The organism is Streptomyces acidiscabies (genome assembly GCF_020010905.1).
GTDB lineage: Bacteria > Actinomycetota > Actinomycetes > Streptomycetales > Streptomycetaceae > Streptomyces > Streptomyces acidiscabies.
In genome coordinates this window covers 1,570,660-1,626,321 of sequence record NZ_JAGJBY010000001.1, presented here as the reverse complement: position 1 = coordinate 1,626,321, position 55,662 = coordinate 1,570,660, and the positions used below count along the sequence as shown (strand labels likewise).

Genomic DNA, 55,662 nt, shown 5'->3' with positions numbered 1-55,662 from the left:
GGGGGCTGTGAGCGACGGGGCTGTGGTGCGGGGCGGTTCGGCGGAAAGTGGGCGTGACGTGGGCGGGTATCGCGTGTGGGCCGTTGCCGGGCTGCCCGAGGTGCAGGGCGGGGACGATCTCGCCAAGTTGATCGCCGGGGCCGAGCCCGGGCTGGTCGACGGGGACGTCGTCGTCGTGACGTCCAAGATCGTGTCCAAGGCCGAGGGGCGGGTCGTCGCAGCCGATGACCGAGAGGCCGCCATCGACGCGGAGACCGTGCGGGTCGTCGCGCGGCGGGGGGCCCTCAGGATCGTCGAGAACCGGCAGGGGCTCGTCATGGCCGCCGCCGGGGTCGACGCGTCCAACACGCCCGCCGGGACCGTCCTGCTGCTGCCCGAGGATCCCGACGCGTCCGCGCGCGCGATCCGTGACGGGCTGCGGGACGCCCTCGGGGTCGACGTCGGGGTCGTCGTCAGCGACACCTTCGGGCGGCCCTGGCGGGCCGGGCTGACCGACGTCGCCATCGGGGCGGCGGGGGTGCGCGTGCTCGACGATCTGCGGGGTGGGGTCGACGCGTACGGGAATCCGCTCGTCGCGACCGTCGTCGCCACCGCCGATGAGCTCGCCGCCGCCGGGGATCTCGTCAAGGGGAAGGCTTCCGGGCTGCCTGTCGCCGTCGTGCGGGGGCTTGCGCATGTCGTCGACTCGGCGGAGGCCGGGGAAGGGGCCCGGCGCATGGTTCGTGGGGCCGACGACGACATGTTCCGGCTCGGGACGTCCGAGGCCGTGCGGCTTGCCGTCACCCAGCGGCGGACCGTGCGGGCCTTCAGCGATGAAGCCGTCGATCCCGGTGCCGTGCGGCGGGCCGTCGCCGCTGCCGTCACCGCGCCCGCGCCCCATCACACCACCCCCTGGCGGTTCGTCCTGCTGGAGTCCGAGGCGTCCCGGGTGCGGCTCCTCGACGCCATGCGGGATGCCTGGGTCGCCGATCTTCGGCGGGACGGGAAGTCCGAGGAGTCCATCGCCAAGCGGGTGCGGCGTGGGGATGTGCTGCGGCGTGCCCCCTATCTCGTCGTGCCCTGTCTCGTCATGGACGGGGCCCACTTCTACGGCGATCCCCGGCGGGATGCCGCCGAGCGGGAGATGTTCGTCGTTGCCGCCGGGGCCGGGGTGCAGAACTTTCTTGTCGCGCTTGCCGGGGAGCGGCTCGGGTCCGCGTGGGTTTCTTCCACGATGTTCTGCCGGGATGTCGTGCGGGAGGTGCTGGAGTTGCCCTCCGGGTGGGATCCGATGGGGGCGGTTGCTGTGGGGCGGGCTGCGGAGGCGCCTGCGGCTCGGGCCGAGCGGGGGGTGGAGGGGTTCGTCGAGGTGCGGTGAGGGGTGGCGGGCGGGATCGGGAGCGGTGGGGAGAGTGCTCGCCTGGCTTCGGTTCCCGTCCCCGTTTCGGTTTCGTTCAGTCCGGTTCGGTTCGGCTTGTGAGGGTGGTTCATGGCAGGGCGGTTCGCTCCTCGGTCCAACCCTGTGAGTCGTACGACCGTGCGGGGTGGGGATGCTCGGGTGCCTGGGGCCCGTGGGGGTGGTGGGGGGCTCGGTGGGCGGGTTCGGACGTACGCACCCCGTGGGCCCGTTGATCTCGGGCTTGTGCTGGGGCCCCTGCGGCGAGGGCCCGGGGATCCCACGTTTCGGGTCACTCCCGACGGGGCCGTGTGGCGGGGGAGTCTGACTCCCTGTGGGCCCGGGGCCCTGCGGGTTTCGCTTGAGGGGGGTGTGGTGCGGGGGGAAGCCTGGGGGGCCGGGGCCGAGTGGCTGCTCGATCAGCTTCCCGCGCTGGTGGGGGAGTTCGATGATCCGTCCGGGTTTCTGCCTCGGCATCGAGTTGTCGCTGATGCCTGGCAGCGGCGGAAAGGGTTGCGGTTGGGGCGTACCGGGCTTGTGCTCGAGTCGTTGATTCCGGCTGTGTTGGAGCAGAAGGTGACCACCGATGAGGCTTATCGGGCCTGGGGGGTGTTGGTGCGGAAGTTTGGGGACGTCGCGCCTGGGCCTGCGGCCGGGGGGCGGTTGTGGGTGATGCCCTCGCCTCGGGTGTGGGGTGGGGTTCCCTCATGGGAGTGGCATCTTGCGGGGGTGGATGACAAGCGGGCCTCCACTGTGGTGCGGGCTGTTCGGGTTGCCGCGCGGTTGGAGGAGGGGGTGGGGGTGTCTGCTGAGGTGGCTCGGGGGCGGTTGGAGGTGGTGCCGGGGGTGGGGGCGTGGACCTCTGCGGAGGTTGTGCAGCGTAGTCATGGGGCCGTGGATGTTGTCACCGTGGGGGATCTGCATCTGCCGGGGGTTGTGGGGTGGGTGCTTGGTGGGGAGCGGGATGCTGATGACGGGCGGATGTTGGAGTTGTTGGAGCCGTATGCGGGGCAGCGGCATCGGGCGGTTCGGTTGGTGTTGTTGAGTGGGGTGGGGCGTGAGCGTAGGGGTCCGCGGATGCCTGTCGGCGACATTCGGGGGATTTGATCTCGCCCCCGCCGCCCCTACCCGTCCCATCCTCAAGGGGCTCCGCCCCTTGGACCCCGGCCGGTTCGTTGTTGGGTGCGGGTTCGTTGTGGCTTGTCGCGCAGTTCCCCGCGCCCCTGAAAGACGTGGTTGCGCCGCGCTCATCAGGTGCGGGTTCGTCGTGGGGGGGGGCGGCCGTAGCCGCACATCGGACACAGCCCGCGTCCCAGTCCCCGATCAGCCGCCGGTACGTCGTTGTCGTGGCGGCCCCGCCCCCTCCCGCTCCCCTACTGGTCCGACGAGAACCTCACCGCTCCCGCTGGGATTCTCGCGTCGCACCACACCCTTGCTCCGTCTCGGAGTTCGTTGTCGGGGCCGATGATTGCGCCGTCGCCGATTACCGTGCCGGTGAGGATGGAGCGGGTGCCGATTCGGGCTCGGGTGCCGATCAGGGAGTCGGTGATGATGGCGCCGGGTTCGATTACCGCGCCGGGGAGGATTGTTGAGCCTGAGACTCGGGCTCCCTCTGAGATCAGGGCGCCCTCGCCTACCACCGTGCCGCCCGTTAGCTTCGCGTCTGGGGCTACCCGTGCTGTGGGGAGGATCAGGCGGTCGCCGCAGCGGCCTGGGACCGCGGGGGACGGGGCTCGGCCCAGGACCAAGTCCGCTGAGCCTCGGACGAAGGCTGCGGGGGTGCCTAGGTCCAGCCAGTATGTGGAGTCGACCATGCCCTGGAGGTGGGCGCCCGCCGTCAGCAGGCCGGGGAACGTCTCGCGTTCCACCGACACCGGGCGGCCCGTCGGGATCGTGTCGATGACCGAGCGGCGGAAGACGTACGCGCCCGCGTTGATCTGGTCGGTGACGATCTCCTCCGGCGTGGTCGGCTTCTCCAGGAACGCCAGGACCCTGCCCGTGTCGTCCGTGGGGACCAGCCCGTACGCGCGCGGGTCGGTGACCTTCGTGAGGTGGAGGGAGACGTCCGCGCCGGTCGTCTCGTGGGTCGTGACCAGGCGGCGGATGTCGAGGCCCGTGAGGATGTCGCCGTTGAAGATCAGGACCGGGTCGTCGGGTCCTGCGTGGAGGCGGGAGGCGACGTTGCGGATGGCGCCGCCGGTGCCGAGGGGCTCGTCCTCGGTGACGTACTCGATGTGGAGGCCGAGGGCGGAGCCGTCGCCGAAGTGGGGCTCGAAGACCTCCGCCAGGTACGAGGTCGCGAGGACGATGTGGTCCACGCCGGCCGCCCTGGCCCGCGCCAGCTGGTGGGTGAGGAACGGCACGCCGGCCGCCCGCACCATCGGCTTGGGGGTGTGCACCGTAAGCGGGCGCAGCCGGGTTCCCTTGCCGCCGACCAGGAGGATCGCTTCTGTCACCTGTCGTCTCTGCTTCCTGCCGGGACCGGCCGAACTGGATTTCGGCCGGTCGGGGTTATGCGGGCTGCGGTGGCTGATCGCCGGGGGTTCGGACGCGGTACGCCGGGTCCGCTCGCGGCATCCGGTCCGTACGGCACCGTCATCTGGTCCTCCCCCACCGGTCCCGTCACGCCCTGCGGTCAGCGGCCCTGGTAGTGCGCGGCCGACGAGCGGGCCGTGCCGAGCTTGCTGTAGAGCTGGCGCCCCGGGCAGTCCGTGGCGAAGCCGTCGCGGTGACCGGAGATGGCGTTCAGTCGTACGTTCTTACCTTTTCGGTAGAGATTGCCACCCGCCGACTTGAGATATGTCGTTCCTCGGGGATTGACCCCGTAGATGCCGAGTTTCCAGGCCGTGATCCGGGCGACCGCCGTCACCGCGGCGGCGGACGGCCGGGTGGCGCCGTACGTGCCGATCACCGCGATGCCCACGCTGTTCGCGTTGAAACCGAGGGTGTGGGCGCCGAGGACCGGCTTGGTCACTCCCCCGGCTCGGCCCTCGTAGATGGTGCCGCACTTGTCGACGAGGAAGTTGTAACCAATGTCTTTCCAGCCCATGCTCTTGACGTGGTAGCGGTAGATACCGCGGATGACTGACGCCACTTGAGAGCATCGGTACCGATTCCCGGTGGCCGTGTGGTGAACGAAGGCCGCCTTGACGCTCTTCGTATAGGAAAACTTCTTCTCCCGGAGCTTCTCGTCGGCCCCCCACCCCTTGCGGGTGACGATGCGGGGCCGGGGGGCGCCGTGCGGGAGGGTGCGCGGGAGTTCGGGTACGTAGGTCCCGGCGGCCGGGGTGCCGATGCGCGCGCGGGCGCGCGGGGGGCCGACGACGGGGGTGTCCTGCGTGCCGGGGTCGACCAGTTCCGCCCGAAGTCCTGTCGGGAGGGCGCGCGTTCCGGTCGTATCCGGTCGGACCCTCAGTTCGATTCCGTCCGAATCGCCGACCCACAGCGGCGCCGTCCCCCCGTGCAGGCGCGTGGAGTCGTGTTCCGGGGTGCCGGGGTCCGCGCCGTGGTCGTCGGCGTGGGTCTCCAGGTCCTGCCAGCCGGACCAGTCGTCGGTGCCGGTGGGGCGGGTGCGGACCTGTACGGCGCCGTCGAGGTGCGCGGCGGGGTCGTCCCAGACGACGCCGAGCAGCGAGAAGGGGTGGACGTCGCGACGCGGTACGCCGGGGGTGGCGCCGATCGCGCGGGTGAGCGGGGTGAGGGGGAGCGACTGGGTGCTGCCCGCGAGTACGGACGCGAGCACGGACGCCGGCTGGGTGGTCGGCGCCGCTGTGGCGGGCGGGAGGAGGGAGAAGGAGAGGGTGACGCCGATCGAGACAGCTAGCAATCCACGCATACCGACGATAGTGAACATAGTCATACATATCTGTCCATCGGGGAACTGACGGGCCGTCGGATCGGTTCGGCCGAACCGGTGAGCCGACGGGCCGTCGCGTCCGCCCGCCGCCCCGATACGCTTGCGCGGGTGAACGCCACCGATCGCACCCCCGCCGACCTGCTGCGTTCCGCGCTCGCCGCGGACCCGGCCCGCCCCCTGGTGACCTTCTACGACGACGCCACCGGCGAACGCGTCGAACTCTCCGTCGCCACCTTCGCCAATTGGGTGGCCAAGACCGCCAACCTCCTCCAGGACGGCCTCTCCGCCGAACCCGGTGACCGGGTCGCCCTCCTCCTCCCCGCGCACTGGCAGACCGCCGTCTGGCTGCTGGCGTGTTCCTCCGTGGGCGCGGTCGCGGATGTGTACGGCGATCCCTCGCGCGCGGATGCCGTCGTCGCGGGGCCGGATGATCTGGACGCCGGGCGCGCGTGCCGGGGTGAGCGGTACGCGCTCTCCCTCGCGCCCTTGGGGCGGCGCTTCATCCCTGCGCCGCCCGACGGCTACACCGACTACGCCGTGGAGGTCCCGACGTACGGCGACCGCTTCGCGCCGTACGCGCCCGTCGATCCCGAGGAGCCTGCGCTGGTCGTCGCGGGGGCGGAGCTGAGCGGCGCAGAGGTCGTGGAGCGGGCCCGTGCGGATGCCGGGCGGCTGGGACTCCTCGGCCCCGGCGGACGGCTCCTGAGCGGCCTCCCGTACGACACGTGGGACGGCCTCAGCGCCGGTCTGTACGCGCCTCTCGCCAGCGGTGGGTCGGTGGTGCTGTGCCGGAACCTCGGGGAGGCGAGCGAGGAGGCGGTGGCCAAGCGGGTGGAGAGCGAGAAGGTGACGGCTACGGCGCGCTGAGGGGGGTGGGTGGTGGTCGGCCCTGAAAGGGCCTTGTCCTCAAACGCCGGACGGGCTAGATGTGGCTGAGGCGAGTGAGAGAGAAGTGCGGGTGGGGGCGGGGCGATACGGGTACGTGGCCGACGCCAGGTAGACGCGAACACGCGGGTGGGGCCAGGTGAACCCGGTCAGCGCTCCGCCACCGCATCCAGCCGCCCCGGCCCACTCCCCGACACCGCACCCACTACCCCGGCCCCCTCCCCGTCGCCGTACCCCGCCGCCCCCACCCCCTCCTCGTCCCCCTCCCCCGTTCGGCCCATCCCCAGCCCGCACCCCGGCGTCCCACGCGGCATCGTCGTAGGTACAGGGAATCTGTACGCGAGGGGGAGCACTCGGCATGCGCAGGGCTCGATGGTGGTGGGTCGGGGGTGGAGGGGTGGTTGCGGTGGCTGCTGTCGTCGGGGTCGCCGGGAGTGTGCTGTATGCGCGGCTTGACGGGAATATCACGGCTGATGAGGCTGCCGCTCGGGAGTTGGCGCGGTATGAGAGGGAGCGGCCTTCCCCGCTTGTTGAGGGGGCTCAGAATGTTTTGCTCATCGGGTCCGACTCGCGTGGTGGGGGCGGGAACGAGCGGGCTGACAGCATGATCCTGTTGCATCTCGCTGCGGGGCGGGAGAGTGCTACCGCCGTTTCGTTGCCCCGGGATCTGATGGTCCAGGTGCCGGGGTGTTTGAAGGCCGATGGGACTCGGAGCTCGCCCTCCTTCGCGATGCTCAACCATGCCTTTCAGGTGGGGGGTTCCGCCTGTGCGATCCGGACCGTCGAGGAGTTGACCGGGATTCGGGTCGATCATCATGTCGTCGTCGACTTTCAGGGGTTCAAGGAGATGGTCGACGCCGTGGACGGGGTCGAGGTGTGTCTCGCCGAGCCCGTCGACGACCGGGCGGCGAAGCTGCGGCTGCCCGCCGGGAAGGTCACGCTCAACGGGGAGCAGGCGCTCGGGTTCGTGCGCGCGCGCAAATCCCTCGGCGACGGCAGCGACACCGACCGTATGGACCGCCAGCAGCGTTTTCTCGCGGCGCTGGTGGACAAGGTGTGGAGCAATGGTGTGCTGCTGAATCCGGTGAAGCTCTATCCCGTGCTGGACGCGGCGACTTCCTCGGTGACGGCCGATCCGGAACTCGCGGGGTTGCGGGGGATGTACGAACTCGTCCGGGGTCTGCGTGAGATTCCCACCGATCGGGTGCAATTCCTGACGGTACCGAGAGAGTCGTACGTCTATAACACCAATCGTGACCAGCTCGTCCAGCCCGCCGCGGGAAAACTCTTCGGACGACTCCGCGCCGATCTCCCCGTCGCCGTCGGCTCCGCCCCGCAGTCGTACGGACACGGTGTGCGTATGCCCGCGACCCCTCTGTACCGGGGCGGCACAGCGGCCACACAGCGGTGTGAGTAAAGCAACCGCCAAGTACCCAAGATTTAACGAACTCCCGTTCCAGGAATTGCGCCGGATTGCCCGATGTAGGTACGTGGAATTTGTCACCACCGTCGCTTGACACCCGGACGGGCGGATAGTGTGAGCGACCCAGTGCACCCGGCCGCGAGCTCCTTCCCCGGGGCCCGTGCACCGTAGACCGAAGACCTGAGCGCCTTTACGGGGGAAAAGGGCGCCGCGTGGCCCCGACGGAGGATTCGAACAACCGTGGACGCGCAAGGCCGTGGGCGGGCGGACAACATCGATCCCGCAGACCAGTGGGTGCTCAATCCGAACACCGGCGAATACGAACTGCGACTGGCTCCTTCCGCAGCGCAGTCGACGACGCCGGTGCCGTCGTCCGTGCCCGGACCCCGGAGAGCCGCGTCACGCGCGGCCACCGAGGCTCCGGCGCCGGACCGTGGCGCGCTGCCCGGCGGGCCCGGGCGCGAGGTGCCCGGACCCCGGCGCCGCAGGGGCGGTGCCGCTCCCGAGGAGCCGCTGCCCGGGCGCCGGGGGCGCAAGCCCGTCAAGAAGAAGTCCAAGGGGAAGAAGATCCTCATGTGGACCGGCGGGACCATGGCGTTCCTGATGGTCGGTACGGCCGCCGCCGCCTACTTCTACATCGAGCACCTCAACGACAACATCTCCTCCTCGTCCACCGACGGCGCCGGGACCGGTGGGTTCAGCAAGGACAAGGCCATCAACCTCCTGCTGATCGGCACCGACAAGCGGACCGGGTCCGGCAACGCGGGGTACGGGGACGCGGAGAGCGTCGGGCACGCCGATACGACGATCCTGCTGCACGTCTCCAAGGACCGGACCAACGCGACCGCGCTGTCCATCCCGCGCGACCTCATCGTCGACGTCCCCGACTGTCCCACCGAGCAGGCCGACGGGACCTCCAAGGTCATTCCCGGTGAGGACGGGGTGCGCTTCAACACGAGCCTCGGGCAGCAGGACCGGACGCCGAGCTGCACCATGCGGACCGTCACCGAGCTGACCGGGATCACGCCGGACAACTTCATGGTCGCCGACTTCAACGCGGTGAAGACCCTCACGTCCGCCGTCGGCGGGGTCGAGGTGTGTCTCGCCAAGGACATCGACGACAAGGACTCCCACCTCAAGCTGTCCAAGGGGACGCATCTCATCGAGGGGGAGCAGGCGCTCGCCTTCGTCCGTACGCGGCACTCCGTGGGGTTCGGGGGGGACCTGAGCCGGATCCAGATCCAGCAGCAGTTCCTCAGCGCGCTCATGCGGAAGCTCAAGTCCAACGACACGCTCACCGATCCGACGAAGATGATAAAGCTGGCCGAGGCGGGGACGAAGGCGCTCACCGTCGACAGTCAGCTCGACAGCATCGGGAAGCTGAAGGATCTCGGTCTTGAGCTGGGGAAGCTCAACGTCAAGAACCTGACGTTCGCGACGATTCCCGTCGTCGACAACCCCGCCGAGAAGGTCAAGGCGACCGTCGTGCTCAATCAGAGTGCCGCGCCCACCGTGTTCCAGATGATCCGGGACGACGTGTCCTTCACCGAGGTCGCCCAGAAGGCCAAGGAGTCCAAGTCCGCGGCTGCGGCGGAGGCTGCCGCCCGGCTCAAGGGGACTCAGTCCGCCGCTTCCGCCGTGCGGGTTCAGGTCATGAACGGCGGGGCCGTCGCCGGTAGTGCTCAGGAGACTCTCAACTGGTTGCAGAACGACGAGGGTGTGACCAAGTCCGAGAACGCCGGGAACGCGCCTGCGGAGTTGGCCAATACGACGCTTGAGTACGGGCCCGAGCAGGCCGATCAGGCTCGGAAGCTGGCCGCGATCATGGGGTTGCCGGGGACTGCTCTGAAGCCGGGGAAGAGTGTCGTCAACTCTCAGGGGCTGCCGACGATGACCCTGACGCTGGGGAAGGACTTCAAGGGGGCGGGGGTTTCCATGACCGCGCCTGCGAAGGTGCCGGATTCGGCTAACCAGTCGACTGCGGACAAGGTGCAGTGTGCGAAGTAGGTAGCGCCGGGTTTTTCTCGCCCCCGCCGCCCCTACCCTTCCCATCCTGAAGGGGCTCCGCCCCTTCCACCCCAGCCAGGGGGCTCCGCCCCCTGGACCCCCGTCGGCCCTGAGGGCCTCGTCCTCAAACGCCGGACGGGCTGAAAAGCCCTTTCTTCTCGCCGGTTCATTAGAAAACGGTAAGAGCGTTGCCGGGTTGGCCCGTTGGGGAACCCTGGGCGCTCTTCGCCGTCTTGTACAACGCGCGGGCGCTCCCGTGTGTCTCAGAAGGTGACGCGGGCGACGCACCGGGTCGGGTCGGCCCGGGGTGGTCCTGGGTCGGGGAGGGCAGGGGATGGCTCAGAGCGGTGCGGTTAAGGGGGAGGCGGCCGTGGGGGGCGCCTCCGAGGAGGGGGCGTCTGCCAAAGAGACGTCCTCCGAGGAAGTGCCCGCCGAGGAGGCGGCCTCCGGCGAGGCTGCTTCCGGCGAGGTGCCCGGCGGGAAGGCGTCCGACAAGGCCGAAGAGGCTGCCAGCAGTCCAGCCACGTCCGGCGAAGGCACAGCACCCCCCGCCCCACCCCGCCGTACCCGCCGTCGCCGTATCCTCCGCTGGTCCGCCGGCGTTCTCGCCGTCGTCATACTCGGGACCGCCGGCGCGGGATATCTGTACTACCAGCACCTCAACGCGAACATCCGCAGCGATGATCTGAACCTGGGGGACGCAAAAGATCGCGCGGCCACCACTCAGGTGAACTCCGCCGGGCAGCGTGCGTTGAACATTCTGCTCATCGGGTCGGACGCTCGGGACACCGAGGAGAATCAGAAGCTCGGTGGGGCGAAGGACACCTTCGGGGGGCCGCCTCTGGCCGATGTGCAGATGTTGCTGCACGTGTCGGCGGACCGCAGCAACATGTCCGTCGTGAGCATGCCCCGGGACACGCTCCTCGGGATTCCGAAGTGCACCGACCCCGACACCAGGAAGACGTACGAGGCCAGCACCCGCGCCATGACCAACGAGTCCCTCGGGCGGGGCGGGCCGGGGTGCACGGTGGCGACCTGGGAGAAGCTCACCGACATCCACATCGACCACTTCATGATGATCGACTTCTCGGGGGTCGTGTCGATGGCGGACGCCGTCGGCGGCGTACCCGTCTGTGTGGACGCGAACGTCTACTCGCACACGTCGACCGGCAAGGGCTCGGGCCTGAAGCTCCCGAAGGGGACGCACTCGGTCAAGGGGCAGCAGGCGTTGCAGTGGCTGCGGACGCGGTACGGGTTCGAGGACGGCAGCGACCTCGGCCGGGCCAAGGCGCAGCACATGTACATGAACTCGATGGTCAGGGAGCTGCGTTCGAGCGCGAAGCTGACCAGCCCCAACAAGCTGCGCAGGCTCGCGGAGGCGGCGACGAGCGCGATCACCGTGGACGACGGCCTGGACAGCATCACGAAGATGTACGACCTGGCGAACGAACTCCAGAAGGTCCCGACGGACCGGATCACGATGACGACGATGCCGAACCGGTACGTCGGCGCCCGCGTCGAGCCGACGCAGGACGCGGACAAGCTGTTCCGCCTGGTCCGCGAGGACATCGCGCTGGACGGCAAGGACGAGAAGAAGGCGACGCCGTCCCCGTCACCGGCCGTCGCCCCCGTGGCCTCGCCGGACGGTCAGATCGCCGTACAGGTCCACAACGGCACCCGTACCGACGAGTTGGGCTCCTCGCGGGGCCGTGCGACGACGGTCGCCGGTGTCCTGACCGCCAAGGGCTTCACGCAGGCCGTGGCGGATCCCTCCGCCGCGACGTCGGAGGCGACGACCCTCGTCCAGTACCCGAGCGCCGACCTGGAGGGCAACGCGCTGCGGGTCGCGAAGGTGCTGGGGATTCCCGCGAGCGCCGTACAGAAGTCGACGGACGTGTCCGGTGTGACGCTGGTCGTCGGGGCTGACTGGCGCAGCGGTACGACGTACAAGGCGCCGAAGGCCGTACCCGAGGACAACACAGCCCCGGACACGGCTCAGGCGATCAACGCGTCGGACACGAGCCAGTGCATGCACGTGGACCCGTCGTTCAGCTGGTGAGGACCGCCGGTCGGCGGGACGCGATGACCTTCCTAGCCAGCGATCTGGGGCTGGTCAGGAAGCCGAAGCCCCAGCACATGTGCATGGTGGCGAGGGCGACGGGGATCTGCGCGCGGGCCTTGAGGCCGAGGCCCTTCCCGGCGGGGAGCGACCCCGCGACGATCGCGGCGAGGTAGGCGGCCGGGACCGCGAAGGCGTACGGGGTGACGAGGGCGCCCAGCACGACGCCGAGGGCGATCGCGCAGACGGCCGTCGGCGGGGCCAGGTAGCGGAGGTTGATCGAACCCGCGTGGTAGCGGGCGACGACGTGCCGCCAGCGGCCGTAGTCCTTGTACTGCTTGGCCAGCGCCTTCACCGACGGGCGGGGGCGGTACGAGACCTTCAGCTCCGGCGAGAACCAGATCAGGCCGCCCGCCTCGCGGATGCGGAAGTTCAGCTCCCAGTCCTGGGCGCGGATGAACTCCTCGTTGTAGCCGCCCTGTTGCTCCAGCGCCTCGCGCCGGAAGACACCGAGGTAGACCGTCTCCGCCTCGCCCGCCTGGCCGCCCGTGTGGAACGCCGCGTTGCCCACGCCGATCTTCGACGTCATCGCGGCGGCGACCGCGCGCTCCCAGTCGTTCTCGCCCTCGGCGTGCATGATCCCGCCGACGTTCTGCGCGCCGGTCTCCTCCAGGAGGCGTACGGCGGTGGCGATGTAGTTCGGCGAGAGGATGCCGTGGCCGTCGACGCGGACGACGATCGGATGGCTGGACGCCTTGATCGCGGCGTTCAGCGCGGCGGGGGTGCGGCCGGTGGGGTTCGGCACCGTGTGCACACGGGGGTCTTCGGCTACGAGCTGGGCCGCGATCTCGTCCGTACGGTCCTGGGAGGGGCCGAGGGCGATCACGACCTCCATCTCACCGTCGTAGGCCTGCGCGAGGATCGCCTGGACGGCGCCGCGCAGGTGCCTCTCCTCGTTCAGGACCGGCATGATCACGGACACGGCGGGGGGCTTGGCGTTCATAGGGGGTTCACGTTACCGCGAACGGGGGACAGCGATGCGCGCCGCCGTCGTCCGAAGATCATATGGGCCTACGGTGCTCACGGTTCCCCCACGTACGGCCGCCGCCGGAGGTTCCCCCACATGCCCCGTACTCCTCGCTCCCGCCGCCCCCCGCGCCGCCGTACGCGTCCGCGCTGGGCGCTGCGGCTCACCACGACCCTCTCCGTCGTCGTCCTCGCGTCCGCCGGGATCGGGCACTCCGTCGTCACGACGCTCGACGCGGACATCGCGCGCGTGGACCCCTTCAAGGACATGAAGAACCGTCCTCGTGCGGGGCACGGGATGAACGTCCTGCTCGTCGGGACCGACGGGCGCGACAAGATCAGCGAGGCGGAGCGGAAGCGGTACCGGCTCGGTGGGGCGCCCTGTCACTGCACCGACACGATCATGATCGTGCACATCTCGGAGGACCGGGAGCGGGCGAGTGTGGTGAGCCTGCCGCGTGACAGTTACGCCGATACTCCCCCGCACACCGACGACACGACCGGGCAGCATCATCGTGGGCATCCGATCCGGATCAATGCCGCGTACGCCGAGGGCGGGCCGCAGCTCACCGTGCGGACCGTCGAGTACATGACCCGCGTCAAGATCGACCACTATCTCGAAGTCGACTTCACCAGCTTCATGAAGACCGTGGATGTGCTGGGCGGGGTGAAGATCTGTACGTCTGCTCCGCTGCGCGACACGTATACGGGGCTGAACCTCTCCCCCGGCACCCACACCCTCCTCGGTGGCGAGGCCCTTCAGTACGTGCGGTCCCGGCATGCCGACGCGTCCTCCGATCTCGGGCGGATGAAGCGGCAGCAGCGGTTCCTTGCCGCCCTGGTGGACCGTACGACGTCCTCCGGGATCCTCTTCAATCCGCTGCGGTTCCGGGATGTGACCCGTGCCGTGCTGGGGTCTGTGCGGGCGGACCGGGGGTTCGGGACCGATGAACTGATCGATCTCGGGCGGGCCATGCGGAACTTCTCGCCGTCGTCCTCCGAGTTCATGACCGTTCCCATCGGGGAGATGGGGTACGCGGTGAAGGGGATCGGGTCGACGTTGAAGTGGGATCCGGTGCGGTCTGCTCGTGTCTTCCAGGCTCTCCGCGACGACAAGCCGCTCGCGGGTGCTCGTCCCAAGGCCGCCGCTGTGCCTGTCGTCGAGGTGTCTCCCTCCCTCATCCATGTGCAGGTCGAGAACGGGTCCGGGACGGACGGGTTGGGGCGGAAGGCGGACTCCGCGTTGTCCCGCGCGGGGTTCCGGACGTCCGGCAAGCCGGTGACCTCCGCGTCTCGGGTGTCCCGGACGGTGGTCATGTACGACCCTCGGTGGGATCGGTCGGCTCGGTCGCTGGGGGCGGCGCTGCCGGGGAGTGAGCTGCGGGCGGTCAAGGGGGCGGGGGCTGTGCTCAAGGTGGTTGTGGGGGCGGGGTTCGGGGAGGTTCGGAAGGTTCGGGGGCGGGGGGCTGGGGAGGCCGGGGTGTTGCGGGGGGATGAGGTGGGGTGTGGGGAGTAGGGCGGGGGTGGGGGTGGGGGTGGGGTGGCTGGTGAGGTCGTGGGCGATGGCGTTGGGGCTGGTCGCCGTGATGGCCTTGCCGGTTGCCCGGTCGTGCGGGTGCCGGCGATCGACGGTCCTCATCCGCCCTCCCCGCCTCCTGCCAGCCGGCGACGCCACCAGACCTCGGGCCGCCACTGGCGGCTGTCGCTGAAGGGGTCGGGCAGAGTCCGTGCGCGGTACACCTCGTCCAGGCGGGCCACGCGACGCTGTAGCTCGGCGCGGGCCCGGACCGGCAACTGGCGCAGGACGTCGTCGAGTACGTCGCGGGCGTGTCTCACATCGTCGAAGGAGTGGCCCCGGCACGAACACTCCGCGTCCTGCGGATACAGGGGTCTGCGTCCCGGGGGTTCCAGGAAGGCGCGGTACCGCCGCAAGGCGTGGTCCGTGGCACCCGGGTAGACGTCGGGGGCACCCGAGAGCCTCTCCACCCGGTCTATCGCCAGGCCGGTACGAGCCGAGATCCCGTGGATCCGGACCGGCGGCGGTCCCTCCGGGGCGCGCGAGCCACGCTGTTCGGCGCGCAGGGCGCCGGGCCGTCTACGCGGCATCTGCCTTTCGGTGTGCGGTCATGGTCGTCATCATGTCAGCCCGCGCGCCTACGGCCTTCAGGCGTCCACCGGGGCCACCCGGATCAGGTTGCCGTCGGGGTCCGCTACCACGAATGTGCGGCCGAAGACCGCGTCCATCGGTTCGGTGATCACTCGGGCGCCCTTCGCCGTCCAGTTCTCGAAGCGGCGGTCGATCTCCTCCGGGCCCTCCTTCACCGTGAGGCAGACCTCGCTGGTGCGGGGGGTCTGGGGGGTGGTGTCGGCGTGGCCGCTCCAGAGGGCCAGGGATGCTTTGTCGCCCAGTTCGAAGGCGATGTAGCCGGGGGTTTCGAAGGTGGGGGTGATGTCTAGGAGGTCGGCGTAGAAGAGGGCTGCTTTGGGGGCGTCGGTTACGTAGACGATGAAGGTGATCGACGTTGACATGGGGTGCTCCCTGGTTGGTGGGTGTGGTGGGGAGCTTGCCTGGGATACCTGACAGGGGGCGTCATGTTTACCTGAGGCGTTGCGAGGTGGCTTCCGGGTCGGTTTTCACCGGCTGAACCCGCATGTAGAGGAACGAAGTCCGCTGTGAAGGTGTGGAGTTGGAAACAACTGTCCGAAACCTGACCCCTAAAGGCCCGTTCCGGATCTACCTTGGTCCCCATGCTCGGGACTTCTCACTTCCGGTCCGATGTGTCACATTCCGCACGGATATGGAACTACTGGCTCGGCGGGATGGGCCACTATCCGGTCGACGCGGAGGTCGGTGACCACATCGTCGCGCTGGTCCCGGCCCTGCCCCGCTCGGCGGTGGCGGACCGCAGGTTCCTCGCGCGGGCCGTCCGGCATCTCGCGGGCGAGGCGGGCATCCGGCAGTTTCTGGACATCGGCACGGGCCTGCCGATCACCGACAACACGCACGAGATCGCGCAGCGGGTGAACCCGGCCTGCCGGGTCGTGTGCGTCGACAACGACCCCCTCGTCTTCGCGCACGCGCACGCGCTGCTGACGAGCACGCCGGAGGGTGCGGCCGTCTTCGTGGAGGGCGACATTCACGACCCGGAAACGATCCTGCGCAAGGCGTCGGCGACGCTGGACCTCACCCGCCCGGTCGCCCTGACCCTCCTCGGCGTCCTCAACTTCGTCCTCGACACGGACGAGGCCGCCTCGATCGTCCGCCGCCTCCTGGACGCGGTCCCCTCCGGGAGTCACATCGTCATCTCCCACCCGACGACGGAGGTCGACGGCGAGGCGATGGGCGAGGCGGTGGCGTACTGGAACGCGCAGGGGGCGTCCCCGATGACCCTGCGCAGCCGCGCCGAGGTGATCCGCCTCTTCGAGGGGGCGCAACTGCTGGACCCGGGCGTGGTGACGTGCACGCGGTGGCGCCCGGAAGGGGCGGGCGCGGACATCGGGGCGGTGACGCACTTCGCGGGCGTGGGGGTCAAGGCGTAACCCACTCGATCACCCGTTCGAGGGATAGCGCGATACGTCGCGTTCGCGCGATCCTGGTTGTGCGGACGCGGACGGCGTCGCGGGACCGAGGGGGTGGGAGATGCGTACGGCGCGACGGCATACGGCGGTGAGTACGACGGCGAAGGGGCGGACCCCCGGTGCCGTGACCGGAGATCCGCCCCGCGTGCCGCTGTGGCGCAGGATGCTACGGCGCGACCGTCAGCGCGGCCGTGCCGATGACCTTCTTGCCGTCCCCGTAGGAGACGAGCCCGAGGTAGACCTGGCCGGACTTGAGACCCTTCCAGGACACCGTGGACTTCGCCACCGCCCCCTGCTTGACCTTCTGCGACGCCGGGGTGGCCGTCACCTTCGGCGCGGGCTTGCCGCCCTTGCCGATCAGCCAGGTGTGGAGCGTGTAGGTCTGGCTCCCGGAACCGGCCGGCGCGACCGCCTGGTTGACGTAGATGTCGTAGGTGCCCGGCGCGAGGTCGGCGTGCTCGTTGTTCCCGGCGCCCGGCGAGGAGACGGCGTTGCCGTCCTTGTCGACGACCCACAGGTCGACGTCGCTGCCCGCCTTGAAGTCGGACGACACGATCGCGACCCGCGCGAGCGCGGTGCCCGCCGGGACGGTGAGCTTGCTCGCGGCGGTGTTCGGACCCGGCTTGGACGGGTTGACGTCACCGGCCCCCTTGAGGGTGCCCTTCTTCGTCGTACCGGCGTAGAGCCCGTTCACGGCGGTGGTGAAGGTCCCGCCGAACCCGGCCTTGGGTGCGAGCGCGACGGAGCCGGAGGCGCCCTTCCCGCTGACCGAGGAGGCCGCGCTCACCTGCGCCGCCCGCAGGGCGACGGCGGAGCGCACCTTGTGGTGCCCGTCGGCCCAGCTGACCGCCCCGAACGCCCACTTGCCGTACGCGGCACTGGCGCGGGTGAAGGTCACCTTGTACGAGGCCGAGCGGCCCGGCAGGACGGTCAGCTTGGCCGGGGAGACGGTGGCCTTGTACCCGGCCGGGGTCTCGACGCTCGCGGTGTAGGTGCCGGCCGAACCGGAGACGTTGGTGACGGTCCGGGTGACGGTCTGGACGCCCGCGAGGTCGCCGACGGAGATCGTCGGCGTGTTCAGGTCGCTCGGGTCGGTCTTCCGCACGCTCGCGCAGACGTTGCGCCCGTCGGTGGTCGCCGGCGCCTGGCCGATCGCGCAGAGGTAGGAGACCCAGTCCACGGCCGTCGAGTTGTAGACGAGCCCGGGGTCGGCCGCGCTGGTGGCGACGACGTGACCGGAGCCGTAGTCGAGCGGGGTGGCGACGGTGCCGCCGGCCCGCTGGATCGGCTTGCCCGCGGAGTCCTTGGTGGTCGCGGTCGTCATCAGCGCCGACTTGACCTCCATCGGCGTCCAGCGCGGGTGCAGCTGGCGCAGGACCAGAGCGAGCCCGGAGACGTGCGGCGCCGACATGGACGTACCGGACATGATGCCCTGCTGGCCGGAGAAGCCCGGGGTGCCGGGGGCGACGCCCGCGACGACGTCCACGCCCGGCGCGGTGATGTCCGGCTTGAGCAGGTCACCGCCGCTGTTGAGGTCGGGCCCGGAGGAGGAGAACCCGGCGACGACGGGGGCTTCCTGGCGTACGGCGCGGGCCGGGGCCAGGACGGCGGTGGCGCCGGAGCCGTCCGCGTACGCCTTCACGGCCTCGCCGTCCGCCTTGTTCAGGTGGACGCCGGGGATGGTGTGCGCGTCGGCGATCTCCTCGTCGGCCGCGTTGGTGTTGTACAGCACCAGGCCGAGCCCGCCGGACGCCTTCACCTGGGCGCTCTTGTCGGCGCGGGCGTTGCCTCCGCGCGCGCAGACCACGATCGCGTCCTTGACCTTGGCCGGGTCGAGGGTGTCGGGCATGCACAGGGCCGCGTTCGCCGCGTCGGCGCCGCTCTTGGCTGCCTTGGCCGCGTCGACGAGCGGGGCGGAGGGCACGCCGGAGCCGGCGATGCTGACGCCGTGGTAGGACGTGCCGTTGCCGAGGGTCACCGTGCCCTGGTAGCCGATGTCGTGGCTGGAGGCGGCGACGGTCGTCACCCACGGGACGCCGTTGGAGGCGGTGCCGGGGCCGGAGTTGCCGGCCGAGGCGGAGACGAAGACGCCGGCGCGGGCCGCGTTCAGCATCGCCAGGTACGTGGGGCCGTTCGCGTGGTCGGTGTTGGAGCCGCCGAGCGAGTAGTTGATGACGTCCACACCGTCGGCGACGGCCTTCTCCATCGCGGCGACGATGTCGACGGTCCCGCAGCCGTCCGTGTAGCAGACGCGGTAGGCGGCGATCCGGGCCGCCGGGGCTATGCCGGATATCTTCGTCCCGGATATCCCGCTGTCGGGGACGTTCGCGGCGATGTTCGCGTTGCCCGCCGCGGTGCTCGCGGTGTGCGTGCCGTGGGACTCGCCGTCGAGGGGCGAGGGCCAGTCGTCCGGCTTCGGGTCGGTGATGCTCTTGTTGAAGTACTGGGCGCCGATCACCTTGTTGTTGCAGGTGACGCGGTGCGCCGGGTCCTGGCCCGGGTCGCAGGTGCCCTTCCACTTCGCGTTGACGACCGCCTGGCCGGGGGCGGCCCCGGGGAAGGCCGCGAAGGACGGGTTGGCGGTGTCGATGCCGGTGTCGAGGTCGCCGAGGATCATGCCGGCGCCCGCGTTGAGCTGGCCGCCGGGGACCTTCGAGTAGAGGCCGCCGGGCTTCTTCAGGCCGAGGAAGTCGGCGGTGTCGGCGGCGGGGAGGGTGCCGGTCGCCTTGGCCGTGGTGGCCAGCGGGTGGACCATCTCGTTCCGGGTCAGCGTCAAAACGCCGGGCGTGCGGGCCAGTTCGCTCGCCTGGGCCGCCGTCAGCTTCGCGGCGAAGCCGTTGAGGAGGAGCTGGTAGCTGTAGAGCGGCTTGACGCCGTCGACCGCATCGAGGACCTTGTCGCGCTCCTGCTTGAGGTGGCGTACGAGGTCGCGGACGGCGTCGGTCGCGGTGTTCAGCCGGGTGCCGAGCTTCGGCGCGGTCGCCGGGTCGGTGGCGACGGGCTGGTCGGCGAGCTGGATGAAGTAGATACCGGCCGAGTACGTCTTCTGCTTGGCGCCGGGCGCGGGCTGAGCCTGCGTCGGCTGCGTCTGTTGCGGGGTCGCGGCGAGCGCGGGCGTGCCGGACGCCAGGACGAGGGCGCCGACGACGGTAGGGGTCAGCAGGGCCGCTCTGCGGCGCAGGCTGGGGTGGTGCTGGGACAAGGTGGGCCTTCCCCCGCGCATGCCGGCCCACGGGGAGGGGGCATGCGCATGACGGTCGCAAGTGGAGTGGTCGAGTCCCCCGAGATGACCGTCATCTTGTTACGCGTGGGGCTGGTGGGGAAGGTGCGCCCGCTTGAAGTCTCAAGAAATTCACAGCAGTTTCACGGACTTCGCCGGTTGTTCTTCTCTACCGGGGGGTACCGGCCGGAAGTTCACCGGGAGGAAGGGGCCCGTTCCTGGAACGCGCCGCTCTCACCGCAGCAGCGGCTCCAGCGCCCGCTCCAGGTCCGCCGCCTCGCGGAAGTGCACCGTCGACATGCCGAGCGCCTGCGCCGCCTCGACGTTCTCCAGCGTGTCGTCCACGAACAGGCAGCGCTCCGGCGGGACTCCGGCCAGCTCGACGGCGAGGCGGTAGATCCGCGGGTCGGGCTTCGCGAGGCCGACGCGGGCGCTGCTGACGACGTGGTCGGCAAGGTCGGTGAGCTTCATCTCCGCGAGGTCCGCCTCCAGCTCCAGCGTCGCGTTGGTGACCAGGACCAGGGGGACGTGGACGCGGGCGCGGCGCAGGAGGGTGACGACGGTGTCGTCCGCGTGGAAGGGGGACTCCAGGAGGGCCAGGCCCAGGGCCCACGCCGTCGGGTCGTCCACCATCCCCGTCAGTTTCTCCGCGATCACCGACACCCACTCCTGGCTGGTGATGTGGCCCAGGACCGCGTGCAGGCCCGTGTCGGGCGCGAACGCGACCTTGAACGTCGTCCCCTCCGCGACCCCCGCCGCACGCTCCAGCGCGTGGATGCCCGAGTTGTCGAAGTACCGGATGACGTTGTCGACGTCGCACAGGACCGCGTCGAAAGGCCTGCCGGGTATGGGCTCACTCACTGGTGACGGTGACCTTCTCGTCGCTGTTCAGCTCCTTGACGAGCTGCTTGACCTTCGTCTTGTCCCAGACGAGGTTGCCGCCGCTGGAGCCGGAGATCGGCATGTTCATCGACGTGCCGTCGCCGCCGTTGACGCCCTTCATCGCGAAGAACATCGAGCCCAGGTCCCACAGGCCCATGTCCTTGTCGACGATCAGCGTGTCGAGGCCCGCGCTCAGCGTCGGGTACAGCGCGAAGGGGTTCAGGACCGTGGCCGGCGTCGCGACCTCGTGCGCCAGCGCGGCCAGGAACTTCTGCTGGTTCTTCGTCCGCTGGAGGTCGGACGCGGCGAACGCGTGCCGGGTACGGACGAACGCGAGCGCCTCCTCGCCGTTCAGCTTCTGCTTGCCGGCCTGGAAGTCGGCGCCGGAGTACTTGTCCTTGAACGCCTTGTCGATGTTGATCTCCACACCGCCGACCGCGTCGACGATGTTCGCGAACCCGGCGAACCCGATCTCGACGTAGTGGTCGATGCGCAGGCCCGTGTTGAACTCGACGGTGCGGACGAGGAGTTCGGGGCCGTCCGTGGCGTACGCGGCGTTCAGCTTGATGTGCTTGCCGGTGCCCTGGAAGGTCTTGCCGGACTCCGAGCCGACGAAGGACGGCAGCTCCACGTCCGAGTCGCGCGGCAGCGAGATCAGCGTGTCGCCGTTGCCGCCGACGTGCAGGATCATCATCGAGTCCGTGCGCTTGCCCTCGGCGGAGCCGGTGTGCAGCTTCTTCTTCTCCTCGGCGGACATGCCCTCGCGGCTGTCCGAGCCGACGATCAGGTAGTTCGTCCCGTCGCCGCCGCTGGGGCGGTCGATGACCTTCGAGAGGTCGACCTCGCGGCGGAGTTTGCTGTCCGCCCAGAAGTACGTTCCGACGGTCGTGACGATCAGTACGCCGGCGAGGGTGATCGCGCCCCACTTGATCCGCTTGCGCCAGTTCGGCGCGGGGCGTCCGCCGCCGGCGTGACCGGCGCCCTGGCCGCCGCCACCGCCGTAGACCTGGCCGGTGTTGTACCCGTCGTACCCGTCGCTCTGCGGGCCGCCGCCCTGGTCCAGGTACTGGGGCTGGCCCTGGCCCTGGTAGGACTGCTGGCCCTGGTAGGACTGCTGGCCCTGGTACGGCTGCTGGCCCTGCTGCTGACCCGGCACTCCGTACCCGGGCGGAGACGTCGGGCCGCCCCTCTGCACCTGCCGCATCACCCGAGCACCCTCGGGCTGTGCGCTCGCGCTGCCGTACCCGTGACCGCCGCCGGCGTTGCCACGTCCGCCCCGGTTGTCACCGGACCATCCCTCGGGCCAATCGTTCATCGGGACTCCTTCGTGGATACCCTGGCCTTTGGGCTGGGGAGGAAACGATGCTCCTGCGGAGCAGGGCAGCGGGTAGGCGGTTCACCGTCGCATGAGCCCCAGCTTTGGATCAAGGCATGGCTCCTTCGGGGCGGGTGGTGTAGGCGTAGCCGTCCGCGCGCTGGAGCAGACGGAAGTACTTGTGCCGTGCGGTGTAGAGGCCGCTGGCGGTCCGGACGGCGAAGCTCCCGGAGGAACGGACCGCGACGCGGCCGGTGTGAGTGCCCGCGTTCTTCCCGGCCGGGACGAAGGCCCGGACGAGATCGCCGGTGGCGAAGCCGAAGAACTGCTTGACGCGGGGCAGGCGCAGGCGGGCGAAGCCGTGTTTGTCGGTGCGGGTGCGGGCGTAGGTGCCGCGTCCGGTGGCACCGACGATCAGGACGGTGCGGGGCCACGCGGTGACGGTGTCGAGTTCACCGACCGAGAGGGCATCCAGCGTGTGGGTCTTGGGCAGTCCGGTGCGGGTGCGGTTCCACTTCGTACGCCCGCCGGACGCCGTGTAGGTGGGCATGCGCTGGTCGAGGGCGCGCCACAGGGCCGAGCGGGTGGCGTTGACGGCGGCGGTGTCCCGCAGCGGGACTTTCGCCCGTTTCAGGATGTCGGCGGCCCGCTTCGGTGCGAAGTCCTCCACGGGTTGGCTGCCCTTGGCCTGGTTGCAGGGGACGCAGGCCAGGGTCAGGTTGGAGACGCGGTCGGATCCGCCACGCGAGCGGGGGTGGATGTGGTCGATGTTGAGGGGGGTGTCCATGGCGCCGCAGTAGGAGCAGGCGCGGCCGAACTTGGCCAGGAGGTATTCGCGGACCTCGGTGCCGTGGAGGGTGCCGTGCTGGTACTCGGCTCCTTCCAGGGGGCGGCCGGCGCTGATGGCATGGATGTCGAACGCGACGCGCTCGACATGCGCGGCGCGGACGGGGGCCCAGCGGGTGAGGCGGTCCACCCATGCGGTGGTGGTGTCCACCCGGTGCCGCAGCGATGGCGGGAGCCAGCCTGCGGGGCGGGTGCGGTTGGAGAAGCGCGGGGCGCGGTAGCGCAGGTTCCGGCTGCGGCGGCCCCGCCGGTAGGCGGACCGCTGCTTCAGCTTCTTACGGATCTGGGCACCACGGTGGTCGAGCTGGATGCTGTACCGGCCCCGGCGCTCACCCGCCACGTCGGTGAACACCGCGATGCCGGTGTGCTTCGAGCCGGGATCAATACCCAGCTCGACACCGTCGACCTGCGATCCGGCGGTGGTGCGATCTTTCAGACGGATCACGAACGGCGTGTGCCGGTCCACGACGGCCCGCCCCGATGCCAGGAGCTTGCGGGCCCTGGCCGGGTTGGTGGGCTGGAGCGGCACACCGTGCCGGTCCAGGACGAACACGACAGGGTCGGCCTCACGGCCGGACTCCCGGACCTCGCGGTCCGGGGTGACGCCACCGGCGGCAGGTGCACTGCCGGTGGTCTCCCCTCGCACATGTTCCACACCGGGTACCACCACGTGGTGGTCTCCGAGCCCCGTTTCGTCCCCGATCCGGGGGATGTCTGCTGACTCGAATTCGAGAGCGAGCTGCTGAGGAAGCACAGCGCGGTCGGTCTTCCGTCCTGTGTGGAACGTAGCCATCAAGGTCACCTCCTTGTAGGTGATGGCTGGTGCTGGTAACGGCGGCCCTCAGCCGGTCTGGCTGAAAGCCCCTCCCTTCAGGGGAGGAGATCCCGTTACGGCCACAGTGTGCCGGTCCGGCCTGCACCCCATACAACCCCCGTCGGAAAATCAGATCCCGCCTGTTGCCAAGCCGACACAAAGTCTCGATCCGCATACGGGAGGAAAGGGTGACGGATGTGACGTTCGGTAGCTATGGGGTGATCCGGAGCAGTCAGCAGGACTTGACCTCGAACCACAGCAGTTTGCCGGCGAGGGTCTCCAGGCCGCCCCACGCGTGCGCGTACGCCTGCACGAGACACAGTCCCCGCCCGCCCTCCGCGTCGGGCGGCGGGAAAGGGGTCCGGTCGTCGGCGGGGCGGGCGAAGGCGGCGGGGATGTACGGGTGCGTGTCCCAGACGCCGACGCGGAGACGGTCCCCACCGGGGGCGGTGAGCCGCACGGAGGCGGGGCCGGTGGTGTGGCGGTAGGTGTTGGTCACCAGCTCGGACGTGAGCAGTTCCACCGGGTGGAGCAGATCGCGCATGCCGTGGGCGGTGAGGGCGGCGCGCACGGTCATGCGTGCGACGTGTGCGGCTCCGGGGGTACGGGGGAGGCGGAGGGAGTAGGTCCAGGTGTCGGGCGGGGATACGGTGCTCATTCGGGGACCTTTCGGCTTACGGGTGGGGCGAGTTGGGCGGTGCGAGTCTCACCGTAGACTCCAGGAGCTGAAGGTTTTGCAGTAATCAGCAAAACCTTCAGCAGTTTCCTTCGTGTGGGTGACCACCACGTCAGGCGTACGAAAGAGGAGCAAGGGCATGACACCGAGGCCTGCCCCCACGGCACGACGCCTCCGCATCGGCACGGAACTGCGCCGCCTGCGGGAACGCGCCGGCATGCCGGCCGTCGAGGCCGCCAGATCCCTGGGGACGACGCAGGCACAGATCAGCAACATCGAGGCCAACCGCTTCGGTGTCAGCGCGGACCGCGTCCATACGCTCGCCCATATCTACGGCTGCACGGACCAGCCCTTGGTCGATGCGCTCGCAGTCATGGCCGCCGACCGCACGCGTGGCTGGTGGGCGGAGTACCGCGACACCCTGCCTCCCCGTCTCCTCGACCTGGCCGAACTGGAGCACCACGCCACGGCGCTGCGCGTGACCCAGGTCATCAACATTCCCGGCCTGCTCCAGACACCGGAACACGCTCGCGCGCTGTTCCGTGAAGCGGTACCCGCTCTGCGGCCGCACGAGATCGAGTTCCGCATCTCCCACCGCATCAAGCGCCAGGCCATCCTCCACCGCGAACAGCCACCGCCGTACACGGCCGTCGTCCACGAGGCGGCTCTGCGTATGCAGTTCGGCGGTCGAGAGGTCGCCAGGGACCAGTTGCGCCACCTCGCCGAGGTCAGCGGGCACCCCGCTGTCACCCTCCGGGTGATTCCCTTCGACGGCACCTCGTTCCCCACCACGGGGCATGCCGTCGACTACTTCCACGGACCTGTGCCGGCCCTCGACACCGTCGAGGTGGATACCGCGCACGGGAGTGAACTCGTGGACGCGGCAGGGCGATTGGAGATGTACCGCCTCGTCCTGGACCGTATGGAGGCCGTTGCCCTGAAACCCGCTCCCTCGCTCGACCTCATCCATCGCATCGCCCGAGACATCTGAGAGACGGACCATGACCGAACCGACCTGGCAGACGTCGACCTACAGCGAACAGGGTTCCGCCTGCGTCGAGATATCCACCGCTCCATCGACCGTCAGCATCCGCGACTCGAAATCCCCTTCACGTCCCCACCTCACCGTTTCCCCCGCAGCCTGGAGCGGCTTCGTCTCCCACGCGGCGGGTGCGGATTCGCGGAGTTTCCAGTAACGGAAACCGGAGCCTCTTGTGGGATGCCTCGGTGTATCGGGACGATCGACGGAGACGGCTGTCGGCCGGCGGAAGGAGTGCGTCAGTGGTGAAACTGACACGGCTGGTGGGTGAGTGCGACGAGGGTGAGTGTCCGACCTTGTACGCCACCGATCGCGGGACTCTCGTTGTGCAGGGAGGAATTCTGGTGGACCACAACCGGGAGGTTCCGGAGCACGAAGCTCTCGTCGAGATTCCTGTCGAGCTGATTCGGAAGGCCGTTCGTGACAACCTCATCTAGTCGTACCCTCGGGGACTTCTTCGCCTCTTTCGAGCGGGAAGCGTTTCGGTTGGAGACGCTGGACGATTACAGCCAGTCCGGTGGGGTCGAGGCTTATCGTGCTTTTCTGGCGGGAGAGGAGCAGCCAGAATCTTATCGGGTGGCCGACTGGTTGACGACCGTGGGGGATGCCACTCGTGCCGGTAAGCGTGTTTATCGCGTGCATTTCCTGTCCCGTCCCCTGACGGATTACCTCCGGTTCGAACTGTCCTGGGGTTATCGGCGGAACATGAGCGTCGGTGAGGAGTTCTTCATTCTCGACACCACCGAGAGCCCGAACCCGATTCCGGACGCGCCCGACTTCTGGCTGTTCGACGATCAGGCGCTCGGCGTGATGGCGTACGACGGGGCCGGAAAGTATCTCGGCAGCGACATCGTGGAGGAAGAGGCGCGGCTGGCGGAGTTCCGGGAGTACCGGGACACGGCACTCGCCCACGCCGTGCCGTTCGTCGAATGGTGGGCAGCATACGGGGAGTGAACAGAGCCGAGTTGGGGTCCGCGCCAAGTTGTCCAAGATCGAGAACGGCGTTGTCATGCCGAGCGTCGTCGATGTGGAGCAGATCCTCACCGCCATAGGTGTCTCGCCGGAGGTCAAGGCCGAGTACATGTCTGCGGCCAGGGCCGCCGCGACCGAGGCGACGGCATGGCGGTTGTACCGGCGGCTCGGACATCACCGTAAACAGCGGCAGATCCAGGCGATCGAGGCCCGGACCAAGGTGCTTCGGCTCTTTCAGCCCGCCCTCGTTCCCGGCCTCCTGCAAACACCGGAATATGTGCGGGCTGTCCTCTCGCGCAAGGATCCTGGTGAAGAACAATTGGTGCGTTCCGTGACCGCGAGGCTGGCCAGACAGGGAATTCTCTACGAGCCGGGACGGCAACTCCGTTTCATCGTCACGGAATCGGTCCTGAGGTGGAGGATCGTGCCGCCTTTGGTGATGGCCGGGCAACTCGACAAGCTCATCTCCGTCTCGCGCCTACCAAGCGTCGACCTCCGAGTCGTTCCGCTCTCGGCACGGCAGACCGACTTCCCGAGCCACTCTTTCTCCATCAAGGATGATCGCATGGTGACGGTGGAGACCGTCCACGCAGAGCTGTCCGTCACCGATCCCCGTGACGTGACGCTTTACATCGAGAAGTTCGACGGATTCGAGCGGGTTGCCGTTTCCGGGGATGCCATGAGGGGGCTGGTGGAGAGAATCCGTGACGAATTCTTGCGTGAACAGGAAACGGCGTAGATCCCCTATGGCGTCCCGTCAATGATGACGTCATGGAAAACGACGCGAAAACTCATGCCGCGCGCTATTTCCCCTTGCCCGAGCCCTCCCCCGTACCCGGCTGCACCGCGTGCCTGTCCTTCGCGACGGCGAGACACCATGCCCGTTCGGTCCATGACCACAGCGCGGTGACCGACGAGAACGTGTTGCTGCGCAGGCACCTGTCGGAGGCGCACTGATGTCCAGGAACACGACCGGCTTCGTGTGGCTGGACCTCACCCGGCACTGCCACAACCGCTCCGGGCCCGAGGGGACGCACGGCGGGAACTCACGGCTCTCGGCGTGAAGGACGTACGGGTAGGACCCGGCGCTCGGCAGGTGGCTAGGCGATCCGGCACAGACAGAACGGATGCCCCGCAGGGTCCAGGAACACCCGGAAATCCTCGCCGTCGGCTCGCCGTACCGCCCGCGCCCCCAGCTCCAGCACTCTCCGCTCCGCCTCGTCGACCTCCTCCCACGTCTCCCCCGCGTCGACGTCCACGTGGAACTGCTGCTGGTCGTGGGGTTGTGAGGGCCATACCGGGGGTACGTGGTCCGGCGCCAGGTTGAAGGCCAGGCGGGGGCCCTCGGGGACGTGCAGGACGATCCAGTCGTCCGACTCCGCCTCCGGCTTGCCGCCCAGCAGTGCCGCGTAGAAATCCGCTAGCGCCGCCGGGGCCGGGCAGTCCACGACGATCGAGCGGAAACGTCCGACAGCGGACATGGGTGACCTCCTACGCGCGGCGTTCCGACAGGCAGAACGGGTGCCCCGCCGGGTCCAGGAGTACACGCCAGCGGCGTCCGTCGGGGGTGTGCGGTGAGCGGGTCGCGCCCAGGGCCAGGAGTTTTTCCTCGGCCGCGTCCAGGTCGTCGACGTCGAAGTCCAGGTGGGACTGCTGCGGGACACCGGACTGGTCGGGCCACGTGGGGGCGCGGTAGTCGGCGACGCGCTGGAAGCCGATGAAGAGGCCGTCCGGCGTGATCAGGCCGGAGAAATCCGCGTCGGATTTCGGGTGGGGGTCCCAGCCGGTCGCCGCGCGGTAGAAGGCGGCGAGTTCGACGGGGTCGGCGCAGTCGAGCGTCACGGCGCTGAGTTTCATGAGGTCCCCTCGTACGGAGTCCCCGGCATCATCGACGCCGGGGACTTCGGAGGGGAACCGGATTACGGCAGGTTGCGGGCCATGACGATCCGCTGGACCTGGTTCGTGCCTTCATAAATCTGCGTGATCTTCGCGTCCCGCATCATCCGCTCCACCGGGTAGTCCCGCGTGTAGCCGTACCCCCCGAGGAGCTGGACCGCGTCCGTCGTGACCTCCATCGCCGTGTCCGAGGCGAAGCACTTGGCCGCCGCGCCCAGGTACGTCAGGTCCGCGTCGAGGCGTTCCGAAGCCGCTGCGGCCTGGTACGTCAGGGCTCGGGCTGCCGAGATCTTCATCGACATGTCCGCCAGCATGAACTGGATGCCCTGGAAGTCCGCGATGGCCTTGCCGAACTGCTTGCGTTCCTTGACGTAGCCCTTGGCGTAGTCGAAGGCGCCCTGGGCGACGCCGAGGGCCTGGGCGGCGATCGTGATGCGGGTGTGGTCGAGGGTCTTCATCGCCGTGGCGAAACCTGTGCCCTCCTCGCCGATCATGCGGTCGGCGGGGATGCGTACGTTGTCGAAGTAGACCTCGCGGGTCGGGGAGCCCTTGATGCCGAGCTTCTTCTCGGGGGCGCCGAAGGAGACGCCCTCGTCGGACTTCTCGACGACGAACGCGGAGATCCCCTTGGAGCGCTTCTCCGGGTCCGTGACCGCCATGACCGTGTAGTAGTCGGAGACGCCCGCGTTGGTGATCCAGCGCTTGACGCCGTTGAGGATCCAGTGGTCGCCGTCGCGGACCGCGCGGGTCTTCATACCGGCCGCGTCGGAACCCGCCTCGGGCTCGGAGAGGCAGTACGAGAACATCGCGTCGCCCTTGGCCAGGGGGGCGAGGTACTTCTTCTTCAGGTCCTCGGAGCCGGAGAGGATCACCGGGAGCGAGCCGAGCTTGTTGACCGCCGGGATCAGGGAGGACGACACGCAGGCGCGGGCCACCTCCTCGATGACGATGACCGTCGCCAGGGCGTCGGCTCCCGCACCGCCGTACTCCTCCGGGACGTGCACCGCGTGCAGGTCGCTCGCGACGAGGGCGTCCAGCGCCTCCTGGGGGAAGCGGGCCTCCTCGTCGACCGCCGCCGCGTACGGAGCGATCTTGGCCTCGGAGAGTGCGCGGACCGCGTCGCGGAGCATGTCGTGCTCCTCGGACGGGCGGTACAGGTCGAAATCAGCCGATCCGGCCACGGTCATTCACTCCAGACGACGCTAATTACCGTTAAGTAACTCAAAGTTTAGGGGGCTGTCCCCGGGACGGATACGTGAGCTACGCGACAGGGGGGAATCTGCCCGGTGAGGGGCCTTCGCACGCCCCGACTATGCTCAGGCAGCGCATGTCCGGACGTAACCCTGTGGAGCCCTCATGAGCCTCAAAATCACCGTGATCGGCACCGGCTACCTCGGTGCGACGCACGCGGCGGCCATGGCCGAGCTGGGGTTCGAGGTCCTCGGGCTCGACGTGGTGCCCGAGAAGGTCGAGATGCTCCAGCGGGGTGAGGTCCCGATGTACGAGCCCGGTCTCGAAGAGCTGCTGCGGGCGCATGTCGCCGGGATCGAGGGGTCGTCCGGGCGGCTGCGGTTCACGCTCGACTTCGCGGAGGTGGCCGCTTTCGGGGACGTCCACTTCGTCTGCGTCAACACGCCTCAGCGGCATGGGGAGTACGCCGCCGACATGTCGTACGTCGAGTCCGCGATCGCCTCTCTCGCGCCGCATCTCGACCGGCCGACGCTGGTCGTCGGGAAGTCGACGGTTCCCGTGGGGTCCGCGGAGCGGCTCGCCGCGTATCTCGCCGCCCACGCTCCCGCCGGCGTCGACGCCGAGCTCGCCTGGAATCCCGAGTTCCTTCGGGAGGGGTTCGCCGTTCAGGACACGCTCCGGCCCGATCGGCTTGTCGTCGGGGTGCGCAGTGAGCGGGCCGAGCGGGTGCTCCGCGAGGTGTACGCGACGCCGGTTGCCGCCGGGACGCCGTTCGTCGTCACCGATTTTCCCACCGCCGAGCTGGTGAAGACCTCCGCGAACTCGTTCCTCGCCACCAAGATCTCGTTCATCAACGCCATGGCCGAGGTGTGTGAGGCCGCGGGTGGGGACGTCGTGCAGCTCGCCGAGGCCATTGGGTACGACGATCGGATCGGGCACAAGTTCCTTCGCGCCGGGATCGGGTTCGGGGGTGGGTGTCTGCCCAAGGACATCCGGGCGTTCATGGCCCGGGCCGGGGAGTTGGGGGCCGATCAGGCGCTCACGTTCCTCCGCGAGATCGACTCCATCAACATGCGGCGGCGGGGGCAGATGGTGGAGATGGCTCGGGAGGCGTTGGGGGGTGGGGCGTTTCTCGGGAAGCGGGTGGCTGTGCTGGGGGCGGCGTTCAAGCCGGACTCCGACGATGTCCGCGACTCCCCTGCTCTGAACGTCGCCGGTCAGATTCATCTCCAGGGGGGTCAGGTGACTGTGTACGACCCCAAGGGGATGGGGAATGCTCGGCGGCTCTTTCCTACGCTGGGGTATGCGGAGTCGGTGGTGGATGCTGTGCGGGGGGCCGATGTCGTCCTCCACCTCACGGAGTGGCGGGAGTTCCGGGAGCTGGATCCGGCGGCGTTGGGGGAGGTTGTTCGGGGGCGGGTGATTCTGGATGGGCGGAATGCGCTGGATCCGGGGGTGTGGCGGAAGGCGGGGTGGGTTTATCGGGGGATGGGGCGGCCTACGGCTTGAGGGGTGGGGGGTGTGCAGGGTGGGGCGGGCGTTCTGGCGTGGGTTTTCCTTGGGGGGTGCTCTTCGTCGGCGGCTTGCGGTGGGGGGTGGTTCCGTTGTGTGGCGGGTGCGAGTAGTACGTGGCTGGTCGCGCAGTTCCCCGCGCCCCTAGGTGGGCTGAGGTGTGCGTTGGAGTGCGGCGCGGCTGGACATAGCTGGGTGAGCGAAGGGGGTGGAGCGCGGCATGGCTGAGGGCAGGTGCGCGGGCGGTGAGGCTGGTCAGTACTGCTTCGGTTCGTAGCCCTTGAACATCGTGTACGCCATGTCCGTGATCATGTTTTCGCGGTTGAGGATGCCTCGGGTGGGGTGGGGGTAGTCGGGCGGTAGGCCCTCCTCCACCAGGGAGACCACCTCGCCGAAGGTGAAGGGGATGCCGGTCTGGCTGACGAGGCTGGCGATGCGGATGAGTGCTTCCTTCGTGCGTACGCGCAGGTCCTCTACGAGGGCGTCATGGTCCATCTCCGTCATGGGGACACGCTAGCCAACTGCGGGGCGGCGGGGGGCCGGTGTGGGAAAACGCCGGTCCAAGGGGTGAAGGGGGAGGGGGCGGCGGCTGTCGGGCTCCGGCACACTCAGCCGTCCAGCTCCGTCACTCGCGCCGCCCGATTCCGTTGCCCTCGGCCCGCCTGACTCCGTAGCCCTCGGCTGTCCAGCTCCGTCACCTCCGACCCGTACGGCCCCGGCACCTCAGCTGTCCAGCTCCTCCAACCCCACCCCGTCCAGTCCAGCCCTGGCACCCTCGCCGTCCAGCCCCGGAACCCGCCCCGTCCAGCTCCTCCAGTCCCGGCACCCTCAGCCCCGCCCCGTCCAGTCCCGGCACCCTCGCCGTTCAGCTCCTCCAGCCCCGGCACCCTCCGCCGTCCAACTCCTTCAGCTCCACCCCTCCAGCCCTCCAGCCCCCGCACCTCTACCCCTCCACCCCCACCGCCCTAGCCGGAGGCTGTTCGCGGCGGTGCTGAGCCGTTCGGGAGAGGAAGTCCGCGCCGCGCAGGACCCGTTGGAAGTTGTCCCACGTGAGGAGCGCGATGTCGGTGTCCGGCCAGCCTCTGCGGAGGAGTTCCGTGATGAGGTGGGGGTACGCCGAGGGGTCCGGGAGGGATTCGGGGTGGGCCGACGGGGAGTCGTACGCGCCCGAGAGGGCTACCGAGGCGGGGCCGGCGACGGCGCGAATGTGGTCCAGGTGGTCGGCCACGTCCGTCAGCGTGGGGCCTGTTTGGTCCGCCGTGAGCGGGACCATGCAGACCCCCTTCGCCCGGCCCAGCGCCGAGAGCAGCTCGTCGGAGAGGTTGTCGGGGTGGGGGCGCAGCGCGCGGGCGGCTGAGCGCGTGCACAGGACCGGCGCCTTGGACAGCGCCAGCGCGCGGACGATCGTCGCGTCGGAGGCGCCGGAGAGGTCGGCGATGACACCGAGCCGGTTCATCTCGCGCACGACCTCGTCCCCGAACCGGCTGAGCCCGGCCTCGCTGGCCCAACTCGTCCCGGCGAGGGTGAGGACGCGCAGCCCGAGGGTGTGCAGGACGCGCAGCACGGCGAGGGAGTCGTCGAGGGCGGGGGCACCGGCGGGCCCGAGGAGGACGGCGACGCGGCCACAGTTGCGCGCGTCGATGACCTGCCCGGCGGTCCGCGCGGGACGCAGCCCCTCGGGGTGCGCGGCGACGACCGTACGGACGAGGTCGAGCTGTTCCAGCGTGACGCTCACCGCGCTCCCGGCGCCCTCGGGCAGGTGCAGGGCCCACAGGACCGCGCCGACGTGGCCCTCCCGCAGCCGGGGGACGTCCGTGTCGACGGCGCTCTCGCCGAGTTCGAGGTCGTACCAGGGCAGGCCCCGCAGCGCCCAGGGCAGGGTGCCGTACCCGTCGACGACGGGGTGCTCCGCGAGGATCTCCCGGGCCCGCTCCAGGGGATCGCAGGCGTAGGGGACCTCCGGGAAGGGTTCCTCCAGCGGCAGCTCGCCGACCTCGGTGGTGGGGTGCAGTTCGTCCTGGAGGTCTGCCATGAGGGGGCTCCGTACGTCTGGATCGGCGTAGTGATCAGCAGTACGGCAACCGTCGCACGGGGTAGGGGAGGTCACCCGGTGGATGGGGCGTTCGGGGGTACGCGACCTGTTTTGAAGGGGTACCCCCGGAGTCGTACCCCGCTACCTCCCAGGTACTACACGCCCCCGTCCAGCTCCTCGATCCGCGCGGACGACGGACCCCGTACCCCCTGGGTACCCCGCGCCACGTCCTCCGCCGCCCCCAGCACCCGTACCGCGTTCTGCCACGTCAGCTTCGCGAGGTCGGCGCGGGACCAGCCCCGGTCGAGGAGTTCCGTGAGGAGGTTGGGGTAGCCGGAGACGTCGCGCAGGCCCTCGGGGGTGAAGGCCGTGCCGTCGTAGTCGCCGCCGATGCCGAGGTGGTCGACGCCGGCGACCTCGCGCATGTGGTCGAGGTGGTCGGCGACCGTGGAGACCGTCGCGACGGGGCGCGGGTGCGTCTCCTCGAAGGCGTGGTGGACGGCCATCGCCTCGGGCGTGGTGGCGAGGTGGTGGAAGCCGTGCGCGCGCATGTTCTCGTCGGCCGCCGCCGTCCAGTCGACCGCCGCCTGGAGGACGAACTTGGGGACGAACGTCACCATCGCCATGCCGCCGTTCGCGGGGAGGCGTTCGAGGACGTCGTCCGGGACGTTGCGGGGGTGGTCGCAGACCGCGCGGGACGAGGAGTGCGAGAAGATCACCGGCGCGGAGGAGGTGTCGAGCGCGGCCCGCATCGTCGTCGCGGCGACGTGCGACAGGTCGACGAGCATCCCGAGCCGGTTCATCTCGCGCACGACCTCGCGGCCGAACGCCGAGAGCCCGCCGACGTTCGGTACGTCCGTCGCGGAGTCGGCCCACGCGATGTTGTCGTTGTGGGTGAGCGTCATGTAGCGCACGCCCAGCGCGTACAACCCCCGCAGCGTGCCGAGGGAGTTGGCGATCGAGTGGCCGCCCTCGGCGCCCATCAGCGACGCGATACGGCCCTCCGCGCGCGCCGCCTCCATGTCGGCGGCGGTGAACGCGGCGCGCAGGGCGTCCGGGTGACGGTCGATCAACTGCCGTACGCAGTCGATCTGTTCGAGCGTCGAGGGCACCGCGTCCGGCAGATCGGACCGCACGTACACGGACCAGTACTGCGCTCCCACCCCGCCTTCGCGCAGGCGCGGCAGGTCGGTGTGCAGGTGGGCGTCCTGCCGTACGGCGATGTCGCGCGCGGCGAGGTCGTAGTGGACCTGTTCGCGCAGCGCCCAGGGGAGGTCGTTGTGCCCGTCGACGATGGGGAACTCTGCGAGGAGTTCCCGGACTTGGTCCCGCGTCGAGGCGCTCACTTGCCGAACCCGAAGGACCCCTTGGCGCCCTCGACCTTGGCCCGCAGCCGCTTGCCCTTCTCCGTCGCCTGGTCGTTGAGCTCCTGCTGGAACTCCCGCATCCGGCCGAGGAGTTCCTCGTCGTGCGCGGCGAGGATGCGCGCGGCGAGCAGACCGGCGTTGCGGGCGCCGCCCACGGACACGGTCGCCACCGGCACGCCGGCCGGCATCTGCACGATCGACAGCAGGGAGTCCATGCCGTCCAGATACTTGAGAGGGACGGGTACCCCCACGACCGGCAGCGGCGTCACGGACGCCAGCATCCCCGGCAGGTGCGCCGCTCCCCCGGCCCCGGCGATGATCACCTTCAGCCCACGCTCGGCCGCCCGCTCGCCGTACGCGATCATCTCGTGCGGCATACGGTGCGCGGAGACGACGTCCACCTCGTAGGCGACCTCGAACTCGTCGAGCGCCTGAGCTGCGGCCTCCATGACGGGCCAGTCGGAGTCCGACCCCATGACGATGCCTACGACGGGGCCTGCGACGGGGCTCATTCGGTGATCGTGCCTCTCAGGTATCCGGCTGCGTGGCGCGCGCGTTCCAGTGCGTCGTCCAGGTTGTCGCCGTAGGTGTTGACGTGGCCCACCTTGCGGCCGGGCTTCACGTCCTTGCCGTACATGTGGATCTTGAGCTGGGGGTCGCGGGCCATGCAGTGCAGGTACGCGGAGTACATGTCGGGGTAGTCGCCGCCGAGGACGTTGACCATCACCGTCCAGGGGGCGCGGGGGCGGGGGTCGCCGAGGGGGAGGTCCAGGACCGCGCGGACGTGGTTGGCGAACTGGGACGTGATCGCGCCGTCCTGGGTCCAGTGGCCCGAGTTGTGGGGGCGCATCGCGAGTTCGTTGACCAGGATGCGGCCGTCTTGGGTCTGGAACAGCTCGACGGCGAGGTGGCCGACCACGCCGAGTTCCTTCGCGATCCTCAGGGCCATCTCCTCCGCCTTGAGGGCGAGGGTCTCGTCCAGGCCGGGGGCGGGGGCTATCACCGTGTCACAGACGCCGTTCACCTGCTGCGACTCGACCACCGGGTAGGCGACAGCCTGGCCGTGCGGGGAGCGGACGACGTTGGCGGCCAGCTCACGGACGTAATCGACCTTCTCCTCGGCGAGGACCTGGACACCCGCGCGGAAGGGGTCCGCCGCGTCCTCGGGGCCGTCCACGACCCAGACGCCCTTGCCGTCGTACCCGCCGCGCACGGTCTTGAGGACGACGGGGAAGCCGTCGCCCTCCGCCGCGAACGCCGCGACGTCCGCCGGGTCCGTCACGATGCGGTGGCGGGGGCACGGGACGCCGATCTCCGTCAGCTTCGCGCGCATCACGCCCTTGTCCTGGGCGTGCACCAGCGCGTCCGGGCCGGGGCGGACCGGGATGCCGTCCGCCTCCAGGGCGCGGAGGTGGTCCGTGGGGACGTGTTCGTGATCGAAAGTGATCACATCGCAGCCCCGCGCGAAGGCACGCAACGTCTCCAGGTCGCGGTAGTCGCCGATGACGACTTCGCTCACGACCTGTGCCGCCGAGTCCTGGGGGGTGTCACTGAGGAGCTTGAACCTGATGCCCAGCGGGATGCCCGCCTCGTGCGTCATACGCGCGAGCTGGCCGCCGCCGATCATGCCGACTACCGGGAACGTCACGCGTCCAGGATATCGGCCGTGCCGGGCGGCTGGTCCTGCGCGCCTCTTACTGCCGGTTTCCCCGGTTCATACCCCGTGTTTCCCCACTGCTTCCCGAGCCGTTCCCAACCCGTGAGGTCGACCACAGGAAACCTCCATCGAGGGTGGTTAGCATGGCTGGGTTGACGAAACCAACCCGGACGGGGGCTTGTACAAGCATGGAACACGGTTCCACGGGGCATGCCTCCGGATTGCGCCGCGTCAGTCGCGAGGTGGCGAAGTTCGGTGCGGTGGGAGGGGCCGGGCTACTGGTCAACCTCGCCGTCTTCAACCTCGTACGGCATGTCACCGACCTCCAGGTCGTCCGGGCGAGCGTCATCGCCACGGTCGTCTCCATCGTCTTCAACTACGTCGGGTTCCGGTACTTCACGTACCGCGACCGCGACAAGAGCGGGCGGACGAAGGAGCTGACCCTCTTCCTCTTCTTCTCGGTCATCGGGATGGTCATCGAGAACGGGGTGCTCTACGTCGCGACGTACTCGTTCCACTGGGACAGCCCGCTCCAGAGCAACATCTTCAAGTTCGTCGGCATCGGGATCGCGACGCTGTTCCGGTTCTGGTCGTACCGGACGTGGGTGTTCAAGACGCTGCCCGCGAAGGAGGCCGTGGCCGGCGCGGAGGCGTTTCTGGAGCAGAGGTCCGCTGCGGCGGCGCGAGTGAGCGAGCGGGCGTAGAGGACATGTCGTTCGGGTACGGTTTTCACCCTCTGTTCCTCGGTGTGAGGTTCGTGCTGGAGCTGGTGGCTCTGGTGTGCTTCGGGCTCTGGGCGCGGGCTGTCACGCCTGGTCCTCTGCGGTATGTCTGCGCGGTCGCCGTTCCCCTGATCGTGGCCGTGCTGTGGGGGGTCTTCGCCACCCCGGACGATGCGTCCCGGTCCGGGGGGACGGTGATCGCGACACCTGGTCCGCTGCGGTTCCTGCTGGAGCTGGCCGTGTTCTTCGGCGGTGCGGCGGCGTTGTACGCGGCGGGATCCCGCAAGCTCGCCGTGCTGCTCGCCGGCGTGCTGCTCGTGTACCACCTGCTGTCGTGGGACCGGATCCTGTGGCTGATCAGGCATTGAGTCCGCCCCAGCCATCAGAAGGGCCCTAGCGCACCGTCGGCTCTTCCGTCTCCGCGGGCTTCTTCAGGGGGGCTGTGCGGGAGAGGAACAGGCCGAAGACCGGGGGCTGGGCCTGGAGCATCTCCAGCCGGCCGCCGTCCGCCTCCGCCAGATCGCGGGCCACCGCCAGGCCGATGCCGGTGGAGTTACGGCCGCTGATGGCGCGCTCGAAGATGCGGGCGCCGAGGTCGGCGGGGACGCCCGGGCCCTCGTCCGTCACCTCGATCACCGACTGGTTGCCGGTCACGCGGGTACGGAGGGCCACCGTGCCGCCGCCGTGCATCAGGGAGTTCTCGATCAGGGCCGCCAAGACCTGGGCCACCGCTCCCGGCGTACCCACCGCCTGCAAGTGACGCTTGCCCGAGCTGACGATCGCCCGGCCCGAGGAGCGGTACGCCGGGCGCCACTCCGCCAGCTGCTGCTGGATGACCTCGTCGAGGTCGAAGGAGACCGCGTTGCCCGTGCGGGGGTCGCGTGAGTTCGTCAGGAGGCGTTCCACCACGTCCGTGAGGCGCTCCACCTGTGTGAGGGCGACGTTCGCCTCCTCCTTCACCGTCTCCAGGTCGTCGGTGAGGGTGATCTCCTCCAGCCGCATCGACAGGGCCGTGAGCGGCGTACGGAGCTGGTGGGAGGCGTCGGCGGCCAGGCGGCGTTCGGCGGTGAGCATCCGGCCGATACGTTCCGCCGAGGAGTCCAGGACGTCCGCGACCCGGTCCAGCTCGGGGACGCCGTACCGCTTGTGGCGGGGGCGGGGGTCGCCGGAGCCCAGGCGTTCGGCGGTCTCCGCGAGGTCCGTCAGGGGGGACGCCAGTTTGTTGGCCTGGCGTACGGCGAGGAGTACGGCGGCGATGACGGCCAGCATGGCGACGAGGCCGATGATCAGCAGCGTACGGCCGACCTCGCGGGTCACCGCGGACTTGGGTTCCTCGACCCGTACGGTCTCCCCCCGCTCGCCCGACTGCTCCGAGTGGATGACCTCGCCCTCGGGCTTCTCCCCGATCTCGATCGGCGCGCGACCGGGGATGCGGATCACGGCGTACCGGTCCTGCGTCACCTGATCCCGCAATATCCCGGCGTTCACGTCCTCGGACCCGAGCAGCCGACTGTCCACGATCCCCACGAGCCGCACGGCCTCGGAGTCGACGCGTTCCTGAGCGGCGTTGCTGATGGTCCGGCTCTCGACGATGACGAGGGAGACCCCGAAAACGGCGATGACGACGAGAACGACAGCGAGGGTGGACTGAATAAGACGACGACGCACGACGTGACTCCGACGGAAGTTTCAGATGCCGGGAGGGCTGTGTCTTTTAGGGGCGCGGGGAACTGCGCGACCAGCCCAATCGGACCCGCAGCCGCCCCACAACCAAAACCCCTACGGCGTTACGCGCGTAGCGCCTAGCTCTTCTCGAACCGGAAGCCGACACCCCGAACGGTAGCGATATACCGAGGGTTCGCTGCATCATCCCCGAGCTTCTTACGCAGCCAAGAGATGTGCATATCCAGCGTCTTCGTGGACGACCACCACGTCGTGTCCCACACCTCGCGCATCAACTGATCACGAGTAACCACCCGCCCGGCATCCCGGACAAGCACCCGCAACAGATCGAACTCCTTCGCGGTCAACTGGAGTTCTTCGTCCCCCATCCACGCCCGGTGAGACTCGACGTCGATGCGCACACCGTGCGTGGCCGGCGGCTGCGAGGGCTCAGCGGCCCCACGCCGAAGCAGCGCCCGCACCCGCGCGAGCAACTCCGCAAGACGGAACGGCTTGGTGACGTAGTCATCGGCCCCCGCGTCGAGCCCCACGACCGTGTCGACCTCGTCCGCGCGGGCGGTAAGAATGAGGATCGGCACGGCGTGGCCCTCGGAGCGCAGCCGGCGGGCGACTTCGAGGCCGTCCATGCCGGGGAGTCCGAGGTCGAGCACGACCAGGTCGATGCCGCCCTGCATCCCGGCGTCGAGCGCGGTCGGTCCGTCCTCGCGCACCTCGACCTCGTACCCTTCCCGGCGCAGGGCGCGGGCCAGGGGTTCCGAGATGGACGCGTCGTCCTCGGCTAGCAGTACACGGGTCATGAAGCTGATGGTAGTCCGCACCGGAGGTGGCCAGGGGTGTGATCGCCCTGTCTGTTTCTTACCAAGGGGCAAGACGGGGCATCACGGGCGCGCGAGCCTGGTCCAGACCTTGTGATCCATGCCTCAAACGCTTCCATTTCGCCCCCTACTCCGTCGTAAGGTGGCAAACGCCTGTTGCACTGCGGGACCGTCGGCGAAGAAGCCGGGGGTCCTTTTTCGTGCGTACCGGTGTAAGCGACCTGTAAACAGCAGCAAGGATCCATCATGGCGTCCAGCCTGACGAAGGACTCGGTACGTCCGGGCACCCCCGGCTCCACCGGTACCTTCTTCGGCCACCCGCGCGGCTTGGCCACTCTGTTCCTGACGGAGATGTGGGAGAGGTTCTCGTACTACGGCATGCGGGCTCTGCTGCCGCTGTACCTGGTGGCACCGGGCGGTATGCACCTGAGCGCCGGTACGGCGACGGCGATCTACTCCGTGTACGTCTCGCTGGTGTACCTGCTCGCGCTGCCCGGCGGCTGGTTCGCGGACCGCGTGCTCGGCCCCCGCCGGACCGTCGCCACCGCCGGTGTGATCATCATGGCCGGTCACCTCTGCCTCGCGGTCCCGTCCTCCGCCAGCTTCTACGCCGGTCTCGGCCTCGTCGCGCTCGGCTCCGGCCTGCTGAAGGCCAACATCTCGACGATGGTCGGCCACCTCTACGACGGCCCGGACGACCCGCGCCGCGACGGCGGCTTCACGATCTTCTACATCGGCATCAACCTGGGCGCGTTCGCGGCGCCGCTGGTGATCGGCACCATCGGCGAGAACGTGAACTGGCACTTCGGCTTCGCGCTCGCCGCCGTCGGCATGGCGCTGGGCCTCGGCCAGTTCCTGCTGGGCACCCGCCACCTGAGCGAGCGCAGCGACGTCGTACCGACCCCGCTGTCCGCCGCCGAGAAGACGGCCACCCTGCGCAAGGGCCTGATCTGGCTCGCGGTCGCCGCCGTCTTCTACGGCGTTGTCGGCTTCAGCGGCCACTACACGCTGAACTGGGCGCTGATCCCGCTGACGGTCGTCGGTCTCGTCGTCCCGGTCCTGGTGATCGGGCGGATCAAGCGGGACAAGGACCTCGACGCGGCCGAGCAGTCGAAGATGTCCGCCTACATCTGGTTCTTCATCGCCGCCGCCGTGTTCTGGATGATCTACGACCAGGGCGGGTCGACGCTGTCGATCTTCGCGGAGGGCAAGGCCGACAACACGGTCTTCGGCTGGGAGTTCCCGGTCTCCTGGTACCAGTCGGTCAACCCGGTCATGATCATGGCGCTCGCGCCGGTGTTCGCGTGGCTGTGGCTGTGGCTGAACCGGCGCGGTCAGGAGCCGAGCACGATCGTGAAGTTCGCGGCCGGTCTCGTGCTGATCGGTGCCTCGTTCTTCCTGTTCCTCGCGCCGCTGTCGATCGCCGAGGGCGGGCACAAGGCCGCCGCGCTGTGGATCGCCGGGATCTACTTCGTCCAGACGCTGGGCGAGCTGACCCTCTCCCCGGTCGGCCTCTCCGTCACGACGAAGATGGCGCCGGCCAAGTACGCGTCCCAGATGATGGGCGTCTGGTTCCTCGCGGTGACGGCCGGCGACTCCGTGACGGCGCTGCTGTCCAACCCTGCCGTCGGTGGGGTGAACCTCGACAAGATGAGCTTCGTCGCCCTCGAAGCCGTCCTCGCGGTGATCGCGGGTGGTGCGGTGTGGATGTACCGCAAGCGCGTCAACTCCCTTATGGGCGACGTCCGCTGAGGTTGCCGTTCTCTGTGGGAGGGCCGTCCCCGAGGGGGCGGCCCTTCTCCGTGTCTACCGCGTCTTCCGCTTCGGCAGGAACGTGAACACGGCCCCGCCCAGCAGGACCGCAGTCCCGGCCACCAGCCCCAGCGCCTTCAGCGCGCCGTGGTCCTCGGAACCCGTGTTCGCGAGGCCGCCGGTGGTGCTGGAGCCGCCGCTCGTGGAGGTGCCTCCGGAGGCGCCGCCTTCCTGTTTGTCCGTCTTGAGGGTGAGGGAGACCAGGCTCTTGTCCGGCGTGCACTTCGTCTTCGTGCCGAGCGCCTCGATGAGCAACACCCCTGGCGACAGGGTCGATTCACCGGTCGCGCCGGGTTTGTAGGTGCCCTTCAGGTCGGGGATCTGGATGGGGTCGCCGGTCTTGATCGCGCCGGAGTTGAGGGGGCCTTCGACGTGGACCGTCCCCTTGTCCGCGCCGCCGATCTTGACCTCCATGGACGGTTTGACCGATCCGGCCGGGATGTCGGCGGGAGAGTTCATCACCGATTTCTTGAACTGGACGGAGAGGTCATAACTCCCGCCGTTCTTCTTGGCGTTGATCTGGACGGGCGAGGTCGCCTTCTTCTCGCCGAGGGGTGACTGGCAGGTGTAGGGGATCTCGACGACCTTGCCGGTGAAGTCGGTGGGTTCGTCGGAAACGGACGGGGAGGGACTCGGTGACGAGGAGGGCGGGGGCGACGAACTCCCGCTCGGACTCGGCGAGTTGCTCGAACTGCCGCTGGGGCTCGGGGAGTTGCTGCCACCCCCGGTCACCGTGATCGTCGCCGACGGCGACACCGCCTGCGTAGGTGTGCAGTTCGTGTTCGTCCCCATCGCGTTGACGACGTACGCGTCCGGCGTCAGCTTCACCTCCCCCGCCGCCGTCAGCTTGAGCGTCCCCTTCATGTCGGCGAGGACCATCGCCCCGCCCTTGGGGATCGCCGGGTTCTCGCGCGGCCCGGTCATCGGCACGTCCCCGCTCTGCGCCCCGGACGCCTTCAACGTCCCCGACGGCTGTACGGAGTTGGCGGGCAGGTCGATGATGTCCGGGTTCTTGGACGCGGCCTGCGTGAACTTCCAGACGACGTCGACGGTGTCCCCGACCTTCGCGGTGGCCGGCGCGGTGATCTGCACCTTGGTGGTCCCGTCGACGGGCGGGATCCCGGCCGGGGGGACGCAGTGGGTGGTGTACGACACCTCGGCGGCCATGGCGGGCACGGCCGCGAGCCCGAGCAGCGCACTCGTCCCGACGGCGACCACTGCGACGGCCGCTCTCCTGGTGGCTCTCACATCGTGCCCTTCCTGCTGGGGGTCGTTCGGTCGTCGTGCGGTGGGGAGAGGCGGCCCTGGGTGTCCGGGGAGAACCACGGCAGGGTCGGGCTCGTGGTGTCGGCGGGCGGCGGCTTCGGCTTCGGCCTGCGGATACGTCCGCGCAGGCGCCGTACGCCGCCCCGCCTGCGGTGTTGGCGGGGGCGGACCTTGTCGACGATCGCCATGCCGATGCGGAACAGCGCCGAGGGGACGACGATCGCCGCGAGCGCCCAGAAGAGGACGACGCCCCAGGGGCGGCCCACGTCCCAGGGCCGGTCGGTGAGGACCTTGCCGCCGTATCTCAGGGAGACCGTGTAGTCGCCGTGCGCCCCGCTGCTCAGCTCGAACGGCAGCTCCAGGCGCGCTTTTTGGCCGGGCGCGAGGGTGCCGTCCCACTGGTGGTCGTCCCACTGGGGCGCGAACACGCCGTGTGCGGTGCCGACTTGGAAGACGGGGTTGCGGACGGGGGTCGTCCCGGCGTTCCCGACCGTGACGACCAGCTTGCGGGCGGGGGGTGCGCCGAACCAGGTCAACAGGCCGCTGGAACCCTTGAGTTGGGGGTCCGTCAGGACGCGCAGGGTGCCGGTCGGTGACTCCTGAGGCAGTGGCTTCTCCTCATGGCCCGCGACCTTCAGTACGGCGTCGGCCTGCGCCTTCTGGCCCGTGGCCGTCGCGACGTGGACGACACACGGACACGGCACCGGCGGTCCCACGACCGGGAGTTGGCGGCTGAAGCGCCCCCTCGCGTCGGTCGTCACGGCCCGACCGTCCGCGTTGGCACAGGAGTTGGTGCCGCCGAGCACGCCCCTTGAGGGGCTGGACTGGCCGCACAGCAACAGCGTGAGCAGCGTGCCCGCCGGCCAGCCCGCGCCACTGACGGTGACCGAACTGCCCTTGCCCGCCTCCGACTTGCCGAGCTGGACCGTCGGTCCCGACGCCGCTTCCGCCGTCCCCGGCACGGTCAGGCACAGCGCGAGGGCGGCGAGCAGCGCGGCGGCTCTTCTAACGAGCACGACGCGTCAGCCACAGGGTGCCCGCGGCGCCGGTCAGCAAGATCGTCCCGCCGAGCGTGCCGAGCGCGACGAAGGAGTCCTCCGGGCCGGTCTGCGGGAGTTGGGACGGTGCGGAGTCCGCCGTCACGTCCAACGTCAGTGACGCGCCGGGTGAGTTGGTCGGCGTACACGTCGTCGTCGTACCGAGCGCGATGATCGTCAGCACACCGGCGGTGAACGTGACCTTCCCGGATGCCTTCGGGGTGTACGTACCGCTCAAGTCGCTGATCTTTATGGGGGTGTTGGCCGGAATCGCGGCCTGGTTCGCGGACCCGGTGACGGTGAGGGTCCCACTGTCCGCGCCGCCCAGTTTTACGGTGGCCCTCGGCTTCATCGCCCCGGCGCCCAGCTCGACCGGGCTCGACGAGACGCCCTTCTGCCACGACATGGTGATGCGGTAACCGCTCCCGCTCTTCACCCCTTTGATGTCGATCGGCGAGAGGGCGCTCTTGTCCCCGATCGGCGTCTTGCAGGCGTAGTTGACGTCGACGGCGGCGGCCGAGGCGGGCGGTGCGACAGCCAGCGCGCCCACCCCCGCCAGGACCGCGCCCGACGCGAGCACGACACTCCGCTTCCGCTTGGCCACGATCCCTCACCCCTGACGCCTCATCAGATTTGGTGCGTCAAGGTACGCCGGGCGGCTTGAGGAGGGAAGGGGGACGGCGGCGCGTAGTGCGCAGGCGTGTTCCGCGTCAGGCCGGAGCCCCCAGCTCCGCCCACACCGTCTTGCCCCCCACCCCCTGCGCCCGTACGACCCCCCAGTCCAGGCACAGCCTCTGCACGATGAACATCCCGTGCCCCCCGGGCCGCCCCGCGCGGTGCGGCGTGCGCGGTGACGGCTGGCCCGCTCCCCGGTCCACGACCTCGACCCGGATGACCTTGTTGTCGCAGGAGATGCGGATCTCCTCGGGGCCCCCGGCGTGCAGGCACGCGTTCGTGACCAGTTCGGAGACGACGAGGAGCACGTCCTCGGCGGCGGCGCGGCGGTCCGCGCCGGACGCCGGGAGCCAGCCCCACGCGTACAGCGCCTGCCGGGCGAAGTCCCGGGCCAGCGGTACGACGCCGCTCGCGCCGTCGAGACGCAACCGCCGGACACCCTCGCCGGACGGCTCACCACCGGACGGCACAGGCGCAGGGGGCCGGGTCGTGCTCATCAGCGCTTCACCTCACCAGTTCGACCGGTTCCAGAGGCACCAGGTCATTCTCAGGGTCGACGGCGCCCGCTCCCACACGGGTTCGTACACACGTGCCGCCGACATGTTCACGAAGTCTCCTGCCCGGCCCGGCGTACGGAACACACTCCGGCGGGCGGGCAGTCTCAGCCGTCGGCGCCCGGGCCCGGCAGCGCGTCGGCGACCGAGGCGTGAACGGTGAAGACGGCCTCGGCGCCGGTGATCTCGAAGACCCGGGCGACGACCGGCTGCATCCCGGCGAGGTGGACGCCACCACCGGCGGCCTCCGCCTTGAGGCGGGCGCCGAGCAGCACGTTCAGCCCCGTGGAGTCGCAGAACTCCAGCCGCGAGCAGTCGATGACGAGACGGCTGAAACCCTTCGCCAGACATGCGTCCAGAGGTTCGCGCAGCAGCTCCGCGGTGTGGTGATCGAGCTCACCCGCGGGGGTGACGACCGCACTGGAGCCCTCTTCCCGCACCTCCACCAGCAGCCGGCCCGACTGTGCGCTGCCGACCGTCCCGTGGTCCATGCCGTCTTCTCTCCCGAGGTCGTAGCCGTGTACCGATGCTCCCGAACACTACGCCTTGTACACCATCTCTCGACACTCGAACAACCACACCAACCTTGACAAAGCGGACATACCATGGTTGCGGTCGGGTCGGGGAAGCAGGTAGGGCTAGTAGCAGCCCCTTTTCCAGGGGGAACGAACGGACGGCTTCGGAGGCGCCGCACACCGCAGTCCACACGCACTGGCTCCGGCAGCCATTCGCCACACCTGCCGAGAACGATGGAGGACGACATGTCACCCCGGCTCGACGCATCCCGGCCCCCGACGGCGGCGTCGACACCCCCACCGGAACAGCTTGATCCCCACGACCTCGATCCCCTCGCGGATCTTCCGGACATCCCGCCGTACGACGAGATCGGCGCGGTCGACGCCCGCGCGCTGTCCAAGACGCTCTTCGCCCGCCTCGAAGCCCTCGAAGAGGGCACCCACGAGTACGCGTACGTCCGCAACACCCTCGTCGAGCTCAACCTCGCGCTCGTCAAGTTCGCCGCGTCGCGCTTCCGCTCCCGTAGCGAGCCGATGGAGGACATCGTCCAGGTCGGCACGATCGGGCTGATCAAGGCCATCGACCGGTTCGAGCTCAGCAGAGGCGTCGAGTTCCCCACCTTCGCCATGCCGACCATCGTCGGTGAGATCAAGCGGTTCTTCCGGGACACGTCCTGGTCCGTCCGTGTGCCTCGGCGGCTTCAGGAGTTGCGGCTCGAACTCGCCAAGGCCGGCGATGAGTTGTCCCAGCGGCTTGATCGCTCTCCCACCGTTGCCGAGCTTGCCGAGCGGCTTGGTATCTCCGCCGATGAGGTCGTTGAGGGGATGGCCGCGTCCAATGCTTACACCGCCTCCTCCCTCGATGCTCAGCCTGACGAGGAGGAGACGGAAGGGGCTCTGGCCGATCGGATCGGGTACGAGGATCACGGGCTCGAAGGGATCGAGTACGTCGAGTCGTTGAAGCCGCTCATTGCCGAACTTCAGCCCAGGGATCGGCGGATTCTGTCGTTGCGGTTCGTTGCGGGGCTCACGCAGTCGGAGATCGGGGAGGAGTTGGGGATCTCGCAGATGCATGTGTCGCGGTTGTTGGCTCGGACGTTGGTGCGGTTGCGGAAGGGGCTGACTGTCGAGGAGTAGGTGCCTAAGGGGGTGCCGCACCAGGTGGTTTGGCGGGTGCGGCACCGTCGTGGTTGTTCGCGCAGTTCCCCGCGCCCCTAGATAACTCGCCCTCGTTTCCAGACTTCTGCCACTAGGGGTACCCCAGGGCGGTACGCCAAGTGCACGTGGCTCGGGGCGTTCAGGAGGATCAAGTCCGCCTGGGCGCCCGGAGTTACTCGGCCCACATCCGTACGTCGCAGCGCCGCCGCTCCCCCCGCCGTCGCCGACCACACCGCCTCGTCCGGCGTCATCCCCATGTCCCTCACCGCCAGCGCGATGCAGAACGGGACCGAGGACGTGAAGGACGAACCCGGGTTGCAGTCCGTCGAGAGGGCGACCGTGGCTCCCGCCGCCAACAGGCGCCGTGCGTCCGGCCATTCGGCTCGCGTCGAGAATTCCGCGCCCGGCAGGAGGGTGGCGACCGTGTCGCTGTTGGCCAGCGCGTCCACGTCCTCGTCCGTCAGGTGCGTGCAGTGGTCCGCGCTCGCCGCGTCCAGTTCCACGGCCAGTTGGACGCCCGGTCCGTACGTGAGTTGGTTCGCGTGGACGCGGGGGTGGAGGCCCTTTTCCTTGCCCGCCTTGAGAATTGCCCGTGCCTGGTCGCCGTCGAACGCGCCCTTCTCGCAGAAGACGTCGATCCAACGGGCGTGCGGGGCGCAGGCGTTGAGCATCTCGCCGGTGACGAGAGCCACGTACGCGGCCGGGTCGTCGGCGTAGTCCGGCGAGACGATGTGCGCGCCGAGGTACGTGACCTCGTCCGTGTGGCGCGCGGCGATGCGGAGCGCGCGGGACTCGTCCTCGACCGTCAGGCCGTAGCCGGACTTGGTCTCCATCGTGGTCGTGCCCTGGCGGAGGGCTTCCGCGAGGTAGCCCGTGAGGTTCGCTTCGAGGGCCTCGTCGGTGGCCGCGCGGGTCGCCGCCACCGTCGTACGGATGCCGCCTGCCGTGTACGGGCGGCCTGACATGCGCGCGTTGAACTCGGCCGTGCGGTCGCCCGCGAAGACGAGGTGGGAGTGGGAGTCGACGAAGCCCGGGAGGACGGCCCGGCCGCCGGCGTCGACCCGATTGTCAGTGGCGGGTGCTTTGCTGGATTCACCGGTCCAGACGACGCGGTCGCCGTCGATGACGACGGCCGCGTCGTGGATCAGTCCGAGTGGGGTGTTGTCGCCCAGGGAGGGGTCGTTGGTGACGAGAGTGCCGATGTTCGTGATGACGGTCGTCGTACCGGTCGTGCTGTTCGCCTGGTTCGGCCCGATGGGGCTGCTGGGCGTGGTGGGGGCGTTCATGGCGTCCTCGTGGGTTGCGAAGGTCAGGAGCGCAGGTCGGCGACGGCCGCCGCGAGGGCTCGCGGGACGTCCGGTACGGCGGTGTGGGCCCCGTCCCGTACGACGTGCCGGCCGCCCACGACCGTATGGCGGACATCTGCCGCCGACGCGGCGAATACGGCCGTCTCCGCGCCCAGTCGCGGCAGCGGGCCCGCGGTTCTGACGGAGTCGAGGGCGATCGTCGTGAAGTCCGCGAGGGAGCCGGGGGCGAGGGTGCCGGCGTCGTCCCAGCCGAGCGCGGCGTGGCCGTCCTCCGAGGCCGCGCGCAGGAGGGCCGCCGCCGTCCAGTGGCCCCGGGTGCGGGTGCGCAGGCGCTCGTTCAGCTCCATCGCGCGGGCTTCCTCGAAGAGGTCGATCACGGCGTGGCTGTCGGAGCCGAGGGAGAGCGGGGAGCCCGCCTGCTGGAGGGCTACGGCGGGTCCGATGCCGTCGGCCAGGTCGCGTTCCGTCGTCGGGCACATGCAGGTGCCGGTGCCCGAGCCGCCGATCAGGGCGATGTCCTCGGTCGTGAGGTGGGTGTTGTGGACGCCGGTGGTGCGGGGGCCGAGGACGCCGTGGTCGGCGAGGAGGCGGGTCGGCGTGCGGCCGTGGGCGGCCTGGCAGGCGTCGTTCTCGGCGGTCTGCTCGGAGAGGTGGATGTGGAGGGGGGCGCGGCGGTCCGAGGCCCAGGCGGCGACGGTCGCGAGCTGGTCCGCCGGGACCGCCCGTACGGAGTGGATCGCCGCGCCGATCCGTGCGTGACCTTGTTCCTTGAGTTCTGAACAGCGTGCCGCCCAGCTCTCCGCGTCGCCGTCGGAGAAGCGGCGCTGGTGCCGGTTCGGCTCCTGCCCGAACCCCGCCGACAGGTAGCAGGCGTCGAGCAGCGTGATCCTGATCCCGGCGTCCGCCGCCGCCTGGATCAGCGCCTCGCCCATCGCGTTGCGGTCGGCGTACGGGGTGCCGTCCGGGGTGTGGTGGACGTAGTGGAACTCGCCGACCGTCGTGATCCCGGCGAGCGCCATCTCCGCGTACACCGCGCGGGCCAGCGCATGGTACTTCTCCGGGGTGAGCCGGTCCGCGACGCCGTACATCACCTCGCGCCAGGTCCAGAACGTCCCGGAGCCGACCTGGACCGTGCCGCGCAGGGCCCGGTGGAAGGCGTGGCTGTGCGCGTTCGCGAGGCCGGGGAGGGTCAGGCCCCGCAGGACCTCCGCGCCCGGGGGCGGGGTCTCGACGCCCTTGCGTACGGCCGTGATCCTGCCGTCGGTGACCTCCAGGGTCACGCCCGGTTCCACCACCGGGTCCAGCCAGGCGTGCTCCAGCCAGTACGTCGTCATACGCGGGCCAGCCCTTCCAGTACGTCGGCGAGCGCCTGCACCCCGGCCACGCAGTCGTCCTCCGTCGCGGACTCCGCCGGGGAGTGCGAGACGCCGGTGGGGTTGCGCACGAACAGCATGGCGGTCGGGATGCGTCCCGACAGGATCCCGGCGTCGTGTCCCGCGCCGGTGCCGAGGACGGGGACGGTGAGGCCGGTGTCCTTGCCGAGGAGTCGGGCCAGCTCGTCGCGCAGGGCGTGGTCGAACTCCACGACCGGCGTGAACGACTCGCGTACGACGTCCAGTTCGACGCCGTGCTCCTGCGCGTAGACCTGCGCGGCCTTCTCGATGCCGGTGACGACCGTGTCGAGGGTCTCCTGCTCGGCCGCGCGGGAGTCCAGCCAGCCGCGTACGAGCGAGGGGATCGCGTTGACGCCGTTGGGCTCGACGGAGATCTTGCCGAAGGTGGCGACGGCTCCGGCGAGTTGCGCCTCCCGGCGTGCGGCGAGCACGGTCTCCGCGTACGACAGCATCGGGTCACGCCGGTCCACGAGGCGCGTCGTCCCCGCGTGGTTGGCCTCGCCCCGGAAGTCGAAGCGCCAACGCCCGTGCGGCCAGATGGCGCTGGCGATCCCGACCTGGTCGCCGGAGAGGTCGAGCGCCCTGCCCTGCTCGACGTGCAGTTCGACGAAGGCGCCGATGCGGTCGAGGCGTTCGTTGTCGGCGCCGATGCCGTCGGGGTCGTACCCGGCGGCTTCCATGGCCTTCGGGAGGCTGATCCCGTCGCCGTCGGTGAGCTGGTGGGCCTGCGCGAGGGTCAGCTTCCCCGAGGTGAGCCGGGACCCGACGCAGGCGAGCCCGAACCGGGCGCCCTCCTCGTCGCCGAAGTTGACGATGCCGAAGGGCTTGGTGAACCGGACGCCGCGCGCGCGGAGTTCATCGAGCGCGGCGAAGGAGGACACGACGCCGAGGGGCCCGTCGAAGGCGCCCCCGTCGGGCACGGAGTCGAGGTGGGACCCGGTGACGACGGCGTCCCCGGCAGCGGGGTCACCGAGCCAGGCCCACTGGTTCCCGTTCCGGTCGACCTCGTACGCGAGCCCCCGCAGCTCGGCCTGCTCCCGGAACCAGGCCCGACAGTCGGCGTCGGCGGGGGTCCAGGCGAAGCGCCGGTAGCCGTGGGAGTCGGGGTGGCGGCCGATGGGGTGGAGCTGGCGCCACATCTCCTGGAAGGAGGGGGGAGCCACGGACAGTGTCGTGGCCCCCACCTGGGCGTTCCCGTCCGTCACGCGTCCCCGCCCTCGCGCATCGGGATGCGTACCCCGCGCTCGTCCGCCACCCTCTCGGCGATCTCGTAACCCGCGTCCACATGCCGGATGACCCCCATGCCGGGGTCGTTCGTCAGGACGCGGCGGATCTTCTCGCCCGCCAGCTTCGTGCCGTCGGCCACCGAGACCTGGCCCGCGTGGATCGAGCGGCCCATGCCGACGCCGCCGCCGTGGTGGATCGACACCCACGACGCGCCGGACGCCACGTTGACCATCGCGTTGAGCAGCGGCCAGTCGGCGATCGCGTCGGAGCCGTCGAGCATGGCCTCGGTCTCGCGGTACGGGGAGGCCACCGAGCCGGCGTCCAGGTGGTCGCGGCCGATCGCCAGCGGCGCCGCCAGCTCGCCGCTCGCGACCATGTCGTTGAAGCGCTCGCCGGCCTTGTCGCGCTCGCCGTAGCCGAGCCAGCAGATACGGGCGGGGAGGCCCTGGAAGTGGACGCGTTCACCGGCGAGCTTGATCCAGCGGGCGAGGGACTCGTTCTCGGGGAACAGCTCCAGCATCGCCTTGTCCGTCTTCGCGATGTCGGACGCCTCACCGGAGAGCGCGGCCCAGCGGAAGGGGCCCTTGCCTTCGCTGAAGAGCGGCCGGATGTAGGCGGGGACGAACCCGGGGAAGGCGAACGCGCGGTCATACCCGGCGAGTTGGGCCTCGCCGCGGATGGAGTTGCCGTAGTCGAAGACCTCGGCGCCGGCGTCCATGAAGCCGACCATGGCCTCGACGTGGCGGGCCATGGACTCGCGGGAGCGGGTGGTGAACCCGGCCGGGTCCTTCGCCGCCGCGTCGGCCATGTCGGCGAAGTCGACGCCGACCGGCAGGTAGGAGAGCGGGTCGTGCGCCGAGGTCTGGTCGGTCACGATGTCGATGGGGGCACCCTCGGCGAGCATCTGCGGGAGCAGCTCGGCGGCGTTGCCGAGGAGGCCGATGGACAGCGGCTTGCGCTGGTCGCGGGCCTCGGTGGCGAGCTGGAGCGCGTGGGCGAGGTTGTCGGCCTTGACGTCCAGGTACCGGTGCTCGATCCGGCGCTCGATGGCGCGGGGGTCGCAGTCGATGCAGATCGCGACACCGTCGTTCATGGTGACGGCGAGCGGCTGGGCGCCGCCCATCCCGCCGAGCCCGGCGGTGAGGGTGATCGTCCCGGCGAGGGTCCCGCCGAACTTCTTGGCGGCGACGGCGGCGAACGTCTCGTACGTCCCCTGGAGGATGCCCTGGGTGCCGATGTAGATCCAGGACCCGGCGGTCATCTGGCCGTACATGGTCAGCCCGAGCGCCTCCAGGCGCCGGAACTCCTCCCAGTTCGCCCAGTCGCCGACGAGGTTGGAGTTGGCGATGAGGACGCGCGGCGCCCACTCGTGCGTCTGCATGACGCCGACGGGGCGCCCGGACTGGACGAGCATGGTCTCGTCCTGCTTGAGCGTCTGGAGCGTGCGGACCATCGCGTCGTAGGAGCGCCAGTCGCGCGCGGCCTTGCCGGTGCCGCCGTAGACGACGAGCTTGTCGGGGTGCTCGGCGACCTCGGGGTCGAGGTTGTTCTGGAGCATCCGCAGGGCGGCTTCCTGCTGCCATCCCAGGGTGTTCAGTCCGGTTCCGCGGGGGGCTCGAACGGGACGGGGTCCTGACATGGGCTGCCTCCTGGGGCACGTCGTCGATATTCCGGTTCTATTCACATAGTCGCCAGCTGAATAGAACTAGTCAATAGGGCGGGGAACCGACACGCACGCCGTACGGGTGTTTGGCTGGAAGGAGGAGCACACCGAGGCGCGAGCCGGGGCATGCTCCGGCCGACGGAGACGACACGGCAGTACGGGTACCGGACCACCTCGACGGGGGCTGATGTGCGGCAGACGGCAGACGGGCGAGCGGCGGACGACGGACGGGCGGTACGCCGGGACGACGCGGTCCGCGCGGCGGTGGAACAGGGCCTGCTGGGCCCGGACACGCCGATCGTGGGCCTCCTGGACGTCACCGGCATCAAGGAGTCGGCGGCGGGGCTGACGGCCGCGTTCGACGCCGTCGTCCCACCGGGCACCCCGGTCCTGCACGCCTTCGCCGTCAAGGCCACCCCTCTGGTACCGGTACTGCGCCTGCTGCGCGAGGCCGGCATCGGCGCCGAGGTCGCGAGCCCCGGCGAGCTCGCCCTCGCGCGCGCCGCGGGATTCGGCGCGCAGTCGACCGTACTCGACTCCCCGGCGAAGACCCCGGCGGAGCTGCGCGAGGCGCTGGCCCTGGGGATCGCGGTGAACGCGGACAACCCGCAGGAACTGGCCCGGATCGACGCCCTGCGGCGCGAGACGCCGAGCGCCTCCCCCATCGGCATCCGGGTGAACCCGCAGGTCGGCGGCGGCACCATCGAGTCGACCTCGACGGCCACCCCCACCTCGAAGTTCGGCGTCGCGCTGCGGGACGAGGGCGCGCGGGAGTGGGTGATCGGCGCGTACGCGGAGCGCCCGTGGCTGACCCGCCTGCACGCGCACACCGGCTCGCAGGGCGTGCCGCTGACGCTGATGGCGCGCGGTGTCGCGGAGGCGTACGCGCTGGTCGAGGAGATCAACCGGCGGATCGGCCGCCGCCAGATCGACACCGTGGACATCGGCGGCGGCCTGCCGGTGAACTACGCCTCGGAGGAGACCACACCGACGTACGCGCAGTACGCCCGCCTCCTGAAAGAGGCGGTCCCGGGACTGTTCGACGGCCGGTACGGGCTGGTCACCGAGTTCGGCCGCTCGCTGCTGGCCAAGCAGGGCACGGTGGTCGCGCGGGTGGAGTACGCGAAGAGCGCGGGCGGGCGGCGCATCGCGGTGACGCACGCGGGCGTCCAGGTGGCGACCCGGACCGTGTACATGCCGGGCTCGTGGCCGCTCAGGATCGCCGCGTACGACGCGAAGGGCCGCGCCAAGAGCGGCCCCGAGGCCGTGCAGGACGTCGCCGGTCCGGCGTGCTTCTCGGGCGACCTGCTGGCGCGCGGGCGTTCGCTCCCGCTGCTCGAACAGGGCGACTACGCGGCGGCGTTGGACACGGGCGCGTACTACTTCGCCCACCACTACGCGTACAACTCCCTTCCCCGGCCCGCCCTTTACGGGTACGTACCCGGCGCGGACGGCCACACCAGGTTCGCGCTCGTCCGTGCGGCCCAGACGACGGCGGAGATCCTCGCCGAGGCCGGAGGGGCGTACGGCGACGCGCTCACCACCCTGGGCGAGCCCGAGCGCCCTTGACGCACGCCCGCGACCTGGGCGTTCCATAAGCCCGAAAACCAGGCAAACTCGCCCACTCTAGCTTGCCGTTGGCATTTTCCAAGGGGAAATGCCAAACACCTCACTCGTCGCACACACGGTCTGTAGCGTCTCTCTCACTCAGCCGTAACCGAGGAGGGAGGGGAACCGCGGTGCCCGGAATCGACGAGTGTCTGCTGGAGGCCATGCGCCTGCCCGGAGCCCGGGGCGCTGCCCTGGTCGACTGGACCAGCGGGCTCGCGCTGGGCTCCGTCGGGGAGTTCCCCGGCGGGGACGCGGAGGCGGCGGCGACCGAGGCGGCGGAGGTGGCCCGACTGACCGTCGAACAACGGGCGTTCGCGCCGGAGACGCCGGACGCCGGTGCTGATGTCGTTGCCGATGACCCCTCGGTCGAGGACCTCATCATCAGCAACCGCGACAGCTACCACCTCCTCCGGTTCGTCCGCACCGACTTCGACAGCAGCGTCTTCCTCCACGTGTGGCTCGGCCGCCGCGACGGCAACCTCGCGCTCGCGCGCATCCGGCTCGAAGAAATGGCCGGGAAGCTGGTGCTGGGGTGATGGCCGTCATGACAGCGCTCCCCGTCCGCGAGCACGTCACCGGCGAGGTGGCCCCGCTCCTCGCCCGGCTCGCGGCCGAGGAGGCGAGCGGGGTGCTGATGCGGGACAGCGGCGCGCTGCACCTGGTCCGGGGGCGGGTGGTGTACGGCGAGAGCGCCGCGACGCCGGGCCCCGAAGCCCTCCTGGGAACCCGCGAGAGCCTCCAACTCCTCGTCCGGGAAGGGCGGTTAGCGCGTGGCGCCGGGGAACTCTGCCTGCTGGGGGCGCTCTTCGACGCCGCGTACTTCACCCTGACGCCGGGTGACGCCCCCGCCCGTTTCCGGTACGACGACACCGGGTACGACCCCGGCCCCGTACAGCCCGTCGACGCCGGGCTCCTGGAGCGCGAGACGCGCCGGCGCCGGGCCCTGCTCGACCGGCTCTGGCCGGAAGCCCGCACGGACGACGCGCCACTGCGCCTCGTCGACTCCCACCCTCCGCCGCGCTGGCTCCCCGCGCGCAGACGGGCCGTCCTCGCCGAGGTCGACGGGGAACGCACGGCGACCGGGATCGCGCACCGGCTGGGGCGGCGGGCCTTCCCCACGCTGCTCGACGTACGGCGGCTCGCGGCGGCGGGGTTGGTGACGGTGACTTATGGCTCGCCAACTGCCTTGCCCCCTACGGCCGTTCCTGACGACGACCCCCAACTCACCCTGCTGAAAAGGCTCAGAGATGCGCTGGAGGCCCTTTGAGCGGCAGCGACCGCAGCCCGAGAGGAGAGATCTGATGACTACTCACGAGGCCGAGATACTCGACGAGTTGAGAAGACTGCGGGCCTCCGTGCCCCAGCTCACCGGCGCACTCGCGGCCAGCGTCGACGGGCTGGTGCTCGCCGCGGACACACCGGGGGTCGAGCCGGAGGGGGTCGCCGCGCTCACTGCCGCGGCGCTCGGCGTCGCCGTACGCCTCGCGGACGAGACCGGGCAGGGGGAGTTGCGCGAGTTGCTCGTGCGGGGGGTGTACGGGTACGTCGCGACGTACGCCGCCGGGGAGGCCGCCGTGCTGACGCTGCTCGCCCAAGACCGGGTGAACGTCGGCCGGTTGCACCTCGAAGGGCGGCGGACCGGGGCGCGGATCGGGGAGTTGGTGGACTCGGCGGCCGGGGAGAACGCCGCTGCGAGAGAGGCCGCGAAGACGAGTGCCGTGAAGAAGCCGGGGGCCTCCACCAGTGCCGCGAAAAAGACCAGTACGACAGGGGCGGCCACGAGCACGCCCCTCCCCAAGCTCCCCCCACTCCCCCCACTGCCCGCCAGACCGGCTCGCGCCCCCACCGACAACACGCGTGCCACCACCGAGAGTTGAAAGGAACCCAACGATCATGGCCAACACCGAGACCGCCCTCAAGGAAGCCCTCGCGTCCATCGAGGGGGCCACCGCCGTCGCCCTCGTCGACTACACGAGCGGCATGGCCCTCGGCACGCTCGGCGGCAGCAAGAGCTTCGACCTCAACGTCGCGGCTGCCGGCAACACGGACGTCGTCCGCGCGAAGATGCGGACGATGGAGCACCTCGGTCTGAAGGGGCAGATCGAGGACATCCTCATCACCCTCTCCGACCAGTACCACCTCCTGCGGCTCCTCAGCGGGCGCGGCGGCAACGGGCTGTTCCTGTACCTCGTCCTGGACGCGAAGCGGTCCAACCTGGCGATGGCGCGGCACCAGTTGAAGCGGATCGAGGAGGAGCTGGAGGTCTGAGGGCTCGCCTCAGGCGCCGACCGTGGTGCGGCGGCGCGCTCCTCCGGGGGCCGCGTCGCCCGCCGCGATGCCGGTGCTGCGGTAGCCCTTCACCGCCTTGCCCGCCGGGGCGCCGCCGTATCGGCCCAGCCAGTCCACTCGTACCCAGAGGAGTTCGCCCTCGGTCCGTTCGCGGCGGCCCAGCCAGGCGGACTTCAGGCGCAGGCCGGTTCCGTAGCCGGCGATGAGCATGCCTGCGGCTGCGGGGACGGCGAAGGAGCTGACGATCGCGAGGGTGAGGGCGAGGAGGAGCCACCAGCGGTTGCCGTGGCGCCAGTTGCGTACGG

Annotated in this window: 56 protein-coding genes (2 of these 56 cut by a window edge); 25 read left to right on the top strand and 31 right to left on the bottom strand. The window is 69.8% G+C overall.

Features of this window, described 5'->3' with window-relative positions; translation table 11 throughout:
* The 3 genes from cofD to J8M50_RS07790 all read left to right on the top strand — a co-directional run.
* Positions 1 to 11, top strand: partial view of a 2-phospho-L-lactate transferase gene (gene cofD, locus J8M50_RS07800; protein WP_010352389.1) — the 3' portion only. The gene continues 949 nt to the left of window position 1, outside the view; the window shows 11 of its 960 coding nt (coding positions 950-960); the start codon falls outside the window, past its left edge; its stop codon occupies positions 9 to 11.
* Positions 8 to 1,357, top strand: a complete 1,350-nt coding sequence (locus J8M50_RS07795) for a coenzyme F420-0:L-glutamate ligase (RefSeq protein ID WP_223786181.1) — start codon at positions 8 to 10, stop codon at positions 1,355 to 1,357. Before cofD ends, J8M50_RS07795 begins: the two co-directional genes overlap by 4 nt.
* 111 nt (positions 1,358 to 1,468) lie before the next feature.
* Entirely contained in the window at positions 1,469 to 2,482 is a 1,014-nt protein-coding gene (locus J8M50_RS07790; protein ID WP_029183668.1) for a DNA-3-methyladenine glycosylase family protein, read from the top strand.
* A gap of 266 nt (positions 2,483 to 2,748) precedes the next feature.
* On the opposite strand, the gene manB is transcribed toward J8M50_RS07790, so the two are convergent.
* Positions 2,749 to 3,831 (bottom strand): mannose-1-phosphate guanylyltransferase, encoded by a 1,083-nt coding sequence (gene manB / locus J8M50_RS07785; RefSeq protein WP_010352386.1) that lies wholly within the window; start codon positions 3,829 to 3,831, stop codon positions 2,749 to 2,751.
* 179 nt (positions 3,832 to 4,010) lie between these two features.
* Positions 4,011 to 5,210 (bottom strand): N-acetylmuramoyl-L-alanine amidase, encoded by a 1,200-nt coding sequence (locus tag J8M50_RS07780; protein ID WP_029183667.1) that lies wholly within the window; start codon positions 5,208 to 5,210, stop codon positions 4,011 to 4,013.
* 129 nt (positions 5,211 to 5,339) lie between these two features.
* Between J8M50_RS07780 and J8M50_RS07775 the strand changes: the two genes are divergently transcribed.
* Positions 5,340 to 6,098, top strand: coding sequence for a TIGR03089 family protein (locus J8M50_RS07775; RefSeq protein ID WP_010352384.1), 759 nt, complete (start codon positions 5,340 to 5,342; stop codon positions 6,096 to 6,098).
* A gap of 167 nt (positions 6,099 to 6,265) precedes the next feature.
* On the opposite strand, the gene J8M50_RS49035 is transcribed toward J8M50_RS07775, so the two are convergent.
* Positions 6,266 to 6,397, bottom strand: coding sequence for a hypothetical protein (locus tag J8M50_RS49035; protein ID WP_256725271.1), 132 nt, complete (start codon positions 6,395 to 6,397; stop codon positions 6,266 to 6,268).
* A gap of 77 nt (positions 6,398 to 6,474) precedes the next feature.
* Between J8M50_RS49035 and J8M50_RS07770 the strand changes: the two genes are divergently transcribed.
* From J8M50_RS07770 to J8M50_RS07760, 3 genes are all read left to right on the top strand, one after another.
* Positions 6,475 to 7,533: an LCP family protein gene (locus J8M50_RS07770; protein ID WP_075661567.1), complete on the top strand. Its 1,059-nt coding sequence runs from the start codon at positions 6,475 to 6,477 to the stop codon at positions 7,531 to 7,533.
* A 246-nt stretch (positions 7,534 to 7,779) separates the two neighbouring features.
* Positions 7,780 to 9,546 carry an LCP family protein gene (locus J8M50_RS07765; RefSeq protein ID WP_010352382.1) on the top strand — a complete coding sequence of 589 codons (1,767 nt, stop codon included), beginning with the start codon at positions 7,780 to 7,782 and terminating at the stop codon, positions 9,544 to 9,546.
* 334 nt (positions 9,547 to 9,880) lie between these two features.
* Positions 9,881 to 11,605, top strand: coding sequence for an LCP family protein (locus tag J8M50_RS07760; protein ID WP_078480633.1), 1,725 nt, complete (start codon positions 9,881 to 9,883; stop codon positions 11,603 to 11,605).
* On the opposite strand, the gene J8M50_RS07755 is transcribed toward J8M50_RS07760, so the two are convergent.
* The gene (locus J8M50_RS07755) at positions 11,595 to 12,608 is read right to left on the bottom strand and encodes a glycosyltransferase family 2 protein (RefSeq protein WP_010352380.1); all 1,014 of its coding nucleotides are present in this window, start codon (positions 12,606 to 12,608) and stop codon (positions 11,595 to 11,597) included. The two genes, J8M50_RS07760 and J8M50_RS07755, sit on opposite strands and share 11 nt — an antisense overlap.
* Before the next feature lie 120 nt (positions 12,609 to 12,728).
* Between J8M50_RS07755 and J8M50_RS07750 the strand changes: the two genes are divergently transcribed.
* Entirely contained in the window at positions 12,729 to 14,147 is a 1,419-nt protein-coding gene (locus J8M50_RS07750; protein ID WP_010352379.1) for an LCP family protein, read from the top strand.
* 119 nt (positions 14,148 to 14,266) lie between these two features.
* On the opposite strand, the gene J8M50_RS07745 is transcribed toward J8M50_RS07750, so the two are convergent.
* Entirely contained in the window at positions 14,267 to 14,737 is a 471-nt protein-coding gene (locus J8M50_RS07745; protein WP_029183664.1) for a hypothetical protein, read from the bottom strand.
* Positions 14,738 to 14,794: 57 nt separating this feature from the next.
* Positions 14,795 to 15,160 carry a VOC family protein gene (locus tag J8M50_RS07740; RefSeq protein WP_010352377.1) on the bottom strand — a complete coding sequence of 122 codons (366 nt, stop codon included), beginning with the start codon at positions 15,158 to 15,160 and terminating at the stop codon, positions 14,795 to 14,797.
* Positions 15,161 to 15,379: 219 nt separating this feature from the next.
* Between J8M50_RS07740 and J8M50_RS07735 the strand changes: the two genes are divergently transcribed.
* On the top strand, positions 15,380 to 16,171 hold the full coding sequence (locus tag J8M50_RS07735) for an SAM-dependent methyltransferase (protein WP_050987179.1): 792 nt from the start codon (positions 15,380 to 15,382) through the stop codon (positions 16,169 to 16,171).
* A gap of 205 nt (positions 16,172 to 16,376) precedes the next feature.
* Here the strand turns inward: J8M50_RS07735 and J8M50_RS07730 are convergent, their stop codons facing one another.
* From J8M50_RS07730 to J8M50_RS07710, 5 genes are all read right to left on the bottom strand, one after another.
* Positions 16,377 to 19,412: a S8 family serine peptidase gene (locus tag J8M50_RS07730; protein WP_010352375.1), complete on the bottom strand. Its 3,036-nt coding sequence runs from the start codon at positions 19,410 to 19,412 to the stop codon at positions 16,377 to 16,379.
* A 252-nt stretch (positions 19,413 to 19,664) separates the two neighbouring features.
* A complete protein-coding gene (locus J8M50_RS07725; protein ID WP_010352374.1) occupies positions 19,665 to 20,291 on the bottom strand; it encodes an HAD family hydrolase in 627 nt (208 codons plus the stop codon).
* Positions 20,284 to 21,627 (bottom strand): LCP family protein, encoded by a 1,344-nt coding sequence (locus J8M50_RS07720; protein ID WP_010352373.1) that lies wholly within the window; start codon positions 21,625 to 21,627, stop codon positions 20,284 to 20,286. The genes J8M50_RS07725 and J8M50_RS07720 overlap by 8 nt, the downstream gene beginning before the upstream one ends.
* Before the next feature lie 109 nt (positions 21,628 to 21,736).
* Entirely contained in the window at positions 21,737 to 23,266 is a 1,530-nt protein-coding gene (iscB, locus tag J8M50_RS07715; protein WP_010352371.1) for an RNA-guided endonuclease IscB, read from the bottom strand.
* 253 nt (positions 23,267 to 23,519) lie between these two features.
* Positions 23,520 to 23,945: an ATP-binding protein gene (locus J8M50_RS07710; protein WP_010352370.1), complete on the bottom strand. Its 426-nt coding sequence runs from the start codon at positions 23,943 to 23,945 to the stop codon at positions 23,520 to 23,522.
* Positions 23,946 to 24,102: 157 nt separating this feature from the next.
* Between J8M50_RS07710 and J8M50_RS07705 the strand changes: the two genes are divergently transcribed.
* The 6 genes from J8M50_RS07705 (at position 24,103) to J8M50_RS07680 (ending at position 26,931) form a co-directional block, all read left to right on the top strand.
* Positions 24,103 to 24,954 (top strand): helix-turn-helix domain-containing protein, encoded by an 852-nt coding sequence (locus tag J8M50_RS07705; protein WP_010352369.1) that lies wholly within the window; start codon positions 24,103 to 24,105, stop codon positions 24,952 to 24,954.
* A 10-nt stretch (positions 24,955 to 24,964) separates the two neighbouring features.
* Complete coding sequence (locus J8M50_RS07700) at positions 24,965 to 25,159, top strand: DUF397 domain-containing protein (protein WP_010352368.1); 195 nt, start codon at positions 24,965 to 24,967, stop codon at positions 25,157 to 25,159.
* Between the two features lie 88 nt (positions 25,160 to 25,247).
* Positions 25,248 to 25,439, top strand: a complete 192-nt coding sequence (locus tag J8M50_RS07695; protein ID WP_029183661.1) for a hypothetical protein — start codon at positions 25,248 to 25,250, stop codon at positions 25,437 to 25,439.
* Between the two features lie 49 nt (positions 25,440 to 25,488).
* A complete protein-coding gene (locus J8M50_RS07690) occupies positions 25,489 to 25,956 on the top strand; it encodes a DUF6879 family protein (RefSeq protein ID WP_223786180.1) in 468 nt (155 codons plus the stop codon).
* A gap of 55 nt (positions 25,957 to 26,011) precedes the next feature.
* Positions 26,012 to 26,713, top strand: coding sequence for a DUF5753 domain-containing protein (locus tag J8M50_RS07685; protein WP_010352365.1), 702 nt, complete (start codon positions 26,012 to 26,014; stop codon positions 26,711 to 26,713).
* A 32-nt stretch (positions 26,714 to 26,745) separates the two neighbouring features.
* Positions 26,746 to 26,931 (top strand): hypothetical protein, encoded by a 186-nt coding sequence (locus J8M50_RS07680; RefSeq protein ID WP_010352364.1) that lies wholly within the window; start codon positions 26,746 to 26,748, stop codon positions 26,929 to 26,931.
* A 143-nt stretch (positions 26,932 to 27,074) separates the two neighbouring features.
* Here the strand turns inward: J8M50_RS07680 and J8M50_RS07675 are convergent, their stop codons facing one another.
* The 3 genes from J8M50_RS07675 to J8M50_RS07665 form a co-directional block, all read right to left on the bottom strand.
* Complete coding sequence (locus J8M50_RS07675) at positions 27,075 to 27,455, bottom strand: VOC family protein (protein WP_010352363.1); 381 nt, start codon at positions 27,453 to 27,455, stop codon at positions 27,075 to 27,077.
* Positions 27,456 to 27,465: 10 nt separating this feature from the next.
* A complete protein-coding gene (locus tag J8M50_RS07670) occupies positions 27,466 to 27,831 on the bottom strand; it encodes a VOC family protein (protein ID WP_010352362.1) in 366 nt (121 codons plus the stop codon).
* A 62-nt stretch (positions 27,832 to 27,893) separates the two neighbouring features.
* A complete protein-coding gene (locus J8M50_RS07665; RefSeq protein WP_010352361.1) occupies positions 27,894 to 29,057 on the bottom strand; it encodes an acyl-CoA dehydrogenase family protein in 1,164 nt (387 codons plus the stop codon).
* 169 nt (positions 29,058 to 29,226) lie between these two features.
* On the opposite strand from J8M50_RS07665, the gene J8M50_RS07660 reads away from it, so the two are divergent.
* Positions 29,227 to 30,570, top strand: a complete 1,344-nt coding sequence (locus tag J8M50_RS07660) for a UDP-glucose dehydrogenase family protein (RefSeq protein ID WP_010352360.1) — start codon at positions 29,227 to 29,229, stop codon at positions 30,568 to 30,570.
* 258 nt (positions 30,571 to 30,828) lie between these two features.
* Here the strand turns inward: J8M50_RS07660 and J8M50_RS07655 are convergent, their stop codons facing one another.
* The 5 genes from J8M50_RS07655 to J8M50_RS07635 form a co-directional block, all read right to left on the bottom strand.
* Entirely contained in the window at positions 30,829 to 31,077 is a 249-nt protein-coding gene (locus tag J8M50_RS07655; RefSeq protein ID WP_040835909.1) for a hypothetical protein, read from the bottom strand.
* 439 nt (positions 31,078 to 31,516) lie between these two features.
* Positions 31,517 to 32,605 carry a dipeptidase gene (locus J8M50_RS07650; protein ID WP_010352358.1) on the bottom strand — a complete coding sequence of 363 codons (1,089 nt, stop codon included), beginning with the start codon at positions 32,603 to 32,605 and terminating at the stop codon, positions 31,517 to 31,519.
* Positions 32,606 to 32,760: 155 nt separating this feature from the next.
* A complete protein-coding gene (locus J8M50_RS07645; RefSeq protein ID WP_010352357.1) occupies positions 32,761 to 33,951 on the bottom strand; it encodes a dipeptidase in 1,191 nt (396 codons plus the stop codon).
* Entirely contained in the window at positions 33,948 to 34,484 is a 537-nt protein-coding gene (purE, locus tag J8M50_RS07640; protein WP_010352356.1) for a 5-(carboxyamino)imidazole ribonucleotide mutase, read from the bottom strand. Before purE ends, J8M50_RS07645 begins: the two co-directional genes overlap by 4 nt.
* Positions 34,481 to 35,620 carry a 5-(carboxyamino)imidazole ribonucleotide synthase gene (locus tag J8M50_RS07635; protein ID WP_029183657.1) on the bottom strand — a complete coding sequence of 380 codons (1,140 nt, stop codon included), beginning with the start codon at positions 35,618 to 35,620 and terminating at the stop codon, positions 34,481 to 34,483. The genes purE and J8M50_RS07635 overlap by 4 nt, the downstream gene beginning before the upstream one ends.
* Positions 35,621 to 35,817: 197 nt before the next feature.
* On the opposite strand from J8M50_RS07635, the gene J8M50_RS07630 reads away from it, so the two are divergent.
* Together J8M50_RS07630 and J8M50_RS07625 are read left to right on the top strand one after the other, a co-directional pair.
* Positions 35,818 to 36,333: a GtrA family protein gene (locus J8M50_RS07630; protein WP_010352354.1), complete on the top strand. Its 516-nt coding sequence runs from the start codon at positions 35,818 to 35,820 to the stop codon at positions 36,331 to 36,333.
* A 44-nt stretch (positions 36,334 to 36,377) separates the two neighbouring features.
* Entirely contained in the window at positions 36,378 to 36,719 is a 342-nt protein-coding gene (locus tag J8M50_RS07625) for a YrdB family protein (protein ID WP_223786179.1), read from the top strand.
* Between the two features lie 25 nt (positions 36,720 to 36,744).
* Here J8M50_RS07625 and J8M50_RS07620 read toward each other — a convergent pair whose 3' ends face one another.
* A complete protein-coding gene (locus J8M50_RS07620) occupies positions 36,745 to 38,019 on the bottom strand; it encodes a sensor histidine kinase (RefSeq protein WP_010352352.1) in 1,275 nt (424 codons plus the stop codon).
* A 134-nt stretch (positions 38,020 to 38,153) separates the two neighbouring features.
* Positions 38,154 to 38,831 carry a response regulator transcription factor gene (locus J8M50_RS07615; RefSeq protein WP_010352351.1) on the bottom strand — a complete coding sequence of 226 codons (678 nt, stop codon included), beginning with the start codon at positions 38,829 to 38,831 and terminating at the stop codon, positions 38,154 to 38,156.
* A gap of 264 nt (positions 38,832 to 39,095) precedes the next feature.
* On the opposite strand from J8M50_RS07615, the gene J8M50_RS07610 reads away from it, so the two are divergent.
* Positions 39,096 to 40,601 carry a peptide MFS transporter gene (locus J8M50_RS07610; protein WP_010352350.1) on the top strand — a complete coding sequence of 502 codons (1,506 nt, stop codon included), beginning with the start codon at positions 39,096 to 39,098 and terminating at the stop codon, positions 40,599 to 40,601.
* Between the two features lie 54 nt (positions 40,602 to 40,655).
* Here the strand turns inward: J8M50_RS07610 and J8M50_RS07605 are convergent, their stop codons facing one another.
* The 5 genes from J8M50_RS07605 to J8M50_RS07585 all read right to left on the bottom strand — a co-directional run bounded on the left by J8M50_RS07605 (position 40,656) and on the right by J8M50_RS07585 (position 44,684).
* Positions 40,656 to 41,828, bottom strand: coding sequence for a hypothetical protein (locus J8M50_RS07605; RefSeq protein ID WP_100216717.1), 1,173 nt, complete (start codon positions 41,826 to 41,828; stop codon positions 40,656 to 40,658).
* Between the two features lie 77 nt (positions 41,829 to 41,905).
* Positions 41,906 to 42,943 carry a hypothetical protein gene (locus tag J8M50_RS07600; protein ID WP_010352348.1) on the bottom strand — a complete coding sequence of 346 codons (1,038 nt, stop codon included), beginning with the start codon at positions 42,941 to 42,943 and terminating at the stop codon, positions 41,906 to 41,908.
* Positions 42,933 to 43,568 (bottom strand): LPXTG cell wall anchor domain-containing protein, encoded by a 636-nt coding sequence (locus tag J8M50_RS07595; RefSeq protein ID WP_010352347.1) that lies wholly within the window; start codon positions 43,566 to 43,568, stop codon positions 42,933 to 42,935. Before J8M50_RS07595 ends, J8M50_RS07600 begins: the two co-directional genes overlap by 11 nt.
* 106 nt (positions 43,569 to 43,674) lie before the next feature.
* Positions 43,675 to 44,136, bottom strand: coding sequence for an ATP-binding protein (locus J8M50_RS07590; protein WP_050987177.1), 462 nt, complete (start codon positions 44,134 to 44,136; stop codon positions 43,675 to 43,677).
* 164 nt (positions 44,137 to 44,300) lie between these two features.
* Positions 44,301 to 44,684, bottom strand: a complete 384-nt coding sequence (locus tag J8M50_RS07585) for an STAS domain-containing protein (protein WP_010352345.1) — start codon at positions 44,682 to 44,684, stop codon at positions 44,301 to 44,303.
* A gap of 270 nt (positions 44,685 to 44,954) precedes the next feature.
* Between J8M50_RS07585 and J8M50_RS07580 the strand changes: the two genes are divergently transcribed.
* A complete protein-coding gene (locus tag J8M50_RS07580) occupies positions 44,955 to 45,845 on the top strand; it encodes an RNA polymerase sigma factor SigF (RefSeq protein WP_010352344.1) in 891 nt (296 codons plus the stop codon).
* A 77-nt stretch (positions 45,846 to 45,922) separates the two neighbouring features.
* Here the strand turns inward: J8M50_RS07580 and hutI are convergent, their stop codons facing one another.
* From hutI to hutU, 4 genes are all read right to left on the bottom strand, one after another.
* Positions 45,923 to 47,152, bottom strand: coding sequence for an imidazolonepropionase (gene hutI, locus J8M50_RS07575; protein WP_010352342.1), 1,230 nt, complete (start codon positions 47,150 to 47,152; stop codon positions 45,923 to 45,925).
* A 23-nt stretch (positions 47,153 to 47,175) separates the two neighbouring features.
* Complete coding sequence (locus J8M50_RS07570) at positions 47,176 to 48,507, bottom strand: formimidoylglutamate deiminase (protein WP_010352340.1); 1,332 nt, start codon at positions 48,505 to 48,507, stop codon at positions 47,176 to 47,178.
* A complete protein-coding gene (locus J8M50_RS07565; protein WP_078480644.1) occupies positions 48,504 to 49,706 on the bottom strand; it encodes an allantoate amidohydrolase in 1,203 nt (400 codons plus the stop codon). Before J8M50_RS07565 ends, J8M50_RS07570 begins: the two co-directional genes overlap by 4 nt.
* A 62-nt stretch (positions 49,707 to 49,768) precedes the next feature.
* Entirely contained in the window at positions 49,769 to 51,433 is a 1,665-nt protein-coding gene (gene hutU / locus J8M50_RS07560) for a urocanate hydratase (protein ID WP_010352338.1), read from the bottom strand.
* Positions 51,434 to 51,583: 150 nt separating this feature from the next.
* Between hutU and J8M50_RS07555 the strand changes: the two genes are divergently transcribed.
* The 5 genes from J8M50_RS07555 to J8M50_RS07535 all read left to right on the top strand — a co-directional run bounded on the left by J8M50_RS07555 (position 51,584) and on the right by J8M50_RS07535 (position 55,336).
* A complete protein-coding gene (locus J8M50_RS07555) occupies positions 51,584 to 53,026 on the top strand; it encodes a type III PLP-dependent enzyme domain-containing protein (RefSeq protein ID WP_010352336.1) in 1,443 nt (480 codons plus the stop codon).
* 170 nt (positions 53,027 to 53,196) lie between these two features.
* Entirely contained in the window at positions 53,197 to 53,604 is a 408-nt protein-coding gene (locus J8M50_RS07550) for a hypothetical protein (protein ID WP_010352335.1), read from the top strand.
* A gap of 8 nt (positions 53,605 to 53,612) precedes the next feature.
* Complete coding sequence (locus J8M50_RS07545) at positions 53,613 to 54,335, top strand: hypothetical protein (protein ID WP_050987180.1); 723 nt, start codon at positions 53,613 to 53,615, stop codon at positions 54,333 to 54,335.
* A gap of 34 nt (positions 54,336 to 54,369) precedes the next feature.
* Complete coding sequence (locus J8M50_RS07540) at positions 54,370 to 54,945, top strand: roadblock/LC7 domain-containing protein (protein WP_010352333.1); 576 nt, start codon at positions 54,370 to 54,372, stop codon at positions 54,943 to 54,945.
* Positions 54,946 to 54,961: 16 nt separating this feature from the next.
* Positions 54,962 to 55,336 carry a roadblock/LC7 domain-containing protein gene (locus J8M50_RS07535; protein WP_010352332.1) on the top strand — a complete coding sequence of 125 codons (375 nt, stop codon included), beginning with the start codon at positions 54,962 to 54,964 and terminating at the stop codon, positions 55,334 to 55,336.
* Between the two features lie 9 nt (positions 55,337 to 55,345).
* On the opposite strand, the gene J8M50_RS07530 is transcribed toward J8M50_RS07535, so the two are convergent.
* Positions 55,346 to 55,662 carry the 3' portion of a hypothetical protein gene (locus J8M50_RS07530; RefSeq protein WP_075661564.1) on the bottom strand. 268 nt of this gene lie beyond the right edge of the window, so only the last 317 of its 585 coding nucleotides appear in the window; its start codon lies beyond the right edge, outside the window; its stop codon occupies positions 55,346 to 55,348.

Bases quoted from the DNA above. Each gene is read 5' to 3' on its own strand.
- J8M50_RS07790 (WP_029183668.1), top strand. From the start codon at position 1,469: ATGGCAGGGCGGTTCGCTCCTCGGTCCAACCCTGTGAGTCGTACGACC.
- J8M50_RS07780 (WP_029183667.1), bottom strand. From the start codon at position 5,210: ATGCGTGGATTGCTAGCTGTCTCGATCGGCGTCACCCTCTCCTTCTCC.
- J8M50_RS49035 (WP_256725271.1), bottom strand. From the start codon at position 6,397: ATGGGCCGAACGGGGGAGGGGGACGAGGAGGGGGTGGGGGCGGCGGGG.
- J8M50_RS07770 (WP_075661567.1), top strand. From the start codon at position 6,475: ATGCGCAGGGCTCGATGGTGGTGGGTCGGGGGTGGAGGGGTGGTTGCG.
- J8M50_RS07760 (WP_078480633.1), top strand. From the start codon at position 9,881: ATGGCTCAGAGCGGTGCGGTTAAGGGGGAGGCGGCCGTGGGGGGCGCC.
- J8M50_RS07755 (WP_010352380.1), bottom strand. From the start codon at position 12,608: ATGAACGCCAAGCCCCCCGCCGTGTCCGTGATCATGCCGGTCCTGAAC.
- J8M50_RS07750 (WP_010352379.1), top strand. From the start codon at position 12,729: ATGCCCCGTACTCCTCGCTCCCGCCGCCCCCCGCGCCGCCGTACGCGT.
- J8M50_RS07745 (WP_029183664.1), bottom strand. From the start codon at position 14,737: ATGCCGCGTAGACGGCCCGGCGCCCTGCGCGCCGAACAGCGTGGCTCG.
- J8M50_RS07740 (WP_010352377.1), bottom strand. From the start codon at position 15,160: ATGTCAACGTCGATCACCTTCATCGTCTACGTAACCGACGCCCCCAAA.
- J8M50_RS07735 (WP_050987179.1), top strand. From the start codon at position 15,380: ATGCTCGGGACTTCTCACTTCCGGTCCGATGTGTCACATTCCGCACGG.
- J8M50_RS07720 (WP_010352373.1), bottom strand. From the start codon at position 21,627: ATGAACGATTGGCCCGAGGGATGGTCCGGTGACAACCGGGGCGGACGT.
- iscB (WP_010352371.1), bottom strand. From the start codon at position 23,266: ATGGCTACGTTCCACACAGGACGGAAGACCGACCGCGCTGTGCTTCCT.
- J8M50_RS07710 (WP_010352370.1), bottom strand. From the start codon at position 23,945: ATGAGCACCGTATCCCCGCCCGACACCTGGACCTACTCCCTCCGCCTC.
- J8M50_RS07705 (WP_010352369.1), top strand. From the start codon at position 24,103: ATGACACCGAGGCCTGCCCCCACGGCACGACGCCTCCGCATCGGCACG.
- J8M50_RS07700 (WP_010352368.1), top strand. From the start codon at position 24,965: ATGACCGAACCGACCTGGCAGACGTCGACCTACAGCGAACAGGGTTCC.
- J8M50_RS07685 (WP_010352365.1), top strand. From the start codon at position 26,012: ATGCCGAGCGTCGTCGATGTGGAGCAGATCCTCACCGCCATAGGTGTC.
- J8M50_RS07680 (WP_010352364.1), top strand. From the start codon at position 26,746: ATGGAAAACGACGCGAAAACTCATGCCGCGCGCTATTTCCCCTTGCCC.
- J8M50_RS07675 (WP_010352363.1), bottom strand. From the start codon at position 27,455: ATGTCCGCTGTCGGACGTTTCCGCTCGATCGTCGTGGACTGCCCGGCC.
- J8M50_RS07670 (WP_010352362.1), bottom strand. From the start codon at position 27,831: ATGAAACTCAGCGCCGTGACGCTCGACTGCGCCGACCCCGTCGAACTC.
- J8M50_RS07665 (WP_010352361.1), bottom strand. From the start codon at position 29,057: ATGACCGTGGCCGGATCGGCTGATTTCGACCTGTACCGCCCGTCCGAG.
- J8M50_RS07660 (WP_010352360.1), top strand. From the start codon at position 29,227: ATGAGCCTCAAAATCACCGTGATCGGCACCGGCTACCTCGGTGCGACG.
- J8M50_RS07655 (WP_040835909.1), bottom strand. From the start codon at position 31,077: ATGACGGAGATGGACCATGACGCCCTCGTAGAGGACCTGCGCGTACGC.
- J8M50_RS07650 (WP_010352358.1), bottom strand. From the start codon at position 32,605: ATGGCAGACCTCCAGGACGAACTGCACCCCACCACCGAGGTCGGCGAG.
- purE (WP_010352356.1), bottom strand. From the start codon at position 34,484: ATGAGCCCCGTCGCAGGCCCCGTCGTAGGCATCGTCATGGGGTCGGAC.
- J8M50_RS07630 (WP_010352354.1), top strand. From the start codon at position 35,818: ATGGAACACGGTTCCACGGGGCATGCCTCCGGATTGCGCCGCGTCAGT.
- J8M50_RS07615 (WP_010352351.1), bottom strand. From the start codon at position 38,831: ATGACCCGTGTACTGCTAGCCGAGGACGACGCGTCCATCTCGGAACCC.
- J8M50_RS07610 (WP_010352350.1), top strand. From the start codon at position 39,096: ATGGCGTCCAGCCTGACGAAGGACTCGGTACGTCCGGGCACCCCCGGC.
- J8M50_RS07605 (WP_100216717.1), bottom strand. From the start codon at position 41,828: ATGGCCGCCGAGGTGTCGTACACCACCCACTGCGTCCCCCCGGCCGGG.
- J8M50_RS07590 (WP_050987177.1), bottom strand. From the start codon at position 44,136: ATGAGCACGACCCGGCCCCCTGCGCCTGTGCCGTCCGGTGGTGAGCCG.
- J8M50_RS07585 (WP_010352345.1), bottom strand. From the start codon at position 44,684: ATGGACCACGGGACGGTCGGCAGCGCACAGTCGGGCCGGCTGCTGGTG.
- J8M50_RS07580 (WP_010352344.1), top strand. From the start codon at position 44,955: ATGTCACCCCGGCTCGACGCATCCCGGCCCCCGACGGCGGCGTCGACA.
- hutI (WP_010352342.1), bottom strand. From the start codon at position 47,152: ATGAACGCCCCCACCACGCCCAGCAGCCCCATCGGGCCGAACCAGGCG.
- J8M50_RS07570 (WP_010352340.1), bottom strand. From the start codon at position 48,507: ATGACGACGTACTGGCTGGAGCACGCCTGGCTGGACCCGGTGGTGGAA.
- J8M50_RS07565 (WP_078480644.1), bottom strand. From the start codon at position 49,706: ATGTGGCGCCAGCTCCACCCCATCGGCCGCCACCCCGACTCCCACGGC.
- hutU (WP_010352338.1), bottom strand. From the start codon at position 51,433: ATGTCAGGACCCCGTCCCGTTCGAGCCCCCCGCGGAACCGGACTGAAC.
- J8M50_RS07555 (WP_010352336.1), top strand. From the start codon at position 51,584: ATGCTCCGGCCGACGGAGACGACACGGCAGTACGGGTACCGGACCACC.
- J8M50_RS07545 (WP_050987180.1), top strand. From the start codon at position 53,613: ATGACAGCGCTCCCCGTCCGCGAGCACGTCACCGGCGAGGTGGCCCCG.
- J8M50_RS07540 (WP_010352333.1), top strand. From the start codon at position 54,370: ATGACTACTCACGAGGCCGAGATACTCGACGAGTTGAGAAGACTGCGG.
- J8M50_RS07535 (WP_010352332.1), top strand. From the start codon at position 54,962: ATGGCCAACACCGAGACCGCCCTCAAGGAAGCCCTCGCGTCCATCGAG.